This is a genomic window from Cylindrospermum sp. FACHB-282 (assembly GCF_014697195.1).
Classification (GTDB): Bacteria; Cyanobacteriota; Cyanobacteriia; order Cyanobacteriales; family Nostocaceae; genus Cylindrospermum.
Genome location: NZ_JACJRJ010000038.1, coordinates 1 through 57671, shown reverse-complemented (window position 1 = coordinate 57671; position 57671 = coordinate 1). Strand labels below are relative to the sequence as shown.

Annotated in this window: 52 protein-coding genes; 25 read left to right on the top strand and 27 right to left on the bottom strand. The window is 42.6% G+C overall.

The features are described 5' to 3' along the window. Nucleotides 1-573: 573 nt before the first annotated feature. Nucleotides 574-1413, bottom strand: a complete 840-nt coding sequence (locus tag H6G32_RS18865; protein WP_190460976.1) for a cell division protein FtsQ/DivIB — start codon at nt 1411-1413, stop codon at nt 574-576. 555 nt (nt 1414-1968) lie between these two features. On the opposite strand from H6G32_RS18865, the gene H6G32_RS18860 reads away from it, so the two are divergent. Next, nucleotides 1969-3300, top strand: coding sequence for a P-loop NTPase fold protein (locus tag H6G32_RS18860; protein WP_190461002.1), 1332 nt, complete (start codon nt 1969-1971; stop codon nt 3298-3300). 590 nt (nt 3301-3890) lie between these two features. Continuing rightward, nucleotides 3891-8933: an nSTAND1 domain-containing NTPase gene (locus tag H6G32_RS18855; RefSeq protein ID WP_190460974.1), complete on the top strand. Its 5043-nt coding sequence runs from the start codon at nt 3891-3893 to the stop codon at nt 8931-8933. Between the two features lie 140 nt (nt 8934-9073). Here the strand turns inward: H6G32_RS18855 and H6G32_RS18850 are convergent, their stop codons facing one another. Together H6G32_RS18850 and H6G32_RS18845 are read right to left on the bottom strand one after the other, a co-directional pair. After that, nucleotides 9074-9391, bottom strand: a complete 318-nt coding sequence (locus tag H6G32_RS18850; protein ID WP_190460972.1) for a hypothetical protein — start codon at nt 9389-9391, stop codon at nt 9074-9076. Between the two features lie 69 nt (nt 9392-9460). After that, on the bottom strand, nt 9461-10651 hold the full coding sequence (locus H6G32_RS18845; protein ID WP_190460999.1) for an RNA-guided endonuclease InsQ/TnpB family protein: 1191 nt from the start codon (nt 10649-10651) through the stop codon (nt 9461-9463). A gap of 307 nt (nt 10652-10958) precedes the next feature. On the opposite strand from H6G32_RS18845, the gene H6G32_RS18840 reads away from it, so the two are divergent. The 7 genes from H6G32_RS18840 (at nt 10959) to psaI (ending at nt 18615) form a co-directional block, all read left to right on the top strand. Next, complete coding sequence (locus H6G32_RS18840; protein WP_190460970.1) at nt 10959-11135, top strand: hypothetical protein; 177 nt, start codon at nt 10959-10961, stop codon at nt 11133-11135. A gap of 360 nt (nt 11136-11495) precedes the next feature. After that, complete coding sequence (locus H6G32_RS18835) at nt 11496-12329, top strand: photosystem II manganese-stabilizing polypeptide (RefSeq protein WP_190460968.1); 834 nt, start codon at nt 11496-11498, stop codon at nt 12327-12329. A 674-nt stretch (nt 12330-13003) separates the two neighbouring features. Next, on the top strand, nt 13004-13780 hold the full coding sequence (locus H6G32_RS18830; RefSeq protein WP_190460966.1) for an RNA polymerase sigma factor SigF: 777 nt from the start codon (nt 13004-13006) through the stop codon (nt 13778-13780). A 165-nt stretch (nt 13781-13945) separates the two neighbouring features. Next, complete coding sequence (locus H6G32_RS18825) at nt 13946-14839, top strand: hypothetical protein (RefSeq protein WP_190460997.1); 894 nt, start codon at nt 13946-13948, stop codon at nt 14837-14839. 138 nt (nt 14840-14977) lie between these two features. Next, nucleotides 14978-15223: a hypothetical protein gene (locus tag H6G32_RS18820; protein ID WP_190460964.1), complete on the top strand. Its 246-nt coding sequence runs from the start codon at nt 14978-14980 to the stop codon at nt 15221-15223. 557 nt (nt 15224-15780) lie between these two features. Next, complete coding sequence (locus H6G32_RS18815; RefSeq protein WP_190460962.1) at nt 15781-18363, top strand: hypothetical protein; 2583 nt, start codon at nt 15781-15783, stop codon at nt 18361-18363. 111 nt (nt 18364-18474) lie between these two features. Further along, the gene (gene psaI / locus H6G32_RS18810) at nt 18475-18615 is read left to right on the top strand and encodes a photosystem I reaction center subunit VIII (protein WP_190460960.1); all 141 of its coding nucleotides are present in this window, start codon (nt 18475-18477) and stop codon (nt 18613-18615) included. Nucleotides 18616-18794: 179 nt separating this feature from the next. On the opposite strand, the gene H6G32_RS18805 is transcribed toward psaI, so the two are convergent. The 6 genes from H6G32_RS18805 to H6G32_RS18780 form a co-directional block, all read right to left on the bottom strand. Next, a complete protein-coding gene (locus tag H6G32_RS18805; protein ID WP_089125458.1) occupies nt 18795-18914 on the bottom strand; it encodes a photosystem II reaction center protein J in 120 nt (39 codons plus the stop codon). Nucleotides 18915-18984: 70 nt separating this feature from the next. Beyond that, nucleotides 18985-19104 (bottom strand): photosystem II reaction center protein L, encoded by a 120-nt coding sequence (locus H6G32_RS18800; protein WP_096533973.1) that lies wholly within the window; start codon nt 19102-19104, stop codon nt 18985-18987. Between the two features lie 9 nt (nt 19105-19113). After that, the gene (gene psbF, locus H6G32_RS18795) at nt 19114-19251 is read right to left on the bottom strand and encodes a cytochrome b559 subunit beta (RefSeq protein ID WP_010997987.1); all 138 of its coding nucleotides are present in this window, start codon (nt 19249-19251) and stop codon (nt 19114-19116) included. Between the two features lie 9 nt (nt 19252-19260). After that, nucleotides 19261-19509 (bottom strand): cytochrome b559 subunit alpha, encoded by a 249-nt coding sequence (gene psbE, locus H6G32_RS18790; protein WP_190460959.1) that lies wholly within the window; start codon nt 19507-19509, stop codon nt 19261-19263. A gap of 103 nt (nt 19510-19612) precedes the next feature. Then, nucleotides 19613-20635: a photosynthesis system II assembly factor Ycf48 gene (locus H6G32_RS18785; RefSeq protein ID WP_190460957.1), complete on the bottom strand. Its 1023-nt coding sequence runs from the start codon at nt 20633-20635 to the stop codon at nt 19613-19615. 217 nt (nt 20636-20852) lie between these two features. Further along, a complete protein-coding gene (locus H6G32_RS18780; RefSeq protein ID WP_190460954.1) occupies nt 20853-21197 on the bottom strand; it encodes a rubredoxin in 345 nt (114 codons plus the stop codon). A 196-nt stretch (nt 21198-21393) separates the two neighbouring features. Here H6G32_RS18780 and ndhC point away from each other — a divergent pair, with 196 nt between their 5' ends. The 5 genes from ndhC to H6G32_RS18755 all read left to right on the top strand — a co-directional run bounded on the left by ndhC (nt 21394) and on the right by H6G32_RS18755 (nt 27003). After that, a complete protein-coding gene (ndhC, locus tag H6G32_RS18775; protein WP_015209614.1) occupies nt 21394-21756 on the top strand; it encodes a photosynthetic/respiratory NAD(P)H-quinone oxidoreductase subunit C in 363 nt (120 codons plus the stop codon). Then, on the top strand, nt 21747-22484 hold the full coding sequence (gene ndhK, locus H6G32_RS18770) for a photosynthetic/respiratory NAD(P)H-quinone oxidoreductase subunit K (RefSeq protein ID WP_015209615.1): 738 nt from the start codon (nt 21747-21749) through the stop codon (nt 22482-22484). The genes ndhC and ndhK overlap by 10 nt, the downstream gene beginning before the upstream one ends. Beyond that, nucleotides 22477-23004 carry an NAD(P)H-quinone oxidoreductase subunit J gene (locus H6G32_RS18765; RefSeq protein ID WP_190460952.1) on the top strand — a complete coding sequence of 176 codons (528 nt, stop codon included), beginning with the start codon at nt 22477-22479 and terminating at the stop codon, nt 23002-23004. Before ndhK ends, H6G32_RS18765 begins: the two co-directional genes overlap by 8 nt. Before the next feature lie 272 nt (nt 23005-23276). Continuing rightward, entirely contained in the window at nt 23277-24575 is a 1299-nt protein-coding gene (locus H6G32_RS18760) for an ATP-binding protein (protein ID WP_190460950.1), read from the top strand. Beyond that, the gene (locus H6G32_RS18755; RefSeq protein WP_190460946.1) at nt 24565-27003 is read left to right on the top strand and encodes a tetratricopeptide repeat protein; all 2439 of its coding nucleotides are present in this window, start codon (nt 24565-24567) and stop codon (nt 27001-27003) included. Before H6G32_RS18760 ends, H6G32_RS18755 begins: the two co-directional genes overlap by 11 nt. 193 nt (nt 27004-27196) lie before the next feature. Here H6G32_RS18755 and vapC read toward each other — a convergent pair whose 3' ends face one another. The 3 genes from vapC to H6G32_RS18740 form a co-directional block, all read right to left on the bottom strand. Next, nucleotides 27197-27598: a type II toxin-antitoxin system VapC family toxin gene (gene vapC, locus H6G32_RS18750; protein ID WP_190460945.1), complete on the bottom strand. Its 402-nt coding sequence runs from the start codon at nt 27596-27598 to the stop codon at nt 27197-27199. Continuing rightward, a complete protein-coding gene (locus tag H6G32_RS18745; protein WP_190460943.1) occupies nt 27595-27789 on the bottom strand; it encodes a type II toxin-antitoxin system VapB family antitoxin in 195 nt (64 codons plus the stop codon). Before H6G32_RS18745 ends, vapC begins: the two co-directional genes overlap by 4 nt. 139 nt (nt 27790-27928) lie before the next feature. Then, nucleotides 27929-29053 (bottom strand): sulfate ABC transporter substrate-binding protein, encoded by a 1125-nt coding sequence (locus tag H6G32_RS18740; protein ID WP_375539805.1) that lies wholly within the window; start codon nt 29051-29053, stop codon nt 27929-27931. A 213-nt stretch (nt 29054-29266) separates the two neighbouring features. Between H6G32_RS18740 and H6G32_RS27300 the strand changes: the two genes are divergently transcribed. Further along, the gene (locus H6G32_RS27300) at nt 29267-32713 is read left to right on the top strand and encodes an ATP-binding protein (RefSeq protein WP_199328158.1); all 3447 of its coding nucleotides are present in this window, start codon (nt 29267-29269) and stop codon (nt 32711-32713) included. A 31-nt stretch (nt 32714-32744) separates the two neighbouring features. Here H6G32_RS27300 and H6G32_RS18730 read toward each other — a convergent pair whose 3' ends face one another. From H6G32_RS18730 to H6G32_RS18720, 3 genes are all read right to left on the bottom strand, one after another. Continuing rightward, a complete protein-coding gene (locus H6G32_RS18730) occupies nt 32745-32987 on the bottom strand; it encodes a hypothetical protein (RefSeq protein ID WP_190460939.1) in 243 nt (80 codons plus the stop codon). Between the two features lie 387 nt (nt 32988-33374). After that, nucleotides 33375-33929, bottom strand: coding sequence for a phosphate-starvation-inducible PsiE family protein (locus tag H6G32_RS18725; RefSeq protein WP_190460937.1), 555 nt, complete (start codon nt 33927-33929; stop codon nt 33375-33377). A gap of 85 nt (nt 33930-34014) precedes the next feature. Further along, on the bottom strand, nt 34015-34923 hold the full coding sequence (locus H6G32_RS18720; protein WP_375539806.1) for a tetratricopeptide repeat protein: 909 nt from the start codon (nt 34921-34923) through the stop codon (nt 34015-34017). Between the two features lie 424 nt (nt 34924-35347). Here H6G32_RS18720 and H6G32_RS18715 point away from each other — a divergent pair, with 424 nt between their 5' ends. After that, nucleotides 35348-37390 carry an elongation factor G gene (locus tag H6G32_RS18715; RefSeq protein ID WP_190460936.1) on the top strand — a complete coding sequence of 681 codons (2043 nt, stop codon included), beginning with the start codon at nt 35348-35350 and terminating at the stop codon, nt 37388-37390. 964 nt (nt 37391-38354) lie between these two features. Beyond that, entirely contained in the window at nt 38355-39665 is a 1311-nt protein-coding gene (locus H6G32_RS18710) for an EF-hand domain-containing protein (RefSeq protein ID WP_190460934.1), read from the top strand. Nucleotides 39666-39742: 77 nt separating this feature from the next. On the opposite strand, the gene H6G32_RS18705 is transcribed toward H6G32_RS18710, so the two are convergent. The 3 genes from H6G32_RS18705 to H6G32_RS18695 all read right to left on the bottom strand — a co-directional run bounded on the left by H6G32_RS18705 (nt 39743) and on the right by H6G32_RS18695 (nt 42278). After that, nucleotides 39743-40870 carry a hypothetical protein gene (locus H6G32_RS18705; RefSeq protein ID WP_190460932.1) on the bottom strand — a complete coding sequence of 376 codons (1128 nt, stop codon included), beginning with the start codon at nt 40868-40870 and terminating at the stop codon, nt 39743-39745. A gap of 286 nt (nt 40871-41156) precedes the next feature. Next, a complete protein-coding gene (locus tag H6G32_RS18700; protein WP_190460930.1) occupies nt 41157-41360 on the bottom strand; it encodes a hypothetical protein in 204 nt (67 codons plus the stop codon). Nucleotides 41361-41492: 132 nt separating this feature from the next. Next, on the bottom strand, nt 41493-42278 hold the full coding sequence (locus H6G32_RS18695) for a DUF4058 family protein (protein ID WP_190460928.1): 786 nt from the start codon (nt 42276-42278) through the stop codon (nt 41493-41495). A gap of 158 nt (nt 42279-42436) precedes the next feature. Between H6G32_RS18695 and H6G32_RS18690 the strand changes: the two genes are divergently transcribed. Then, nucleotides 42437-42622 (top strand): transposase, encoded by a 186-nt coding sequence (locus H6G32_RS18690; protein ID WP_190460926.1) that lies wholly within the window; start codon nt 42437-42439, stop codon nt 42620-42622. A gap of 4 nt (nt 42623-42626) precedes the next feature. Here the strand turns inward: H6G32_RS18690 and ctpC are convergent, their stop codons facing one another. After that, nucleotides 42627-43916: a carboxyl-terminal processing protease CtpC gene (gene ctpC / locus H6G32_RS18685; protein ID WP_190460925.1), complete on the bottom strand. Its 1290-nt coding sequence runs from the start codon at nt 43914-43916 to the stop codon at nt 42627-42629. 1 nt (nt 43917) lies between these two features. Between ctpC and H6G32_RS27140 the strand changes: the two genes are divergently transcribed. Beyond that, nucleotides 43918-44052: a hypothetical protein gene (locus tag H6G32_RS27140; protein ID WP_255502516.1), complete on the top strand. Its 135-nt coding sequence runs from the start codon at nt 43918-43920 to the stop codon at nt 44050-44052. A 5-nt stretch (nt 44053-44057) separates the two neighbouring features. Here H6G32_RS27140 and ispG read toward each other — a convergent pair whose 3' ends face one another. Both ispG and H6G32_RS18675 read right to left on the bottom strand, forming a co-directional pair. Further along, a complete protein-coding gene (gene ispG, locus H6G32_RS18680; protein ID WP_190460923.1) occupies nt 44058-45284 on the bottom strand; it encodes a (E)-4-hydroxy-3-methylbut-2-enyl-diphosphate synthase in 1227 nt (408 codons plus the stop codon). 211 nt (nt 45285-45495) lie between these two features. Further along, on the bottom strand, nt 45496-46416 hold the full coding sequence (locus tag H6G32_RS18675; RefSeq protein ID WP_190460921.1) for a DUF4351 domain-containing protein: 921 nt from the start codon (nt 46414-46416) through the stop codon (nt 45496-45498). Nucleotides 46417-46735: 319 nt separating this feature from the next. On the opposite strand from H6G32_RS18675, the gene H6G32_RS18670 reads away from it, so the two are divergent. From H6G32_RS18670 to H6G32_RS18660, 3 genes are all read left to right on the top strand, one after another. After that, nucleotides 46736-47026 (top strand): type II toxin-antitoxin system TacA family antitoxin, encoded by a 291-nt coding sequence (locus tag H6G32_RS18670; protein ID WP_190460919.1) that lies wholly within the window; start codon nt 46736-46738, stop codon nt 47024-47026. Next, on the top strand, nt 47013-47507 hold the full coding sequence (locus H6G32_RS18665; RefSeq protein ID WP_190460917.1) for a GNAT family N-acetyltransferase: 495 nt from the start codon (nt 47013-47015) through the stop codon (nt 47505-47507). The genes H6G32_RS18670 and H6G32_RS18665 overlap by 14 nt, the downstream gene beginning before the upstream one ends. Nucleotides 47508-47579: 72 nt before the next feature. Next, the gene (locus H6G32_RS18660) at nt 47580-48620 is read left to right on the top strand and encodes an isochorismatase (RefSeq protein WP_190460915.1); all 1041 of its coding nucleotides are present in this window, start codon (nt 47580-47582) and stop codon (nt 48618-48620) included. Here the strand turns inward: H6G32_RS18660 and H6G32_RS18655 are convergent. Beyond that, complete coding sequence (locus tag H6G32_RS18655) at nt 48612-49760, bottom strand: tetratricopeptide repeat protein (RefSeq protein ID WP_190460913.1); 1149 nt, start codon at nt 49758-49760, stop codon at nt 48612-48614. The two genes, H6G32_RS18660 and H6G32_RS18655, sit on opposite strands and share 9 nt — an antisense overlap. A 228-nt stretch (nt 49761-49988) precedes the next feature. Next, entirely contained in the window at nt 49989-50867 is an 879-nt protein-coding gene (locus H6G32_RS18650; protein ID WP_190460912.1) for a LysM peptidoglycan-binding domain-containing M23 family metallopeptidase, read from the bottom strand. Between the two features lie 260 nt (nt 50868-51127). Between H6G32_RS18650 and H6G32_RS18645 the strand changes: the two genes are divergently transcribed. Continuing rightward, the gene (locus tag H6G32_RS18645) at nt 51128-52336 is read left to right on the top strand and encodes an HhoA/HhoB/HtrA family serine endopeptidase (protein ID WP_190460911.1); all 1209 of its coding nucleotides are present in this window, start codon (nt 51128-51130) and stop codon (nt 52334-52336) included. A gap of 62 nt (nt 52337-52398) precedes the next feature. Here the strand turns inward: H6G32_RS18645 and H6G32_RS18640 are convergent, their stop codons facing one another. From H6G32_RS18640 to ispD, 3 genes are all read right to left on the bottom strand, one after another. Continuing rightward, nucleotides 52399-52743, bottom strand: coding sequence for a DUF760 domain-containing protein (locus H6G32_RS18640; RefSeq protein WP_190460909.1), 345 nt, complete (start codon nt 52741-52743; stop codon nt 52399-52401). A gap of 173 nt (nt 52744-52916) precedes the next feature. After that, entirely contained in the window at nt 52917-53453 is a 537-nt protein-coding gene (gene scpB, locus H6G32_RS18635; protein WP_190460908.1) for an SMC-Scp complex subunit ScpB, read from the bottom strand. A 195-nt stretch (nt 53454-53648) separates the two neighbouring features. Then, nucleotides 53649-54341 carry a 2-C-methyl-D-erythritol 4-phosphate cytidylyltransferase gene (gene ispD, locus H6G32_RS18630; RefSeq protein WP_190460906.1) on the bottom strand — a complete coding sequence of 231 codons (693 nt, stop codon included), beginning with the start codon at nt 54339-54341 and terminating at the stop codon, nt 53649-53651. A 157-nt stretch (nt 54342-54498) separates the two neighbouring features. Here ispD and H6G32_RS18625 point away from each other — a divergent pair, with 157 nt between their 5' ends. After that, the gene (locus H6G32_RS18625) at nt 54499-55488 is read left to right on the top strand and encodes a glycosyltransferase family 9 protein (RefSeq protein WP_190460904.1); all 990 of its coding nucleotides are present in this window, start codon (nt 54499-54501) and stop codon (nt 55486-55488) included. Between the two features lie 738 nt (nt 55489-56226). Here the strand turns inward: H6G32_RS18625 and H6G32_RS18620 are convergent. After that, nucleotides 56227-56715, bottom strand: coding sequence for a CRR6 family NdhI maturation factor (locus H6G32_RS18620; protein ID WP_190460903.1), 489 nt, complete (start codon nt 56713-56715; stop codon nt 56227-56229). Between the two features lie 397 nt (nt 56716-57112). Here H6G32_RS18620 and H6G32_RS18615 point away from each other — a divergent pair, with 397 nt between their 5' ends. Further along, a complete protein-coding gene (locus H6G32_RS18615) occupies nt 57113-57553 on the top strand; it encodes a Fur family transcriptional regulator (RefSeq protein ID WP_190460901.1) in 441 nt (146 codons plus the stop codon). Nucleotides 57554-57671: the final 118 nt, after the last annotated feature.

The window sequence follows — 57671 nt, the reverse complement described above, 5'->3', positions numbered from 1 at the left end:
GTTTTTTTCTCTTTAAGCGCTAGAACCACTGAATAATTGCAACTTAAGACAAGAATTTTGCCTTCTACTCACTTGTCTTTAAGCTTGCAGTCAAGAAAAATTTGCTTTTTAGACTACAGAGCACCCTGATTAATTTCCGGTTTACTGTACCTGAACAGACACTTGGTTGGAGCAACATTCTATCCTATGGGAACCGATAACAGTGCTCTTCACTCACCAGCAGTTAATGATCTTTTGCTGCCAAAGGAAGTTTCATCATTGATCTTCCCATTTTAATTAAAATTTCTTGCATGCCAATTTTTGTTTGGGTTTCATTAAAGTTATCCTTTCATTGGCGGTTCCTGATCCAACATCTATTCGTTAGATGGGTAAACCCGGTGCGCAGCGCGGCATTACCCAAGATATTGTGTGAAAACGAGATTATATAAGCCGCCTTCGGTGCGTTGGAACCGCCAATTTTGTCCAGGTTTTTCCCAAAGGTTGCTGGAGTACTGAAAATAATAAATATATTTATCAGCATAAAACTCCTTGATTTACTAGGAGCAGTTGATACATTAAACTAGCTAAATTTTTCTAGGGAGTTTGGGATTTAACTTGCTGTTTATTTTGGTTCATTTGTACTAATGGAGATTCGGGATTTTTCAGATCAATATACTCTATTTGACTGGGATTGAGTTTTGCGGGTAAATGGCGCATTTGGACAAGTACCTGAATTTGTTCAGGCAACTCGGTAATGAGGGCGCCGAGATGCACCTTTCCTAGTTCTGTTTTCAAAATTAAATTCGTGGGATCTTGGCAATCAATTTCCATGACTTTCACGGAACTTTGGCTGACAGCTTGATAAATTTGAGTCCAGTGGGGGCGGTATTGTTCTGGTGAGCCAATAACTTTGAGATTGGGCAATCTTGCTGTGGGATTGAGTGATGTGTATTTTTCTAAAGGCATCAAAATCCCACTTGCGTCTAGTAAGCGTTGCTCTTTTTGGGTTTGTGCGATTGCCCCCGGCACTGCGCGGAGCGCAATCGCTACTGGTACTCGTTCCTTAATTTCGATGATTAATCCAGGAGGAAACAGACGCCGGCTGACAGTCGCTTGGGCAATAATCGGTTGTTGCTGCAAAGATTTGGTGATCGCTTTCGGTTCAATCCGCCACAAAGATTGGGGGTAAGATAGTACCACCAGTGACTGGGTTACCTTATCTGACAGTAATTTATTGCCAGATTTCATCACTATTTGAGCCGGAGCATTTAGCACCCACATTGGTTGAATTGCCACCCACAGCAATCCACTAGCCAGTCCAGTGACGGCAAAAGTTCGCCAAATAGTCTGAATAATTTTCATCTGCCGCTGCCGACGTAATTTCTTACGGCGCTGGGCTAAATCCGTGCGGGAAACTGATACTATGCCAGCCATTTAAACCCCTTTCTGGTTTCAGTCCAAATTTTTAGTGGGATCTTGACCAACTCCCACCGTTATACATTTACCTTAGACTACGGCAAGTTGCACAGTTCTGTGCAGTTGTACGTCATAGAAATTGGTAAAAGCTAGAAATTGTTAAAACCGCAACAGCATATCTAAAAAGGACAGATACAATTAACGTATCAGGGACAACAATTAAATCTCTACCATGCTACTAAACAGATGCTGTCAGCGATGGCACGTATGTTGCCGAGGCTTGCTGGATACAGCAAGCCTCCACCGTGCTAAAGGCACGGTGCAAACATTCTTTCAGGATGGTTGGGCAACAGCACCCCCATAGCGATAGCGTAAAGCGCCTTTCGGAGGCGATAGCGTATCCCTGAAGGGATGCTTTGCGCTTCATTGCTGCTGCTTTGGTGCAGATCGCGCGTCGAACACTGTTTTTTGCATGACACAACCAAAAGAGCAAGTTAATCATCTGCTTGCATATTGGCTAGAGAGTTTTTGTATAACGAAATACAAATCAAACCGCATCTACATCGCATCTACATGAGAACTCCACTGAATTTGTCACGGTTTTATAAAGCTTGTAACCCTAGCTACACACTAAATATGGGTGACGAGCTAGAACGGCAGTACTATATAGATTTTGCTGATGTACGTGGTTGCAAAATTGTTGAAGAATTGCAACGAACTATCAGCCGTATTTCTCCCGATGAGCCAACCTGCCAATTATTTACAGGTCATATTGGCTGTGGTAAGTCCACAGAGTTGCAGCGCCTCAAAGCAGAACTGGAAGTAGCAGGATTTCATGTAGTTTATTTTGAGTCCAGTCAAGACCTGGATATGGCAGATATTGATGTCAGCGATATTTTGCTGAGTGTAGCCCGTCAAGTCAGTGCCAGTTTAGAAGGAATTGGCATCAAACTAAAACCGGGTTACTTTACCAATTTGTTTAAAGAAATAGGGGATTTTTTGCAAAGCCCCATTGAGCTTTCTGGAGAAGCAGAGTTGTCCTTAGGTATTGCCAAAATTACTGCCAAAACCAAAGATAGCGCTCAGACTCGTAATCAACTCAGACAATATCTAGAACCCCGTACCAATAGTATTTTGCAAGCGATCAACGAAGAGTTATTAGAAAAAGCTGTTCAACAGATCAAACAACGGGGTCAAAAAGGACTGGTGGTGATCGTAGATAACTTGGATCGAGTGGATATGCGCCCTGTCGCATCTGGACGCACCCAACCAGAGTATCTCTTCATCGACCGAGGCGAACAGTTACGGCGTCTCAAATGTCACGTAGTTTACACAATTCCCCTAGCGTTAATTTTCTCCAATGAATACGAAACATTGAAAAATCGCTTAGGTGGAGGCATTGCTCCGAAGATACTGCCAATGGTACTAGTGCGGCAAAGAGATGGCAGTGATTACGAACCTGGGATGTCACTATTGCGCCAGTTAGTCTTAGCAAGAGCTTTTCCCGAAGTTTCCTGGAATAGCAGGCCGTTATTAATCACAGAGTTATTCACGCACCCGGAAACCCTAGATCGGATCTGTCGCGTCAGTGGTGGTCACATTCGTAACTTATTGGGTTTGCTTTATAGCTGTCTACAAAGGCAAGATCCACCTTTTTCCAGAGACTGTTTAGAAGCCGTGATTAAAGACTACCGTGATGATTTGCTATTAGCTATTGATGAATACCAGTGGGATTTACTGTTTGAAGTCATGCAAAAGCAGAGTGTTAAAGGTGAGTCTGACTACCAGAGCTTACTGCGAAGTATGTATCTGTTTGAATACCGTGATCCTCAAGGGCGCTGGTTTGGTATCAGTCCGGCATTAGCAGAAACGCAAAAAGTTCTTGCTTGGCAACAAAACAAGTAGCAATACCAGAGTCCAAGAAAAAAGAAAATCACCCTTACTTCTGATCTTTAACGACAAGCTATCCTCGGCAGGGCTATTTCATTCTCAACAACCGCCATGACTTACGTCACGCTGCGCTATCAGAATCAATTCTGAGTCTAATAGCACTCATTTGTCTAACGACGACTAAAAGAAATTTCAAGTCCGTTAAAACGGAATGCGAGTTATTAGTCCTGAACTGAAGTTCAGGGCGGGTTATGTCTCGAAGGAAATAGCCCTGTATCCTCGATTAGACACTGGGTTCCACAGAAAAGTTTGATCGGGGGATTTCTCCGATTGTATGGCTTGTATGTCTCTGGCTTGTAGTGCTTTAGACTGCGATTTATCAGTGAATTCAACGCTGTAGTCAAACACTCAAGAGACAATCAGAACTTCCGAGATTTTCCTCAATTGTCGCAACTGCCTTGTGAACCGATAGAGGGTGGCTTCCCTTACTCTAAAAGACAACTAGTAGGGTAGAGTAACAACTGGTGTGCAACTAAGGACGAGTGCGCCTTTTTGATTGTTGGTGTGGCATTTTTTCTTTTTCCTTTCTAGCTTGATTTTTAGTTATGACAAAGCGGCAATTTACAGCAGCGAACGTCTTCGGCGCATCGGAGCTGAACGCCAACGAAAATCAGCTTGCTCTGCAAAGGCTGATTCGGGCGATCGCGCTATCCTATGGTCAGTTTGCCCTGATTTTAGTTAGGTGTAACTATGGACATTTACGCGAGCAATTGTTGGAAAATCTCCGCTCGATCACCAAAGACATCAATTTACGGGAAATCCATCTCCAGCCATCCAACACTGCCTTACATAGCACAATAGTCTCAGAACTTTTTCTAGATAATCCTGCTGTCGTCACAGATTCTTTGCCATCAGCTGTCATGGTTTTTGGTCTAGAGTCAATTACTAACATCGACGACTTACTTACTGGCATCAACCAAACACGAGATATCTATGCCGCAACTTTCCGCTTTCCCTTGGTGTTATGGCTACAAGATGAAGTGGCATCATCGCTTTCCAGATTAGCACCCGATTTTAAAAGCTGGGCAGCAACCACCATCAAATTTGAAATGACCAAAGCAAACTTAATTGCTTTGATCGGCAAAGAGACAGAATATCTATTTACCAAAATTTTAGAGGCGGGTGCCAACAGATTTTTATCTAATGCTTGCCTAGATTTAGATCCTAAGTCCCAACACCGCCACGAAATTGAGTCGGCTCGCAATGATTTGCTGCGCTTATATGGTGTCAAATTAGAACCAATATTAGAAGCAAATTTAGAATTCGTCTTGGGGCGTGATGAATACGCTAATGATCAAATTCATCCTGCTGTAGTCCATTATCAAAAAAGCATCGCGCTCTGGAAACAACATGAGAGTACAGCGGTTTCAGAAGACAATCGAGAGCTAAATTCCCCCAATCTTTTGAAGCAAGCAGTAGTCCTATTCCATTTGGGGCTTTGTTATCGGCGGATGGCAGATTTATATCAGGGTGCTAACACCAGTTACTGGCAGGATGCTCTGTTGTGGTTTAAGCAATGCCTAGATGTATTGTTTGAGGCACAAAGACAAGACTTAGTTGCCAAATTTATTTTGCCAGTTTGTGAAATACTGCAACGCTTACAAGCTTGGGAAGACTTAGAAGAACTAGCCCAAAAATCATTGCAGCTCCATGAAACTTATGGTGATACAGCACAAGTTGCTCAAGATTATGGCTTTTTGGCGGCTGTGGCAGTGGCTAAGTCTAATTGGGTAGTAGCTCATGAATTGGCGAATACAGCACTTTCGATTTCAGAAGAAGCAACAGAAGATTCTCTGGGAGACGCTTTGCAAAGGCGGCAGCAGGAAAGTTGGTATCTTTTATTGCTAGCACAAACCCAGCGACATCTCGGTGAGTGGGAAGAAGCAATCAATAACCTGGAATGGGCAAAGGTAGTGTGTGAGCTACAGTATGAGCCATTGCTTTACTTAGAGATTCTCGAAGAATTGCGATCGCTCTACTTTTTTGAGCGTCATGACTACGCCGAAGCCTTTAGCCTCAAGCAAGAAAAAATTCAAATAGAACATCAATACGGCTTTCGCGCCTTCATCGGCGCTAGTCAATTGCAACCGCAACGCTACAGAATTAATCCAGTCTTAGATTCACAAAAAATCCCGTTTATTCCTGAAGAAGTTGCCCAAGAAATATCAACTTCTGGACGTCAGCAAGATGTCAATCGATTAATTGAAAGAATTACCCGTGCTGACTATAAGCTTACAGTAATTCATGGCCCGTCAGGTGTGGGCAAAAGTTCAATTCTCAAAGCAGGTTTAGTACCAGCATTGAAGGGTAAAGTCATCGGTGAACGCATTCCTTTACCAATTGTTTTATCTGTTTATACTGATTGGGTTATAGCTTTGGGGCAGGTTGTTAACCAGGCTCTAGGAGACACAGAAATATCAGTTTCTCCCGAAATTACACCTGCAATCATTATCGAAAAAATTCGTTCTGCTGCTGAACGTAATCATACTATAATTTTCATATTTGATCAGTTTGAAGAATTTTTCTTTAATAGTACTTTACCCAGCCAAAGAATCCAATTCTATGAATTTTTTACTGAATGTTTAAATATTTCCTATGTAAAAATGATTTTGTCATTAAGAGAAGATTATTTACATTATTTGTTAGAAATTGAGCGTCTGACCCAAGGCAATGGTGATGGTTTATATAATTTAGGAGTAATTAACAAGAACATTCTGGATAAGGATATTCGCTACTACTTAGGGAAATTTAATCGTCAAGATGCGATAGGTATTATTCGATGTCTGACCCAGGGTTCCCATTATGAAATTAATGAGGAATTAATTAACCAATTAGTTCAGGATTTGGCGGAAGAAATAGACGAAGTACATCCGATTGAATTACAAATAGTCGGTGCTCAACTGCAAGCAGAAAATATTACTACACTCAAACAATACAAACTTTGCGGCGGCTCAGAAAAATTAGTAGAACGTTGGCTAGAGGAAGTTATCCAAGATTGCGGTCAGGAAAACGAAGAACTAAGTTGGAAATTATTATTTGAGCTAACTGATGAAAAAGGCACACGACCACTAAAAACCAAAGCTGATTTAGCAGTTGCCCTAGGGAATAATGATAATATTCATGAAATCTTAGACTTTGACTCAGTTTGGGAATTGATTTTAGAAATTTTGGTAGGTTCAGGGTTGGTGTTGCGAGTGAGAGAAGAGTTAGGCGATCGCTACCAACTAGTTCACGATTATTTAGTCGAACCAATTCGCCAAAAAAATAACTATGGCATAGTTGCCGAGTTAGAAAAAGTAAAAATTGAAAAAACCAGAGCTGAAGTTGCTCAAAGGCTGAGTCAAGAGCAGCTAAATTTGGCTTTACAGCAGCGATTGCGAGAAGCACGGATAGTAGGTTTAGCCCTGGCAATCATGGCCGGGACAATAGGTGCTCTCTGGTGGCAAGCCGATTTACAGAAAAGGGCAGCCCTGGGACAGACTCTGCGAGCTGAACGCAGCGAAACCAACTTGAAAATTAGTGGAATTGCCGCCGCTAGTGAAGCTCTGTTTGCCTCTAATAAAGAGTTTGATGCCTTGTTAGAAAGTTTGCGGGCTTGGAGAAGACTCAAACAGGCAGAGTTTGTCCAACCAGACACCCGAATGCGGGTGGTGACAGCCCTGCAACAGGCAGTTTATGGGGTAACAGAGTTAAATCGCTTGGAGGGGCACAAGGATATTGTCTGGAGTGTCACTTTCAGCCCTGATGGTCATACTTTAGCCTCAGGTAGTACAGATCAGACCGTGAAACTGTGGCGTCCTGACGGCACCTTACTTCAAACTCTCAAGGGTCATAAAAATGCTGTAACAAGTGTGAGCTTCAGCCCTGATGGTCAGACCCTAGCCTCCGCCAGTCTCGACAAAACCCTGCAAATCTGGTGGAAAAATCCGATTACGGGGGAGTTTGACACCCAGCCATACAAAACCTTGGTAGGACACCAAGATGCGATTTATAGCGTTAACTTCAGTCCTGATGGGGAGTTGCTAGCTACCGGCAGTAAGGATAAAACCGTCAAACTTTGGCGCCAAGACGGGACATTAGTCAAAACACTCAGGGGGCATCAAGGGTGGGTTAACTGGGTAACATTCAGCCCTGATGGTCAATTCATTGCCTCAGCTAGTGACGACAAAACAGTGATAATCTGGCGGCGGGACGGTAGCTTAGTCACAACTTTGCAGGGGCATCAGCAGGGTTTGACTGTGGTCGCTTTTAGCCCCGACGGTAAACTGCTAGCATCAGCGGGGCGAGATAAAATAGTGAAACTTTGGCAGTGGGAGCGCGGTGGTAATAAAAAAGGCTTTAACTTGAGTCTTAACAAAACTTTACTACAGCATAGCAGTACAGTTTGGAGTCTAAGCTTCAGTGCTGATAGTCAAAAGTTAGCTTCTGGAGGTGATGATAATACGATTAACCTCTGGAGTGTCAACGGCATCTTACTTAAAACATTTAAAGGACACAGCGATGCTGTTGCTGGGGTGGCTTTCAGTCCAGATAACAAATTGCTGGCCTCAGGTAGTTACGACAAAAGCGTGAAACTGTGGAGTCTAGATACCCCAACACTCCCTATCCTGCGAGGGCATCTAGATCGAGTTTTGAGCGTGGCTTGGAGTCCCGATGGTCAGATGTTGGCGAGTGGTAGTCGCGATCGCACAGTAAAACTGTGGCAACGATACAATAATGGAGATGAGGTAGAAACCCGACTCTACAAGACCCTAGTAGGTCATACAGATAGAGTCCCTAGCGTCAGTTTTGACCCTAAAGGTGAAATGCTCGTGTCAGGAAGTTATGACAAAACACTCAAGCTTTGGACGCGCGACGGTAGGTTACTCAACACCCTCCAAGGCCATAGCGATAGTGTGATGAGTGTCAGTTTCAGCCCTGATGGTCAGTTATTAGCATCAGCCAGTAAGGATAAGACGGTAAAACTTTGGAACCGTGAGGGCAAGTTACTCAAAACATTGGTGGGGCATCAGGGTTGGGTGAATAACGTGAGTTTCAGTCCAGATGGTCAGGTTTTAGCTTCTGCTAGCGATGACCAAACAGTCAAACTTTGGCGGCGTGATGGAACTTTGATCAGAACTTTCTCGCCCCATGACAGCTGGGTATTAGGTGTGAGCTTTAGTCCCACTGACCAAGTACTGGCTTCTGCTAGCTGGGATAACACCGTCAAGCTATGGCAGCAGGATGGTACTTTGTTAAAAACCTTGTTAAAGGGGTACAGCGATAGCGTCAATTCTGTGACTTTCAGCCCCAATGGTGAATTTCTAGCCGCTGCCAGTTGGGACAGTACAGTGAAAATTTGGAGCCGTGAGGGTAAATTGATTAAAACCCTCAACGGGCATCGCGCCCCAGTATTAAGCGTTAGCTTTAGTCCCGATGGTCAAACACTAGCATCAGCTAGTGATGACAATACAATAATTTTGTGGAATTTACATCTTGATAACCTGCTGTTTCTTGGTTGTAACTGGGTAGGTGATTATCTCAAGTACAACAAGAATGTTGACTTGCAAGATCGCCTTCTTTGTGATGGCATCACAAACAAGCGCTAGTGGAAGAGGTAAGAGGTAAGAGGTAAGAGGTAAGAGGTAAGAGGTAAGAGGTAAGAGGTAAGAGGTAAGAGGTAAGAGGTAAGAGGTAAGAGGTAAGAAAGCTTATAACACAAGCCTTTGGGTTATTCTTAACTGGATAGTTATATTGAGCTTGCCTCTGTATCCTCTTGTTCCAAATTTACTAAAAAGCTTTTTAGCCTCATGCGCTCGATATAAGGCCAGCCCCCCTCAGACTCAATATCTTTCAGTAGAGAGTAGAGTTGTTGGCGGTTATCTGGCAAACTCTCTTGAAACAATCCATCACGAATCTCTCGGTGTAACTGCTCCAACTGCCGCAGCAAAGCCAAAAGAGCTATGGTATCCCCAAGACAAGCCTTAGTCGCATCATCTGCCGCAATGGCGATCGCTTGTAATTTACAGGACAGCTTCCCTGATTCAAAATTTTTATCTTTTCTCATCTTTCTTCTGCGAGGTACCCCACCCTCAGCTTGACACTCTCCGGGCTAAAGGCGCGGAGATTCTTGAATCTAAGACATAACTTGCTCAATGAGGCTTTCGCCACAAAGAGTAGAGGTTTCATCTCCCCAAGCGTTGCTTGCGTCTAGCGCAAAAGTTCCCTTATGCCCTACGGTACTCAATCCCCGACTAAGGATGTTTCTAGCTGCATTTTCGTCTCTATCCATCACACAACCGCATTTACAAACGTGGGTTCGAGTAGATAGTGTTTTCTTGACAATTTCCCTGCAACTAGAGCATTCAAGGCTTGTATATTGCGGATTTACCGCAACCGTAACTTTTTTAAATACCTTTCCAAAGTACTCAATCCAGATACGGAACTGATACCACGATGCGTCATTAATGGACTTAGCTAAACAATGATTCTTCGCCATATTTTTAATCCTCAAATCTTCATAGGCGATCAAGTCGTTAGACTGAACTACGTACCGCGCTAACTTCACAGCGTGGTCTTTACGTTGCCTACTTATTTTGAGATGGCGCTTTCCTAAAATCTGCCTAGCTTTGTCTCTATTTTTGGAACCTTTTACTTTTCTGAAAACACGACGCTGTGAGCGCTTGAAAACTTTTTCGCCTCTATGCAGAAACTTAGGGTTCTCAACCATTTCTCCCTCAGAGTCGGTGTAGTATTCCTTTAATCCGACATCTAATCCGACTGTATTACCAGTTGCTTCTATGTCTTCAGAACGGTTTACATTAATGCAAAATTGAACGTATACGCCATCTGCACGTTTTACCAATCTAATCCGTTTTATTTGATTGATTTGGTATTGGTGCAAGTCACGAGTGCCTTTAAGCTTTAATCGCCCAATACCTTTTTTATCGGTGAAGGTTATGGATTTACGATCTGGGGCCAGCTTCCATCCTGATGTTTTGTATTCAACAGAGCGACAATCTTTCTGGAATTGTGGATATCCTTTTAAACCGGAAATACCCTTTTTACAGTTGTCATAAAACCGAGAGATAGATGACCATGCTCGTTCTGCACTGGCTTGCCTAGCCATTGAATTAAGTTCATTAGCAAAGGGAAATTTAGCCGCAAGTACAGCACAGTATTTTTGCAAATCGTTTTTACCCGTGTCTTTAACATCCATCCATAGCCGAATACAGCTATTGCGGATGAATTTTGCAGTCCGAATTGCATCATCTACTGCTGTTAGCTGGGCTGACTTCCCATAAGCTTTGAACTCAAAAACCAGCATCCTTTTACCTCCTGCTTTTACCTCCTGCCTTATACTATCATAGTTGGCGTAATTACTCTGGTAGTTCAAATCATGACTTACAGAAATTGGTTTATCGATATCACCACTTACCCAGTCAGTTCTGAACTGATTAGCCAGTAAAGTTTTGGGGTCTCCTTTTGGGAAAAACCTGTCCAAAATTGGTAAGCCAACGCTTGTTGGCGGCTTATATAATCTCGTTGTCACCCCTTGGGAAAAACCTGTCCCACCATACTTACGCCTAATTCCACCTTTTGCCGGACTCATCAGATGTAACTGAAGACGAGTAATGGGTGGACTGAGTGGAGGGCGCACAAATGAGTCATACTCAAATTTACCGGAGATTTCTAATTATCAATTGTTTGTCAGTCTTGATCCATTAGCTGTCAGCATAGATAAAGAGTTACATCTAGAAGTTAATGACAGACTAATGCGATCGCTTTTAAAACAGAGCATAGAGGTTTAGCATAGCCTCTCGAGGAGCTAAGTGGGATCAAGCCATTCTCAGTTAATCCTAGAGCGCTTTGATTTTGAGTTAAAAAAAATCGTATGATCTGGCTGAATTGCCCATAAAACAATGGGCTGTATGTGGTGGCGTCACATACATAATACAGAAGGACTTGGGCATTGCCCAAGCTCTACTAGCAAATGCCGTTAACAGCAAAACTGCTGTTTTTTCCTCCCTTAGGGACACACATCCAAAATGGATGCAGTGTACTGCTTAGTTTGGGGTTTAAACCCTGCGCTCAAGAACGCAACGCGTTTAAGTACGTTTAGTAGAGCAGTTTTACAACTTAGATATTAATTTTTGACTTTGAGGTTAACCATGAGGTATCGCGCTTTAATTGTTGCATTCTTGGCTTTGTGCCTAGGGCTAATAACTGCTTGTAGTGATAGTCCATCTTCTAGCACTAAGGATATACTCACCTACGAGCAAATTCGAGGCACTGGCTTGGCTAACAAATGCCCCCAACTGGCAGAAACAAGCCGTGGTTCTATTCCCATTGACTCTAGTCAGTCCTACGCCATCAAAGAACTTTGCTTAGAGCCAACTAATTTCTTTGTCAAAGAAGAACCTGCTAACAAAAGGCAACAAGCAGAATTTGTTGCTGGTAAATTGTTAACCCGGTACACTTCCACTATTGACCAGGTACAAGGCAACCTGAAAATCAACCCAGATAATAGCCTGACCTTTGTAGAAACAGATGGTCTAGATTTCCAAGCCATCACTGTGCAGCTCCCTGGTGGTGAGCGAGTACCTTTTCTCTTCACCATTAAAAACTTGGTTGCTCAAACACAACCCAGTTTAACCAGTATTAATACCTCCACTGACTTTGAGGGCACTTTCAAAGTTCCTTCCTATCGCGGTGCTGCCTTTCTAGACCCCAAAGGTCGTGGTGTGGTCTCTGGCTATGATAATGCTGTGGCTCTCCCCGCCCAAGCTGATGATGAAGAACTCACCCGCACTAACGTCAAGCGTGCAGAAATTCTCAGTGGCAAGATTTCTCTGCAAGTAGCTAAGATAGACAGTCTTACTGGCGAAATTGCTGGTACTTTCGAGAGCGAACAGCCGTCTGACACAGATTTAGGTGCTGGTGAACCCAAAGAGGTAAAAATTCGTGGTCTATTTTACGCTCGGGTGGAACCGACTCGGATCTAAATCCTCTTGATTAGTACTGAGAACTACAATTCTGTACTCATCAGACTTGATTACAAAAGTTAACCCCTTTGCCCTTGCTTTTTTCATGGGGCAAAGGGGTTTTTTACAGCAAATCAGTCTGAAAGCCTTTGAGTATTAACCAGGCTAGAGAATTCCGGGCAAACTAAACAGCTATATACATAAGTACAACAAGGGCAAGACGCCCTTTTTTAGTTAACTAAATAAATATACATAAGTAGGTTGGGCAAATTTAAATATTAGATGAATTATTGGGAATTCCCTACGTAATATTACTATTTGAATCTCTTTGATTTGTTGATCAAAATAATAAATGCGATCGCGTTAACTTCATAAGTTAAACTAATCATGTTTTTTGCAAAAATTAAGTATAATTTCGGTTTGAAACTGGGTAATATGTTGTATATTTTGTTTCTATAGACTTTTTGAAAAGCCAAATATCAGACCAACGCTAAACAATAAACGAAATACTAATTTCGCTTATTTAAATTTTGCAGACTCGCCGCTCCACCTATGGAACTTTTTCTAGGAAAAGTAGCTGTAGTCTGCCATAGGATTCACCGGGGACTATAGCACGATAGTTTTTTGGCTATCGTGCTGCATCTTTGTCTTTAAGCGATCACTACACTGTTTATTTTCTTAATAAACACGCTATTATGCCTACCACCGTCACCAATGAACTGAAGCATGAAATTTGGCAGTTGTTACGAGAATATCAGCAGTGTCGCTCAGAAACTGTTCGTAACAAACTGGTGACACTCAATTTTGGACTGGTGAGAAAAGAAGCTCACTACTGGATAAATCAATGTCATGAAAACTATGAGGATTTGCTCCAGGTAGGCTGTTTGGGTTTAATCAGGGCTATCGAAAGATTTGAACTTTCCAAGGGACATGCCTTCAGTTCCTACGCCCTTCCCTATATTCGCGGTGAAATTCAACACTACCTCCGAGATAAAGGTGTCACCGTGCGAATTCCCCGACGGTGGCTAGCGCTGCAACAGCAGGCCATAGGAGTTTCCCGTTCTTGGCGCGAAAAATATAATCGCTCACCTAGCGACTCAGAACTAGCAGCAGCACTGGAAATTTCTGTTCACGAATGGCAAGAGATTAAATTAGCATGGGTCAACCGTGCCCCCTTAAGCTTAGATGTGCCAGTGCAGGATGGAGAAGAAGGCGCAACCTGCTTGGGAGAATTGGTTCCAGATCCTCACTACCGCAGCTTTCAACTGGCTCAAGAAGACCAAATTCGCCTGCAACAAGCATTGGTTCAGCTAGAAAAACGCACCCGCGAAGTTTTAGAGTGTGTGTTTTTGCAAGATTTGACACAAAAACAAGTAGCCGAACAATTGGGGATTAGTGTAGTTACTGTTTCCCGGAGAGTTAAAAAAGGTCTGGACTTGTTGAAACACCTCATGGGTGTAGCAGAAGATTAACGGTAAACCGGATCAATCAGCAGTTGTGCTATCTTTAGCAGTGTTAAAAATAACCTTTAAAATGTAAAATGTAGGTTATAAAGTAAAGAGACTTAGCCTTTGACCCAAATTTCAGGTATGTCAATTTCCACAAGTAAATTTTCCTATAGCTTGCGAGAGTGGCTAATGGGTAGAAACAGCAAGATTACAGTGGCAGCTATTTTAACTTTGGTGATTGCTGGATGTGCTTCAGAAGAGACACCAGTAGCTGTTAATTCTACGCCGACTCCTAACGCGGTAGTTCCCAACACAGCGGTTCCCAACGTTGCAGCAAATCCAAAAGCAGGGACTCCATCCTTTCCGAATCCAGTGGTGCCAGCCAAGCAAGTAGCACAGCCAGCTGCGCCGACTCTTAGTAAGGGCTTGATTCAACCGACTAATGCCGGAGAGCGGATAATAATTGTGTCAAAAGGGCGAACTGACCCATTTGCACAAATTGGCGGGCAAATGGTTTCCCAGATGCCGAATAATCCAATGGTAAAACCCGTTCCTAAGGTGCCTCCCCTGCCTACACCAACAGTAAGAAAACTGCCAATATCTAAAATTGCAGTAAAACCAAAACCAACAGGCATTGCACAAAAACCACAGCCAAAAACTCAAATCTCTTCAGTACCACTAACAGAAAAGCCCAAGGAGGTGTCAGCTTCAGTACTGCCTAAGGTTTGGCCTCAAGTTGTCCCCAACCCTAGTTTAGGATCTCTATTACCACCAACAGAAAAACCTGATTTAGCCAGAGCAATTTTGGTAACAGGTATAGTTCAAATTGGTAAAGAACCCCAGGCAATTATCAAAGTACCAGAAGAACCAACTAGTCGCTATGTACAGGCGGGACAGCGATTGGTTAATGGGGTGCTGGTTAAACGTATTGAAATGAATCAAGGCTACAATCCTGTGGTGATTCTGGAACAATACGGTATCGAAGTTGCCAGAATGGTAGGGGAAGCACCTGTTATTGTCAAGCCATCAACTACTGCTTCTGCTGGGAGCGTATTGCCAAATAATCAAGCAGGAGTTAATTGAGAAGTTGGGAGTCGTTTTAGCATCAAATGCAATTTCTTCTTTCTTCTATCTTGACATTTCTTTAAATAGACCAGTTGACAATCCTGCTGCGGTGTCTAGGTTGCTTTAAAATATTGTTAGTGCCAGAGCTTCATAAAAATGGAGACCAAGGAAAAAATTGAATTTGCTGGGTTGCCTTTGGCCGTCTATCGGGAGATAGCGGCACATTTGCGTCAAGTCAAAGGGCTAGACGTGGATTTGATTCCCCAGTCTTCCTCACAGTTTGATTATCATCAAAGTCAAATCGGTGGCTTGTGGATTTCGTGGACGTTAAACCCTAGTTCACAAAGTCAGCAACGCGTCAAACAAATTTTGGCTTATTATCAAAAATGTTACAACCTTTAATTGCTTAAGTTAATATCAAGCTGTCATAATGTCCTGTAATGTCAGGCAAATACCTTATTAGGAATTCGCTCCTGAAATAAACCCAACTTAGCAACCTCTTGGGTTGGTTCCCTTTCATGGTATTTATTTTGAAGTAAGTAGAGCAACGTAAATAATTAAAAGTTTGTAGTAAGCCGCTCTGTGCCCTACTTTGTAAAGAGAGAGGGGGCATAGCTGCGCTTACCTCTTAGGGTCGACCACAGGAGATAGAGAGGGCTAAATCCCCCACTACGAGCTAATTTCAACATTTGTTACTTTACTTAATTATAGTTTGATTTCTTTTTGCATACTTACTTAATCAGCCAGCTTGTGGGGTGAAGGGAGCAATTAATTTTAGAACCTTTGAGATATAATTAAAATATTTTTATTTAAAGCGACCCTTGGGACAATATGGGTCGATTTTTTTACGCTCAATGTTTCTATTAGCTTTTGGCTGAATATTTGAGAGCTAGAGCTAATCAACAGTAGTTTATTGCAAAATATTAATCGACTGCTCTTCGGGTCGGGCATTACTCATAATGGAACACTGGCAATTTCTGATACAGAAACAGGGCGATCGCACTTGGCAGTCCCTGGAATCGCCAAATCTGAAAATTTTGGCAGGTAGATATAGAGTTTTAGCTCGCTCTAACCTTCCCAATACAGATGTGGAAGTGCGGGTAACTCACTCCTCAACCCAGGAATTTCCACCAAAGCGGCGAATTGTCAAGCGGTTGCGTCGCACTAACGCAGAAGGACTGATGGCGGTAATTCCCTTTACCTTCCTCAAGCCAGGGATTTGGGAGTTGCAATGCTCCGGCGACTTGATGTCGGATATGCTCGGTAAATCCTGGCAATATAGAGTACTTGTGCAAGTCTTGCCGCAAGAATTAGATGGGCAGCTAGGGAAATTGGACGGTGGAGATCAATCTGAGAATTGGCTCCCTAGCTTGTTCGGTTCTCAGGAAAGTTTTGAGTCAAATTTACTGCATCACTCAGATTCTATTTCTGAAGCAGAAGAAGATGAATTTATAATTATCGATCAACCTGTTAGCCCAGTCTGGCTGAAAGGTGAGACGGCAGAACAGATTTTACAAAACTTAATAGATTTAGCTTTACCCACCACCCAAGCCCTAGGGTCGGATGAAAGGGTTGAGGATTTTACTGCAACACCACCACCGTCAGTACTAAATCTGACCCTAAATCGGGAAACTTACATCGCTCATTGGGGGCAAGCTTTAACAATCAACGGGCGCGTCGAACTCCCAGAAAGGAGAAAGTTGGCAGGTGAGACATCATCCCCAGAAAGCCTTTGGGACCTGCAACTAATAATTGAACTGCGATCGCCCCAAGAATCGAAAATTTTGACTCAGGTAAAGCAACCATTACTCAATCAGGTGTTGCCTTTCACCTTCAGCAGCTTGATTGATATTCCTGCTGATGATCAATCCAAGCTGATTTTGGCTGATATCAGTTTATATGGTGCATTCACTGATGTTGATCAAGTCATCCTATTAGCTAGTCATTCCTTCACAATTACAGCAGATGTGACAGAATTACTGGCAATCAAGGACGCAGCCAAATCTACTACAGCATATCTGTTAGATAAAAATACTCAGACCCTGCCTGTTGCTTCCACCGAGCTAGAGCCATCTGTTAGCATCGATTTGGAACTTTTCAATCTGGTCAAAACCCCCAAATTACTGCAATTTCAGCCCCTGAATCCATCGCCCAACAAACCCCTGCCGCCACTAATTAACCCGCGAGTTCTAGCGTCTACCCTAAATAAATCAGCAGACGGATGTTGGCCTCAACTGCCAAAGCTGCCTGTGAATTCAACTAATGGGATTGCCTCCACCGGGGCGCAGTCCATGGCATCTACTGCTTTAGTTGCAGAATCACAAACACAGGATGTGCCTGTAGACAAGCCTCGCGCCATCGCCACCATTAATCTAGACCAGTTGGTGATCAAACCCCGGCGAGTGTCAATGTTTAACACCACTTTTCCCTATCTGAGAAGGCTGCCAGTTTTACCAGCTAACAGAGAAGAAGTAAACAGCAACCCGCCAGAAAACTCCCAGCAGTTTGCAGCAATTGCAGATGAGGATGCAAACACACCGGAATTAGTAGCAGGCGATGAGCCGTTACAAGATCAGTCTATTGCTGAAGTAGTAGCCCCATTGAGTGCGGAATTTATCGATGAGTCTGTAAACAAAAATCTTCCCCCGCCAAGTGTGGAATTAATCCCAGCAGAGGAACCCCCATCTCCCTTGCTCAGAAAGTGGATGCAGAGCCAAGGATACTTCTTACCTGAACCCGTCCATGTGGAATACCAAGATGACGAGCCAACCCAAGAGACGACTCCAACTATTGAGGCTGATTTGCCATTAAACCTAGATGCTGAGATAGAGATACGGCAAGAAGCGGGTGTAGAAGATGAATTACTTGCCCCCTCTGAGCTACAAACTATTGAGGCTGATTTGCCATTAAACCTAGATGCTGAGATGGGGATACAGCAAGAGGCGGGCGTAGAAGATGAATCGCCAGCACCGCTTGAGTTACCAGATCAAGTATCACAACTACTGCCTCCCAGTTCGGTTAAGAGATTTTCTGCTTGGTTGGCGCAAGAAATTGTTGTGGATGATACATATACTGAACAGGAAGATGAAGTTACCAATAGTCATCTGCCTGAACAACCAGAACAACAACAACTGTCAAATTTATCCCTTCCCCTGTCTATGACTGGAGGTATCATCGAGTCTTTACCAATTCCGCAACTGTATATACCAGAAGGGGAACTGATTGCTGGTACTGCTGTGAGGGTGCGTGTAGAACTCCCTGAGGTATCTTCGCAAGTTGTTGTCAAGTTATGGATTGAGGATTACCAAACTCGCGGGTTGCTAGATGGGCCCTTTATGCTGACAAATTTGCTACCTAACTCCTTGGGAGGGTTGGAAGTGATGACGCAAATCAATATTCCCTTTGGCTGTTTGGAAATTCGCTTAGAGGCGATCGCACTTGATATGGCCACCCAACAAGAAAGCCACAAAGTGACAATAGTCAGAACTGTGATTCCTCCTGATTTGCCGATGTTGCAGCTAGATGAATTACTGGGTATTTAAACACCTGCCTTCATAGCGGCTGTGTTAAAAATCTTGAGAATTTCAAAAATTAGGCGAAATTTGCAGTAAGCTCATTTTGAATTGTAGTGTAACTTAACAGGAATTGTTTCTATGTCAGGTTCATTTCTGCCTTCTATCTTGGCTTATTCTTCATTTTTGCCTTCTATCTTTGTACCCCTGACTGGTCTAGTTTTACCAGCAGTAGTGTTCGCTTTTTTCTTTTTATACATCGAAAGCGAAGATATTGCCTAATTGGGTCATAGCTAATGGGTAATGGAAAATTGGTAGCTTCAGTTTTTACCAATTACCATTTTTCTTTAAGGGATATAATAATACCGCCCATCTCAGTGAGACAGGCGGTTTTTTTCAATGCCGATTTCTAAACAAATGCTAGAAAATCCAAATTTAATGATATTCGGCTCCGGCTAGGATTAGATCGAAGAACCGATGCCGGCGTAGGCTCCATAAAAGAAGATGCCTACCACAGTAATTACACCCAACCCTGCGATCGTAGCGACGACCCACAGAGGAATTCTCCCACTTCCAGACACAGCTTTTCTCCTCCCTTAACAACAAATCAACACAAACTAAATCAACAAAAATTAACAACTGTAATTCCAGTTAGTTAAAGAAGTAACTAGAAAACAGAATCCCCAGAACAAAAATGAGTAATAGTCCTAGGTAGAGCGAAGTCCGGTTTAATTCAACCGGCTGATTATTTGGATTAGGGGATCTTTCCATGAGTTGCTCCTAGCGTTGAATAAACTGCATTGAGGCGATCGCGCCCAAAAAGAATACGGTGGGTACAGCTAAGGTGTGAACTGCAATCCATCTAACCGTAAAAATTGGATAGGTAACTGGTTGATTGATGTTATTGCCGCTAGTCATGATCTCAAACTACTTTCCGATAAATTGTTCAACTTGCTTTTTAGCTTCAAAACGGTTCTTCACAATTGGCACTTCTTGCCGTGCTTGTGTGAAATACTGATCTGGTCTGGGTGTGCCAAATACATCATAAGCCAGACCAGTGCTGACAAACAGCCAACCCGCAACAAACAATGCAGGGATGGTGATGCTGTGGATTACCCAGTAACGAATACTGGTAATGATGTCCGAAAACGGACGTTCTCCGGTGGTACCTGCCATTTAAATCACTACCCTCTCAAACACTATTATTGAGTTTATTATCCTACAAAGTTTAGAAAGAGTTACAAGTTGCAACGTCCTTCTCAGAAACTAGCATAAATACCTAAGCAGCCTCTGGTTGAGAAGCAGTTTCCACATTGGGTTGGTATTTTAGCAAAACGCCGCGATCGCCAATGATAAATCCCTGATCAGGCTTAAGGAAAACAACCTTATAAAAATTAGCAGCAACTCCTTCCACGTCACGGTCTTTTTCCCAGGTTTTACCACCGTCGGTACTCCGCAGCAAATTACCGCTACCACCACCGATCCAAATTTCATCAGGTGTGCGGTATGCCAAATCCAGCAAACCCCAGCTAGTAGACAACTCAGGATATTCTGCCTTTAGCCACTCATCAGGTTTAGTGGTGTCGCTAAATTGAACTTGACCCCCCCGTGCTAACAACCACAACTGGCCATTGTCTGCAAAGCCCATATTTTCTAGCCGCTTAGAACTAAGACGGTTATGGGGTACCCAAGCACTTTGCCCCGGTTCCCAAGTCGAGTAGAAACTACCCTTAGCAGAAACAGCAACATATTTGCCATCAGCAGAACGTTCCAAGTTACGCACCACACCAACCGCAGCTTCCACCTGGGCCTTCCAATTTTTCCCACCGTCTGTAGTTTGATAGATTGCTCCCACATCAGTAGCCATCTCAGCTGTATTCTCAGCCAGTGCCTTGATTACAATCGGATTACCGGGTAGCTTTTCGCTCAAAGCAATACGCGACCAATTACGACCTTCATCAGTAGTGTGTAGCAGCAGCGAAGGCTCTCCCGCAATCCAACCTTCTTTCCCAGCAAAACTTACTGAGTCAAAGCGAGACCTGGGGTCATCCAATTCCAGATTTAAAGGTTTCCAAGTGTCTCCACCGTCATTTGTTTCCAAAAGGGTGGCATTACTACCAACTAAATAGCCATGCTGAGGGTTATCAGTAAAAGCAATATCCAACAGCTTTGCCTCTGTAGGCACATTCACCACCTGCCAAGGGTTAGAACTGATAGAGGGGACTTTGCTGCAACCTATACAAGCTAGGACTACTATCAACAGGGCAAATATTCTTTGCCAACTTCTCACAATTGAATGCATCAGTATTTCTTAGTCTTTTCTAAATTTTTGTCGGGTTTCTGTGAATGATCCGCTCCTGTACCATTAGATCAAGAGCGGCATCTAGGGATTGAATACCCAGAGATTGCATTCTCAATCTCAGATTGTTAAAGGCCGCATTTAAGTCCCGATGAATTCTAAAAGGTATACCTGAATGGCAATAGCCGTCCTAGAGACTGGGTATAAAAGATAGCGGGTCTTATTGTAAGCCGTAGAGACTGATAAAAAACAAAAACCCAAGGGCCAAAGCACCAAAGATCAGGATATTCTTTTGGGTTGGTGTCAGCGTGTTGACACCGAGACCGTAACCTAAATTTTCTTTGAAACCGGATGCTGTACCCGCAGGGCCGATGTTGGCAAAAGCGACCTTCTTAGCATTACAAACTGGACAGCGCCAATTTGCTGGTAGTTCTGCAAAAAGTGTCCCTGAGGCAATATCTTGCTTGTCGTCTCCCTTCTCAGGTTCATAAACATAACCGCAAGAGCGACACTCGTAGCGGTCTAACTCTGGAGTCTCAACAGCTTGTTCAGCTTGTTCGCTCATGGCTAGCTCCTCGAAGAGGGGGGAATATTAAATATACGTTACAAATTATGACATAATTGTTAGGCTTTTCTATCGCTACCAAAAACGAATCAAATACCTTCAGCGCGTCTGTTTCCCAGATTTCAGAAAAGGCAAAAAGATATAATGTAAAAGAAAGTTACAGCCTTAATTACATCCTAAGCGGTAGATATTCATTGTGTTTGTCCTCAGCGGTTACGAGTATCTTCTAGGCTTTCTAATCATCTGTAGCCTAGTGCCAGCCCTGGCGCTCTCAGCGTCCAAGCTCCTACGACCCAGTGGTTCCAGCCCAGAACGGCGCACCACTTATGAATCCGGGATGGAACCCATCGGCGGTGCCTGGATTCAGTTCAACATTCGCTACTACATGTTTGCCCTAGTCTTCGTCGTCTTTGACGTGGAGACTGTGTTTTTATATCCTTGGGCGGTGGCTTTCCACCGTTTGGGGCTATTGGCATTTCTGGAAGCGCTAGTTTTTATTGCAATTCTTGTAGTCGCCTTAGTTTACGCATGGCGTAAAGGAGCTTTGGAATGGTCTTGAATTCTAACTTAACCACCCAGGATCAAGAGCGCATCATCAACCCCGTTGAGCGTCCGAAAGTCACTCAAGACCTTTCAGAAAACGTCATCTTGACTACGGTTGATGACCTCTACAACTGGGCGCGGCTTTCTAGTCTGTGGCCCCTGCTGTTTGGTACAGCTTGCTGCTTTATTGAATTTGCCGCTTTAATTGGCTCTCGCTTCGACTTTGACCGTTTTGGACTAATTCCCCGTTCTAGCCCCCGTCAAGCCGATTTAATCATTACTGCCGGGACAATTACCATGAAGATGGCACCGCAATTGGTGCGTCTTTATGAACAAATGCCCGAACCGAAGTATGTCATCGCGATGGGAGCTTGTACAATTACTGGCGGGATGTTCAGCGTTGATTCCCCCACGGCTGTGCGTGGAGTTGATAAACTGATTCCCGTGGATGTGTACTTGCCCGGTTGTCCTCCCCGTCCGGAAGCGATTATCGACGCAATTATTAAGCTGCGGAAGAAAATCGCTAATGATTCAATCCAAGAGCGGGGTAACATCAAGCAAATCCATCGCTACTACAGCACAACCCATAACCTGAAGCCAGTGGAAGAAATTTTAACTGGTAAGTATTTGCAGTCAGAGACTCGCTACACACCACCAAAGGAATTGGCGGAAGCAATTGGGATGCCTATACCCCCGGCGCTGCTGACAGCAAAGACACAAAAGGAGGAAGAATACCGTGGCTGATGAAGAATCGAAAGTAGTCCCAGCAGCGGCAGAAGCTCTAGTCCAAGCCGGTATTGTTTCCCAGTGGTTGGCGGAAAATGGTTTTGACCATGAGTCTTTAGCACCCGATGCTAACGGAGTAGAGATTATTAAGGTGGCGGCTGATTTTTTGCTACCTACCGCTACAGCTTTGTATGCCTACGGGTTTAATTGCCTCCAGTTTCAGTCTGGCATTGACTTGGGGCCAGGACAAGATTTGGTGAGTGTTTATCACTTGATTAAAATCAGTGATAATGCTGATAGACCGGCAGAAGTGCGGGTGAAGGTGTTCTTACCACGGGAAAATCCCACGGTGCCTTCAGTGTACTGGATTTGGAAAACGGCGGATTGGCAAGAGCGCGAATCTTACGATATGTACGGCATTATCTACGAAGGACACCCAAATCTGAAGCGGATTTTGATGCCGGAAGATTGGGTAGGTTGGCCGTTACGTAAGGATTACATCTCGCCTGATTTCTACGAGTTGCAAGATGCTTATTAAGTAGTGCTGGGTGCTGTGTGTCAGCGGTGATTTTTTAACCCCTTTCCGACGACGGAGAGGGGTATTGTTTTTGGGTGTCTCACGCAAAGGCGCAAAGGCGCAAAGGAGGAGGGAGAGGAATGAAACTCAAGGTAAGCAAGGAGTTTGTGGGGGTGATGTTTTAAACGCAAAGGGACGCGGAGGTAAGCGCGGAGGAACACGGAGGAGGGGTTTCTAGTTCGGCAAGGATGCGCGATGATATGAATATATAGGACGTTATATTGTGATAGCCAATGTCTGAAGATTTATTAAAAGCGTTTCAGGAAGCATATCGAAATTTGGAACTGTTACCACTCAAATATCAGAATGACTTAGATAAATTCCGAGTGGATTATGGTAATGAGGTAATTGAAGAGTTAGAGCAATTAGTTGAAGACAGTCCTAATGGTGATGGCAAAATTATCTTCACGGGACATCGCGGTTGTGGCAAGTCTACATTGTTATCTGAATTTAAAAGGCGATTGGATGATCGTTATTTTGTGGTTTTATTTTCTATTTCAGACACTATTGAGATGTCAGATGTTAACCATGTCAATATCCTTTTTGCTATTGCAGTCAACTTAATGTATGAGGCGGAAGCATGCCAAGTAGAAATTCCTAAATCTACAAAAGATTCTTTTTATAAGTGGTTTGCAACTCGAATTAAAACAGAAACTGAAACTTTAGATGCGGAAGCATCTACAGGTTTTGATTTGCTCAAATTGTTTAGAGGTGCGTTAAAAGTTAATGCTTCTGTTCGCAATGAAATCAAGCAAGAATTTGAGCGCAAAATTTCAGATTTAGTCGCCCTTATTAATAATATTGCTAATGTAATTGAATTAAGTCTTAAAAAGAAAAAAAAGGTTTTAGTGATTATTGATGATTTAGATAAACTAGAATTGGCAAGGGTTGACGATATTTATCGTGACAATATTAAAGCTTTATGCCAACCAGGTTTTAGGATTATTTACACAATACCTATTGCGGTTTTACGAGACAAGTTTCTCAGACCACTGATTGAGACGGAGACTAATGACCAAATTGTAGTGATGCCTGTTTTAAAATTGTTTGAAAAGGAGCAAAGCCGTCAGCCTAACCCTCAGCCTCGTGCTGAAGCAAAGGATGTTCTATATGAAATCTTACAAAAGCGGATTGTAGATGAACTTATAGAATTACAAGCGGCAGAAAAAATTGTTTTAAATAGCGGTGGTGTCTTGCGGGAGTTGATTAGAATTGCTAACGAATGTTGCCGAATTTGTCTGCGATTAATCCGGCGTAAACCTGGGCAAGCAGTGGTGATTAATGAGCAAATTTTGGATGAAGCAGTAAATAACATCCGTAATGATTTCGCTGTTCCTTTGGGTAAGGTTGATTATGCCATATTGCAAAATACTTATCAAAATTTTATGCCTGATGATCCTAAGGAAGCTGCATTTTTAGATTTGCTACACGGACTTTATGTTTTGGAATATCGCAATCGTAAGAACTGGTATGATGTTCACCCAATTGTTGTAGAACTTTTGAGAGATCAGGGGTTGATAAATGGCAGCTAAGGAACTATTTGATGCTGATGATGAGCAAAATTTGGATGCTTATGATGATTTGATTGTGAGCATTCAAGCTAAAGAATCTGGTTTGAGTTTGCTAATAGCTGTTTGTGATGATGCTAATTTTCGTGATGAGATTATTGCTAAGTATGAAGCAGAATTACAGTCTAAATTTCGCCTTTATCGGGTGACATTGGCACGGGGTGAACCGAGTCTCAAGGCTGCTATTTACCAACTTGTACAAAGTGAAGAATATCTGCGTCAGGGAGGAAAGGCTGTCATAACTGTAACGGGTGCTGAACAGCTTTATTTTCTCAGAATGGGGGAGGAAAGGTCAGAACAAGAGATTTTCTTCGGTTATTTACAGTGGACGAGGGAAGCTATGCGCGATTTTCCCTATCCAATTGTTATTTGGGTGACTAACCAAATTTTGAGTAAATTGATTAAAAAAGCCTCAGATTTTTGGAGTTGGCGTGCTGGTGTATTTCACTTTGTTTCGAGAAAGAAAAATACTGTTTCTAGTAGAGAACTAGAACCGATGCGTTCTGTTTTAATTGAAAGAAAATTATCGGGTTTTGATGATGAAAATCCCTATTTTTTGCCGATAGAGGACTTAAGACAGTTTATCTACCAGAAGGAACAAGAGGGACTCAAAGATTCGAGTTTGGCTACTTTGTATTTCAGTCTGGGAAATATTTATAGAAGAAGGTTAGATAAGGGAGAGTATCAGGATTACAGAAAAGAACAAGAATTAGCAATTGAGTGTTTTAGCAAGGCTGTTGAAGTGCAAAAAGAATTAGGTTTAGACAAAGACTTAGCCACCAGCCTTAACAATTTAGCAGCACTCTACGAATCTCAGGGACGCTACAGCGATGCTGAACCCCTTTATCAGCAATCTTTAGAAATATATAAACGCCAACTGGGACTAGACCATCCTGATGTGGCAAACAGTCTCAACAATTTAGCATCACTCTACAAATCCCAAGGACGCTACAGCGATGCTGAACCTCTTTATCAGCAATCTTTAGAAATATATAAACGCCAACTGGGACTAGACCATCCCGATGTGGCAAACAGTCTCAACAATTTAGCATCACTCTACAAATCCCAAGGACGCTACAGCGATGCTGAACCTCTTTATCAGCAATCTTTAGAAATATATAAACGCCAACTGGGACTAGACCATCCCGATGTGGCATCCAGTCTCAACAATTTAGCATTACTTTACCATTTCCAAGGACGCTACAGCGATGCAGAACCCCTTTATCAGCAATCTTTAGAAATCAGAAAACGCCAACTGGGACTAGACCATCCCGATGTGGCAAACAGTCTCAACAATTTAGCATCACTCTACAAATCCCAAGGACGCTACAGCGATGCAGAACCCCTTTATCAGCAATCTTTAGAAATCAGAAAACGTCAACTGGGACTAGACCATCCCGATGTAGCATCCAGTCTCAACAATTTAGCATCACTCTACAAATCCCAAGGACGCTACAGCGATGCAGAACCCCTTTATCAGCAATCTTTAGAAATCAGAAAACGCCAACTGGGACTAGACCATCCCGATGTGGCAAACAGTCTCAACAATTTAGCAGCACTCTACGAATCCCAAGGACGCTACAGCGATGCTGAACCGCTTCATCAGCAATCTCTAGAAATCAGAAAACGCCAACTGGGACTAGACCATCCCGATGTGGCAAACAGTCTCAACAATTTAGCAGCACTCTACGAATCCCAAGGACGCTACAGCGATGCAGAACCGCTTTATCAGCAATCTTTAGAAATCAGAAAACGCCAACTGGGACTAGACCATCCCGATGTGGCAACGAGTCTCAATAATTTAGCAGGACTCTACAAATTCCAAGGACGCTACAGCGATGCAGAACCGCTTTATCAACAATCTTTAGAAATCAAAAAACGCCAACTGGGACTAGACCATCCCGATGTGGCAACGAGTCTCAACAATTTAGCATCACTCTATAAATTCCAAGGACGCTACAGCGATGCAGAACCGCTTTTTCAGCAATCTTTAGAAATCAAAAAACGCCAATTGGGACTAGACCATCCTGCTGTAGCAACGAGTCTCAACAATTTAGCATTGTTGTATGAAGTGCAAAATAAATATGCGGAAGCTGAAAATTTGTCTAAACAAGCGTTGGTGATATATCAAAAAAGTTTAGGCAACCAACACCCAAATACGCAAAACGCAACACTTACTGTGAAAATGTTGCACATAATGAAGCTTCTGCATTGGGATAAGGAAACGTTGTTTGACGTTCTTAAATCTCTTGCACAACAAGCGGAGCTTCCCGCGTTTAATACAGAAGTAGCGCTGGCAATGCTGGAAAAACTAGAGAGCAATCCTGATTTATTGTCAGACATTCGTGAAGCGTTGCAGCAGCAAACAGAAGCATCAGATGATGATACATAAAAATATTGCTGGGCTGCTGTTGTGTCTCGTCTCTAGCGGCAGAGCCGCTGTGAAGGCATTTCCAGTCGGAGACTGGGAACGAGATTAGGGCTGGTAGTTCATAAGAGTTTTTGCTTAAGTTGAGCGAATACCTTGTCTTTTATAATCCTGAATTGTGATGCGATCGCATTTTTTGAGCAGCTATATTGAATTCTTATATTTTTGTTGAAACTGTTTGCAATCCAAGATGTTCAACAAATGGCAAAAAATCTTTGTCGGTGAATAGAAGTGAGTTTTGGTTTTCAATACAGAAAGTGGCAATAATAACATCAGCCGTTTTGCGGATGGTGATACCACGCTTTCTCAGAATTCTATAGTTATCAACGCTTTTGAGAGCAAGATTAACGCCCAGCATCTCAAAAATTTTCAGAGAAGTCAGCAATTCCTTTGCCGTTTGATAGTCACTATCTGAGCGAAATTCTTGGAGTACTTCAGTCAAAATGAGATCACCAATGGCGAGGGGTTCTACTCCCAAAAGCATATCCAGCTTATTTGTTTCTGGGGTTTCCCTGCCGTTGAAATAGTCTATCCATACGCTTGAATCTACAAGAATCATGGATTTGTTCTGATATCTTCAAGGTCGCCTTCCCATTTGAGATTTCCTCTATAAGCTTTTATTTTTTCTTGTTGCTTGAGTTTAATTAATGTCTTAAGACCAAGTTCTATAACTTCTCGTTTAGTTTTAAGTCCAGTTGCTTTAATGGCATCATCTATAAGTTGGTCATCAATGATGATATTAGTTCTCATGGTAAGCTCAGATGTGTGTATTTTGATGTTTTATATATATTGTAGGTTTTACTTGGGGTTGGGCGATCGCATTTTTTGATAAAAATCCCATGTAGAATTTTCGCTCTACTCAACCCAGGAGCTAATGGCAGCAAAGGTTTTAATCGGTTCGGCTGTGGATATATGCCTGTATTTGGTCAAAAACTCCGCCGTCTTTAAAGAATTTCTCTTGCACAGCACTCCAACCACCTAAGGTCTGAACTGTAAATAATTTGTTGATGGGGGGATACTTGCAGGAAAACTCCTGAACTAAGGTGGGGTTGAATGGTCGGAATCCAACTTTGGCAAATTCTCGCTGTGCTTCTGGGCTGTAGAGGAACTTTACAAAGGCTTCTGCTACCTGTCGCGTTCCCCGACGGTCAACATATTTATCTACTACTGCAATGGGGTTGTCGATGGAAATATTAATCTGGGGAATTACGGAAAAGTTATCTTTTGCTAACCCTTCTTGGGAAGCTAGGATTAACTCATTTTCATAGTTGATGAGTACGTCTCCCTGTTTGCGTCTGAGGAAGATGTCGGTTGCGTCTCGCGCATCTTTGGCTAAGACGTTGACATTTTCATAAACCCTAGTGACAAAATCTAATGCTTGTGCTTCTGTTCCCCCGGTTTGGGTGACTGAACCCCAAAAAGCTAGGAAATTCCAGCGAGCAATTCCTGATGTTTTTGGGTCAGCAGTGACTACGGAAACTCCAGGATTGGCTAAATCTGCCCAGGTGTGGATGTTTTTAGGGTTGCCGGCACGGGTGACAATGACACCAATTGTGCTAGTAACAATGCTATGATTGGGGGTTTCTTGCTCCCAACCTGGTTGGATTAAACCGGCTTTCTGAATGCGGTTGATATCTAGTGCCAGTGCTAAGTGTACGACATCGGCGGGGAGTCCATTGACTACAGCACGGGCTTGAGTACTGGAGCCGGCATTACTGAGCCGAAATCTGACTTCTTGATTCTGCTCTTGCTGCCATTTCTGTTGAAATAGGGGAATGATGTTGGCATAAGCTGCCCGTGTGACGGCAAAGGAGACTATGTTAAGTTCAACGGGTTTGTTTTTTTGGCTCACCAGTTGTGTCTGGCTATTTAGGGATGGTTCCGGCAAGCCTGTATCTTTTTTATAGGCAGAGGTGAGCAGACAAAAACTAAGGCTGACTGCTAGCAGCATGGTAAAGGCTCCCTTGCTAGGTCGCTTCAATACTTGAAATAACTGAAATAGAGGATTTAACATACCTGAGACTGAGTATTTGCTCGTATTCCTCCAGGAAGGCCAGTTCCTTGATTGACGATACGACATAAACAGAGAAATTCCTCAGTAATTATCTGTAATAGTTTATTGTACGATAACTCGATATGATTACAGTAGTTTATATTGAATCAGAATAAAAAATTTCATACCCCTATACACCGCATGTCCTTATTTCCAGAAAAACTTGTCTTCAAGATGAAGGGATCAATCACCCGTGAAACCTTGATCAAGATGGCAGTGAGGATTGCCCTGGTGATCGTTGGATCTACGGGAATTAGTTACCTGCATATAATGTCTACTCTGGAAAGCCAGACTCAGAGACAGCTAGAGAAATATATTACCGAACGGGGACAGCGGGAAAGCAGTATTTTTCTGTTGACAAAAGACAACCATGCTCTATTGGAGCAAGATTTGCGGCGAAGACTGGATGAGGTGGGCGATGGTCGCCAAATAGACTTTGAGCGGTTGTTGGTGCGATCGCCTGATGGTGTCATTCGTAATCAACCCAACGGCTTTGACCGCAGTCGTCAACCCAGTGTTTTCATTGACAAAAATCTCACCATTACCCCAGAAATTCGCGATCGCGTCCTCACCTTTTATGACTTGGTGATGACTTACGGCCCCTCCTGGCGTAGTCGCTTTCAAAACACCTATATTAATGCGCCAGAAAATTTCATGGTGATGTACTGGCCAGAAGTCCCTTGGGCAGAAAATGCCACTGCTGACCAAAACATTCCCAAAGAAGAATATTTTTGGATTGCTGACAAAAAGCATAATCCAGCCCGTGAAACAGTTTGCACCGGGCTTTACTACGATCAGGTTGCTAGAGATTGGACTGTCTCTTGTGAAACACCAATCGATATTGGGGGCAAGCAGATCGCCACCATAGGACACGATATTGTGTTGAACGAACTGCTCGATCGCACCTTGAAAGATCGCTTGCAAGGCACTTACAACATGATTTTTCGGGAAGACGGTCGCTTGATTGCCCATCCAGAAAAGGGGGATGAGATCAAGGAAAAGCTAGGAAATTTTAACATTCTTACCTCTGGAGATCCACATCTGGTGCGGATTTTTCAGTTGGTGAAAGACCTGAAGCCTGGACAGGTTGTGGTAGAAAATTCCCAGGATAACGAGTATTTAGCGATCGCCAAACTCGACCTCCCCAACTGGTACTTTGTCACAGTCTTTCCCAAATCAATTTTGGCAGGGCTGGCTTTTGAGAATGCCCGCTTTATACTCATTTTGGGACTGATCGCCCTAGTGATTGAGGTCACAATACTGTTTTTTGTCCTGCGTCAACAGGTTGCTGCTCCCCTGAATAACTTAATGATGGCAACGGATCAGATTACAGCCGGCGATTTCAATATCCAACTAGATACCACAAGACTTGATGAACTAGGAAGGCTGGCACATTCTTTCAATGCAATGGCGGGTGAAGTTTATGCCCGTGAAGCCAGACTCAAGCAGGCCCAGGAAGCACTTGAGGCAACCGATAAACTCAAGGATGAATTTTTAGCCAACACCTCCCACGAACTCCGGACACCCCTAAATGGGATTATTGGCATTGCCGAATCACTGATTGATGGGGTGACAGGTAAGCTGCCAGCTACCACAATTTCTAATCTGGCGATGATTGCTAGTAGTGGACGGCGACTGGCCACACTGGTGAACGATATTCTAGATTTTTCCAAACTCAGACACCAGACAATTGAACTGCAACTCAAGCCTGTAGCAGTGCGAGAAATTGTCGAAGTGGTACTAACCCTGAACCGACTGTTAATTAGTCAAAAGCATCTACAACTAGTAAACGATATTCCCGCCGATCTGCCTCTAGTGAGTGCAGATGAAAATCGCCTCCAGCAAATTTTATATAACTTGATAGGTAATGCCATTAAATTTACTGACAGTGGCAGCGTGCAAGTATCTGCCCGGTTAATTAGTAGCGAAGAAGATGGGCAAGAATCTAAGATTGCCATCACCATCTCTGATACTGGCATCGGTATCCCAGAGGATAAACTAGACCGGGTGTTTGAGTCCTTTGAGCAGGCTGATGGTTCTACAGCCAGGATTTACGGTGGTACAGGTTTGGGGCTAGCTATCTCTAAGAAGTTGGTGGAGTTGCATGGTGGAGAAATTGGTGTTGAATCGATGATTGATCAAGGTTCGCGGTTTACCTTTACCCTACCAGTTAGCCAGATATCAGCGGTTAGCAGTCAGAGTGTTTTGGTATCCAGCCACAGATATCAATCTTCCCCTGTACTTGACTCTTTGCCCTCGGAAGTTGATGCTCATGCTCATAACAATAGACAAACTGCAAAAAATCACCCTGAATGGTCAATCCTGATTGTGGATGATGAACCAGTAAACCGTCAGGTTTTAGTCAATCATTTATCCCTATACAACTATGAAATTACAGAGGCAGCTTCTGGTATTGAAGCTCTAGCTATATTAGAGGGCGGACTGAAACCTGATTTGATTTTGCTAGATGTGATGATGCCGCGAATGACAGGCTATGAAGTCACGCACAAAATTCGCCAAACCTGGCAAGCATCGGAGTTGCCCATTGTATTATTAACTGCCAGGAACCATGTTTCTGATTTAGTAGTTGGTTTCGAGGCAGGAGCTAATGATTACCTAACCAAGCCAATCTCGAAAGATGAACTGCTAGCAAGGATCAAAGTTCATTGCTCCCAAGCCGCGATCTTCTTGGAAAATTCCCGGCTATACCAGGATTTACAAGCATCAGAAGCTAGAGTTTGCGATCGCGCTTTGCTCCTGGAGCAATCTCTGCAACTCCTCCAGCAAACCCAACTCCAGCTTGTGCAAAATGAAAAAATGGCGAGTATTGGTCAACTTGTGGCTGGAGTAGCCCACGAAATTAACAATCCCCTGGGCTTTATTACAGGTAATTTGAGTCATGCCGAGGCATTTATCCAGGATTTAATCGGTCTGTTGGAACTTTATCAGCAGCAATATCCCCAGCCTGCACCCGAAATTGTCGCCCAAATCAAGGCGGTTGATTTGCCTTACTTAATGGAAGATTTGCCCCAGTTAATCACCTCTCTAAAAACTGGTACAGATCGCATCTGCGAGATTAGCACCTCCTTGCGAATCTTCTCACGGGCAGATACCACCTCTAAGGTTGCCTTTAATTTGCATGAGGGGATTAACAGCACCCTAATGATTTTGAAACATCGCCTCAAAGCTAATAATCGGCGTCCTAAAATTGAGGTGAGCAAAGACTATGGAGATTTACCCCTAGTCAATTGCTATCCCGGACAACTCAACCAGGTATTTCTAAATCTGCTAGGCAATGCGATCGATGCCATAGATGAGTCGGTTCAAGGGCAGTCCTACCAGGTGATTCAGGCAAATCCCAAGGAAATTATCATCCGCACCGAAACATCTCAGGATCAGCAGTGGGCACGCATATACATCAAGGACAACGGACTGGGGATGACTGAAGCAGTAAAGCAGAAGATATTTGACCATCTGTTCACTACCAAACCCGTTGGACAAGGTACAGGGTTGGGCTTGTCAATCAGTTATCAAATTGTGGTAGAAAAACATGGAGGTAAGCTACTCTGTATTTCCTCGCCAGGAGAGGGCGCAGAATTTGTAATTCAGATTCCTATCTAGGAAGCTGCAGCAAGCAGCTGAGAGAGGGATATTACATCCTGCCTTTTTCCATCACTTGTTGTAGATGGTGGCGAACTTCTTGGGCTTGCTGAAGTTCTGACTGCCGCAATTTCTGGAACAATTCTACACAAGGCTGAGAGTTAGCTTCCTGTGCATCTTGAATGTAAATTTCGTAAGCCTTAACTGCTTCGGCTTTGTTGTGCAACACGGTGACAAAGTCGTATTCCAAGTTGCTAATCGGTTCTTCAGAATGCCCGTTACCTGTAGTAGTCATATATTTACGCTCCCTTAGGTTTCTAATAAATTTATACTCATTCCCAAGGAGCGATTCATCTGCCTAAAAGCGGAGTAGAAAGGATGATGTATTAAGTCTGTAGGATGCCGTTAACGCAGTGTGATGCACTGCAAATGATCCGTCACGGCGCACAAACGTTGTAATTTGCCAAAAATCACTTTTTAAGTGCGCCTAACGCCTTCAACTGGCGTGACACGTCTAAAATAAGGCATAAAATATAGCTTTTGTGGGGTGGGCATCGCACTGGGTGCCGCTACGCTAATGCTTGCCCAGAACAGGCGAGACGCCCGTTCTACAAGAAAATCATCATGCACAAATTTAGCCGTGCTACGCGAATACGGTCAATTAATTTTTCTGTTACCTAATTTACACTAGGGGTTGATTTTCATCACAGTTATGTGAATACTGAAATTCTAGATTGCTGTTCCGTTCACTACTGTCTGAATAGGCAAGGGGGCAAAATTTTGTATTAGCACTTATGCAATCCATGTGTGGCGTTTTTGCGCATACTACTAATAGCCCACCCAAAATTAATAATAAGCCGCAAATTGCTGCTGTCTGGATTCCAGAAATTTCTAGGGCACCGTGAACTACTACTTCTCGCAGAACAGATACAATTGTTACTTCTACTGCTACTCCCACAGAAATGCTATGTTCTTGTAAGTAGACCATGAGGAGGCGAAATAACTCCACCAAGATTAACACAAAGAGTATTTTTGCTGTCACTATTTTATAGTCTAGTGACTGGGACAGGGCGGTAAATATTCCCCACAATTGTATCAACATAACGGCGAATAATCCTAAACACAGGACAATCACAATTAAGTCTTGGAAAGCCTCCATGTTACGAACTATTGACTGTCGATCAAGCCAGCGATCGCAAAATAAAAATCGACTCTTGAGGCGCTTTTGCTTGTACATTTCCCTTCCTATTAGGACTAGTTCAGACTACACCAGCCATTTAACCCAATTATTTTAATGTTAAGCAATATTAAGGTTTTGCGCCTCAGCGAGGTTTGTAATTTAAAGTTTGTGCTTGTTGCAACCATTGATTGGCTTTGTTTGCCCACTGGGAATTACCCTGATAATTATATAAATCTTTAGCATATTGGAATACTTGCGCCGCCTCTGGATACTGTTTTAACTGGATAAAAACTAACCCTGCACCATAGTAGGCGTTGGCATAGTTGGTGTTAGCTATGGCTGATTCTCTGAAAGCTGCTAAGGCTTCGGGATATTTGCCCTGATTGAATAAAATTGAAGCAAGATTGTAGTGAGCTTCTGGATATTTGGGATTGATTTTGACGGCTTTTTTAAAGGCTTCTTTGGCTTGATCAATTTTGCCTTGTTGGAGATAACATATTCCTAAGTGATAGGCTGGTTCTGGGGCGTTCTGGCTATATTCTATGGCTTTTTTAAAGGAGGCGATCGCCTGATCCCAGTCTCTCTGCTGCTCTCTTAGCAAGCCTAAGTTATAGTGGGCAAAGCCTAGCTTAGAATCAAGTTCTATCGCCCGTTGTAAGTAATCCTTGGCTGTCTGTAAGTTATTCCCTTCTAATAATGTGCCGCCTAAATTGGCAAAAGCGGCAGCAAACTGAGGATCTGCTTGGGTTGCTTGATAAAATGCATCTGCCGCAGGTTGTAATTGTCCTGCTTGTCGCAGTGCTAAACCTAAATTATATTGTGCTGGGGCTAATGTGGGATCTAATTTGGTTGCTTGGCGAAAAAAGGCGATCGCATCTTGCACTTTTCCCTCCTGAATCGCCTGTAATCCTTGATTTAATGCGTCTGTGGCAGCTTGATTGCCAGTTTGTGCCAGTAATGGGTGTTGGAAAGAGGGGGAAAGGATGCTTGCACTCACTAAGAGTAAACTCAATATTGTAGGGAAAATTCTTTTTGAACTAACCGCCAAGATGCCAAGAGAATAGGGAAGAGAGAATTTCACGATTGATTTCGGATGGCTGTACAAAGGAAGTTTATTTAAGAAAACTGAGAGCATATTCAAGCTAACGTAAGCTATGGCGAATAAGGGCGATTTAAAGAATGATAATTTCATTAATTTGCTAATTTGCAACACTTTTTGATTAATTTGTTCGATAAAAATTTTTCTGTCAACTGAATTACTTTACAAAAGTATTCAATTCAGAATTTTAGATGATAAATATTAACTTTTATTAAGCCAAGTTTTACGAGAAGATACGATTTTTTGTGCTTCAGATTAAAGGGAGGATAATAACAAGTTAAAGAAGGGATAATTTACCCTCTAGATAGCTCTGAATTTATCCCGGAAACACACAGGATAATGCAGGTAAGCGTTGCTTAACCGCAGAGGAGGTTTTATGAACGAAAAAGTAAAATCGGGTTCGCGGAATGTTGCAATTGTTGGTCCTTATTTAAGTGGAAAAACTACTTTACTAGAAAGCTTGTTATTTGTCACAGGGGCGATTTCTCGCAAAGGCACTGTGAAGGATGGCAACACAGTGGGGGATAGTGCGAATGAGTCGCGCGATCGCTTTAGGAGTGTAGAAGTAAGTGCAGCGAGTACTGAGTATAACGGTACTCGCTTTACTTTTATTGACTGTCCGGGTTCAGTGGAATTCGCCCAAGAGACTTATAACGCTTTAATGGGAGTCGATGCCGCAATTGTCGTTTGCGAACCCATCCGCGATAGAGTTCTCACTCTCGCGCCGCTATTTAAATTCCTCGACGACTGGGAAATTCCCCATCTCGTCTTTGTGAATAAAATGGATAGGGCAAGTATTCATGTTCTAGAGACATTACACGCCCTAAAAGCCGTTTCTAGTCGTCCCTTAGTCGCCCACCAATACCCCATCATGCAAGGTGAGGAATTGACAGGATTTATTGATATGGTGAGCGAACAGGCTTATCAATATCATCCCGGTGCACCTGCTGATCAAATTCCTTTTCCCGAAAACCTCAAAGAAGAAGAACATATAGCCAGGGCCCAAATGCTGGAAGCCCTAGCAAATTTTGATGATCATTTATTGGAAGAACTTTTAGAAGACATTGAACCACCCCAAGAGGAAATTTTCAAAGATTTAAAATTGGAATTAGGCGCTGATTTGGTTGTGCCGGTTTTCTTTGGTGTGGCGGAACTAGATTATGGTGTTAGACCTTTATTAGAAGCTTTGCTGCGGGAAGCACCGGAAGCAGAAACCACAATGGAACGGCGCTTAGGCAAAATTGCTGATACTCCTGTAGCGCAGGTGCTGAAAACTTACTACACTCCTCAAGGTGGCAAACTTTCCCTTGTGCGTGTTTGGCAGGGTACATTAACTGATGGAATTGTCCTCAATGGGATTCGCGCTGGTGGTATTTACCGTTTAATGGGACAACAACAGCAGTTTATTAATGAAGCTGGTGCTGGTGAAATTGTCGCTTTGAGTCGTTTGGACGGCGTGAAAACTGGGGATGTAATTTCTACAGTGCAGCCGGTGAGGGAGTTACCGAAAGCTGAACAGCTAGAACCTGTGTATGCTTTAGCGATTACTCCAGAAAAACGCAACGATGAAGTTAAACTCAGCAGTGCGATCGCTAAACTATTAGAAGAAGATCCTGCACTCGCTTGGCAACAACATGGGGACACCCACGAAGTCATTCTCTGGGGACAAGGGGAAATACATCTGCAAGTCGCTTTAGATAGACTGCGTCGCAAGTATAATTTGCCGATGTCCACCCATTTACCCCAAGTACCTTATAAAGAAACCATCCGTAAACCTGTGGCTTCAGTTCATGGACGCTATAAACACCAAAGCGGCGGACATGGGCAGTTTGGTGATGTTTTTCTCGATATTCAACCATTACCCAGAGGTACAGGTTTTAACTTTAGTGAAAAAATTGTTGGTGGTGTGGTTCCTAGACAATATATACCAGGGGTAGAAATGGGTGTGCGGGAATTTCTCACACACGGGCCTTTGGGTTTCCCGGTGGTGGATGTGGCGGTAACGCTGACAAATGGTTCTTATCACAGCGTAGATAGTTCCGAACAGGCTTTTAAACAAGCGGCGCGGCTAGCAATGCAAACTGGCATACCCCAAGGACAACCAACGCTGTTAGAACCGATTTTGCGGGTATTGGTGACTACTCCCAGTGAGTTTACCTCCAAGGTGCTGCAACTGCTGAGTGGTAGACGGGGGCAGATTTTGGGCTATGAAGGCAGACATGATTGGCAAGGTTGGGATAATGTATCTGCATTCTTGCCCCAAGCAGAGATGCAGAATTTTATCGTAGAATTGCGATCGCTCACTCTTGGCGTTGGTTCTTTCCACTGGGAACAAGATCATCTCCAAGAAGTGCCGGAAAAGCTTGCTGAACGCATTCTCACCAATGGTAATAATGGCGGGAATGGTAACGGTAAGTAAATTGAGATTTTAGAACTTACCCACGGTCGCAAATTCCCCTTTTAGGCTTTTTTGATGCGTTAGAGAACCACCTGTAGGGTGCGTTCCCTAACGCACAAATCATGATTTTTCAAGATACAAACCATACCACATATTTGCTATCTCCTGTCCGTTAAGTCCTAGATTTATCTAGAATCAAGTGAAATGTTTATACAGGGACACCTCTTGCGGGTGTCCTTTATTTTATAAACATCCCTAATTATCCTAACTTACAACAATTTTCGACTATTTAGACCAGAAACTTTGCATGCAACGTCTCTACAGGGGTTTGAATTTCTGTTCAGTAGCTTATTTACCTGGCAATTGCTGTAAGTATAGATAATCACAAAAAACCTGCTCTTGACAACAAGCTAGCTAAAAGTTCGCTTCGTCTTGCTGTTATCAAGCTAACGTTATTGGTAAAGAGGGTTTAATACACTGCCAATTTAATTTATTGACAATAGAGAACCACCTGTAGGGTGCGTTCCCTAACGCACAAATCATGATTTTTAAAGACACAAACCATACCACATATTTGCTATCTCCTGTCGTTAAGTCCTAGATTTATCTAGAATCAAGTGAAATCCTTATACAGGGACACCTCTTGCGGGTGTCCTTTATTTTATAAACATCCCTAATTATCCTAACTTACAACAATTTTCGACTATTTAGACCAGAAACTTTGCATGCAACGTCTCTACAGGGGTTTGAATTTCTGTTCAGTAGCTTATTTACCTGGCAATTGCTGTAAGTATAGATAATCACAAAAAACCTGCTCTTGACAACAAGCTAGCTAAAAGTTCGCTTCGTCTTGCTGTTATCAAGCTAACGTTATTGGTAAAGATGTTTTAATACACTGCAAACTTATTTCTTGACAAGAGAAAAAAAAATTGGTATGAAATTTAACACAGATAATTACAAAAAATAAAATCAAACAAGAGTAGATATGCCCATATCTCTAAAAAACCTGCTACTGCTTTTGCCAGTTAGCATTTATGCCCTAGCGTGCTTTTATTTTACTACTACCTATACAGGCACAGAGGCAGAATATTATCAAAAACTAGTTTTGTGTGCGGTATCATTCCTATGTAACTTTTACGTTTTGTACTACCACTACACCAACCCGCCACACCCGAAATTCCTCATGCTACCAAAAAGGAATTTATCAATCAAAACTCATGTAATCTCTGGAACTATAGAGGTTATCTTTGGTGTGATTGCCTTTTTTAGTAGTAGTCCAGAAATCCCCGCCATCATCATGGCGCTATCAGCCATAATCGGTCATGTCACTACATCTTTTTACCAAACACCGATTGTTTTTGGTGCCAAGAGTGCAATGATTCCGGGCTATTTATTCGTTGTAACTTTACATTTGTATTGTGCAGTTCATCTGCTCTTAGAACCTAATTCAACTCTTTGGTTGCTCAACACATTTTTGGTTCTGTGTATATACGTTTGGTGTCGAGTCTTTTACTTAATTTTTACAGTTGCAGGATTGTTCAAAAATAATCTTTACTCAGCCTCAATTCTCGCGGCTGGGGTATTGATATTACCTTCTGTATTGGGTGCTTCAGGCAATCTGTTATTTATCATTTTTGTGATTGGCTATAACGCTTTGTACAAATTGATTATCAATCCAACAGCAGCAGAATGGCTCAGTTGGACAAAAGAAAGTGCAAGACAAACCTTAATCGATGAAGATGCTAAAGAATTATGGCTAAGTAAGCATTTGTCGGTAAATTTAGATGGACTTGATGATCAAACAGTAGCAGCAGCACTTTTTTCTAAATTGGATAAAGATAATAGTGGAATTTTGGATAAAGAAGAATTGAGAACTCTTTGGCATGAGTGGCAAGTGCCAGATACTTTTATCGATAACTTTATTTCTCGAAATACCAAGTTAGACGGATTTAGCTTTGTTGAATTTTATGAAAAGATTTGGCAAATTAAAGGAGTGAAGGAACGACTGAAAAGAGAAAACCTGAAAAATGAACATCTGACTAAAGGTAAAAATATTACCAATGAAGAAAAAGCCAGATTGATTTTCGATCAAATTGATATCGATAGAAGTGGTTACATTGATAAATTTGAGATCACAACCCTATTGTTAGAGTGGGGATTACCTTCGATAGAGGTTGAAGAATACATCAGAAAATATGATGATGATAAAGACTTTAAATTTTCCTTTGAAGAATTTTTCAACAGAATGCGGCCAATTTGGTCATTTGCCTACTCAAATATAATTCTTATGACCTAATTTCAACCGCTGCGACCAAAAATACAAGTAGTAAGCTACAGGTAGGATGCGTCCCCTGACGCATCATCAACCCAAAGTTAAGGCTGAGTGTGTTCAATTGGAAATCCTAATTTATTGGATAGTTCCAAAACATTATTACTAAAATCTACAGTTCCAGCTACAGCCGCACCAACTATACCAGTGAGTGCTAACAATGCGCCAATACGAGCTTTGATTCGAGGTTTTTGCTTTTCAGGTATAGTTAGTTTAATATCTTCTTGCAAATCATCTAAATGTACTATAGCTTCTTCCCGTTGAGCTTCAGGAAAGGTTTGAGCTATCTCACGGAGAGAACTAATTAAGTTGTTTATTTCATTTATGTTTTGACAAATGTTTTGGGAAAAGTCAGAAGCAGTTTGACTAGCATTATTTTGAACTTGATTAGCAAAATTAGCGATATTTGCTCCACGTAAATCATTATCATTATTGTAATAATCTGGCATCATATCTCCATTAATAGTAAATTGAGAGTTTTCTATTTTAATACTTCTTAATGCGGCTGTATCCAAACTACCAAATAGTGGTTTTTCATCAATCATTCTAATTCCTTGACTTGTAATATGTACATATCTAAAATATGTTTCTCCTAAATATTTTTTAGTTTCGACTTCTTTTTCATCTTCCATAGGAAGAACAACTCGCACTACATCCTTAACATTAATATTAAGACTTTTAGCTATAAATTCAGGCGTTACATCAAAACACTTATAGCGGTCAGGATGCTCCCTATAGTACTCATATAAAATTAATAATACAGCCTGTCTTAATTCGTGATCAGTTGCTGTTACAGTATTCAATTTTGGAATTGAAATATATTTTTCAGTTGATAAATCTACATATATTGCTTGGAACGCAGGACAGTTATCTGAACATTTCTTTTCATAATCATGTTTGTTTTGAAAATAAATTTTTTGACACTTAGAGTCCCAGTAATGAGAACAAATTTCTTGTTTTGGGTCTCCCTCAAAAGTATGTGAGTTAATAAATAAGTGTAACTTGAGTGGGATAAAATTTTTACAATTTACCTGTTGAATAATTTCGGGGATTGGACATTCATTACAGACATCTACTGAAGTCGATGATGTATATCCTGTTTCTCGAATCTCAGCTATTTCACATTCTAGTTGTCCTTGGTTAAACTTTCTATAGAGGCATGGTTTCAGCATTATCAAGAATATTAGAGGTGAGATATGGCATTAATCTTAACACAACAATCAATATAATTGACAGTATTAAAAGTATAAAAAATATTTAAGTTTTATATGAATTACTTATTCTCTCGTTCCCAGGTTCTACCTGGCAATGCATTATGGAAGGCTCTGCCTTCTGTTAGCTTGGAAATACACTAAAAGAAACTTTGCTGTTTAAATGGGAGGTAGAACCTCTCAATAGGCATTCCCAGTCTCCGACTGGGAACGAGGTAATGTATCTTTTATAGGAATAGTCATAATGCTACAAATCTATATTTTCTATAATATCGAAAGACACACAAGGACTATCAACTTCTACTGCTGGAGTGAACGAACTGCAAAAAGTGACAGTAGAACAATTCACCTCAAATTCATCAGGATGAATGCATTCTGTAGAACCTTCCACCTCAACATAAAAACTACAGTCTTTGCAAATAGTTTTCTCAGTCAATTTATTTAATGTCATTCTTATGATTTCTTGTCGATGTTACTCAACTTAAATTCAAAAAACCTCTCCCACCCAAAATTATTAGCCTCTCTCTTCGCTATGCCTAACGGCAGGCTTACGCCAACGGGGAGAGGAATGGAAGCGGGGTCATTACCGCAACCCTTGCTCTTTTAATAAATCATTCACCCAAGCAACATCAGCTTCCCCAATAGGTGGAACTGCTTCACGACTATAATCTATAGCCAAATCAAAACCAGCACGGTCAAATAAATCCTGTATCACAGCTTGTAAATCTAATATCGGTTCTGTATCACCCTTGCGTAGAGGTAAAACAAAAGCGGGAATCGGTTCTTGTAAATTAAAAGGATATAATTCTACTGTAGGACGTAATTGACTGCGACTAACCAAAATGCGATAATCTGACTGAATTTGATTACCCAAAATTGGCATAGGTTCACCACCACGCAGCAAATCTATTTCTATTAAATGAGTTGAACTTCCTAATACTTGTAGACGTTTATTTTCATAAGCTTTTCTACCTTCCCCAGAACGCTTATTTTTTGGCGATAAAACCTCAATTAGCGTCACAACTTCCCCCGTCCCCACTTCCCGCACCTCAAGGTAACTTTCCCGCACTTCTTCCGGCATAGGGATATTAACCGTCAGGGGTTTAGCAGGTGGTGAAGCTACAGCAATATTAGATGAACCTTTATCTATAGTCGTTAAAGAACGTCTAACAGTCACATCAGGAATACTAACTAAAACAGAACTATCATCTATTATTTGGTAAACCCGCTTTTCCACCGCTACCCGATATTTAGGTCGTAAATGAGGGAAAATTGTATCAGCTATAGCAATAATTAACCGACTATGAACTTCTGGCCACAGTTCAGGATGTTCTAAATAGGGGTTCATCCCTGGAAATGGTGAAGGCATTATGTAAACCACTCTTAGCAAATTGCTAACTTTTGCGTTCTTCTTTGCGCCTCTGCGTCTAACGCACTTCGTGCTAGAGCCTCCGGCACGCTCCGCGAACGCTTCGCTGGTGCGCGAAACAAAAATCAATTATTTATCCTAACAACCCCCTCTAAAACATGACTAATACACAAACTTGGTATATTGTCAAACATTCCGCTGGAAACTGTGAAATCATCCCCAGCAAACAACTTGAGGACGATAAACCAGAAATTATTGAACAGTGGGGGCCTTTTCCGAACCAAGGAGAAGCGATCGCACGTCGTGTAGGATTAATTAGGGCTGGCAAGTGCCAACCGCAATAAATTTTTAATTCTTATTTGTGGTGGTGGTAGTGATGCTATTAGCTGTTTGTTTACCTAACACTTCCACCGCTTTCGCAAATTGGGGATCTGCTGGTGTAGCGAGTTTATCTCGCTCCTTCAGCCACAATTCTTGTAACTGAGCCTCAGTCAACTCCACTTTCACATCTGGATCAATACCATGCTTGTTAATATCTTTACCGCTCGGTGTGTGGTATCTAGCAATAGTCACCGCCATTCCTGAACCATCTTCCAGAGGACGTACCGATTGCACTAGACCCTTACCAAAGGTTTGAGTACCCACTATAACGGCGCGTTTATTATCCTGCAATGCTCCTGAAAGGATTTCACTAGCACTAGCCGAACCTTTATTCACCAACACCACCAGCGGTTTAGTTGTCAGCGCCCTGCCGTTTGCCACTTCCCGCTCTTGCTCACCTTGGCGGTTAATGGTGGAAACGATTATACCTTTATTTAGCCACATCCGGGCAATTTCGACGCTAGAGAATAGCAAACCCCCAGGATTTCCGCGCAAATCGAGAATATAGCCAGATACCTGTTTAGATTCTAAATTGTTGATTGCACTTTGCATTTCCTTACCAGCGTTGGCGCTAAACTGGTTCAGGCGGATGTAACCAATATTGCCGGCTGGAGTTTGCTTTTGGGAAAACTTCACAGGATGGATTTCAATGCGCGATCGCTTAATGTCAAACTGTTTTTGTTTCCCGTTACGCTGAATTATCAGACTTACCTGGGTTCCTGCTTCCCCGCGAATCAGCGACACCGCTTGGTTAGTATCCATCCCCTCAGTACTTTTGCCGTCAATTTTGAGAATCACATCCTTAGACAGAATCCCAGCTTTAAAAGCAGGTGTATCCTCAATCGGCGCAATCACAACCAAACGCTTCGTTTTTTCATCCTGACTGATAGTGATCCCAATACCCGTCAGTTCCCCAGAGGTATCCACCTGCATATTCTTGAATTCCTCTGGATCCATAAACCGGGTATAAGGGTCTTCTAGCTTTTTGAGCATTTCCCGGATGGACTTATAAGCTTCCTGCTGACTACTGTAGGACTTGCCTAAATATTCTTGACGAACAGCCAGCCAATCAACCTGATTAAAGGTTCCGTCTACATATTGGCGCTGCACAATTTGCCAAACTTCGTCTACCAATTCCTTGGGACTTTCTTTAAATAAAGCCTGACCACGCGAATGGATGCCAAGGCTAGTAACAACAATTGTAGAGAGCGTTACCACCGTAGCACTCAAAACAAGCCTACTTTTTGTAATCACCATAATGACAGCTATGCCAGAGGGGAAAAATTATAGTCAGTATGCTCAATCTAACACAGGTATCACTGTAGAGACCGAGCATTTATTCTTAATTCACCAAGAAGCCTTGCTATCCGGCGACCTTTATGGCCACCGTTAAAAATTTCAAGGTTCTACCCAACGTCCATCTGCTTTAATGAGGTTAATTAACTCCTCTACCCCTTGTGCTTCTGGGACTTTTTTAATTTCTTCTCTACCGCGATACAAAGAAATGTAACCAGGGGTCTTACCTACATAGCCATAGTCAGCATCTGCCATTTCTCCAGGGCCATTGACAATGCAACCCATAACTGCTATGTCTAACCCTGTCAAATGTTTGGTGGCTTCCCGGACTGTGTGCAACACTTCTTCTAAATTAAACAAAGTGCGTCCGCAAGAAGGACACGCGACATACTCCACCATAGTTTTCCGCAATCCTAAAGCTTGCAGAATACTGTAGCAGACAGGAATTTCTTTTTCTGGCGCTTCTGTAAGCGACACGCGAATTGTATCACCAATCCCATCAGCAAGCAAAGTGGCAATCCCTGCTGTAGATTTAATCCGTCCATATTCCCCATCACCGGCTTCTGTGACACCTAAATGTAGGGGATAATCCATACCCAAGTTATCCAGGCGCTTGGCCATCAAGCGATAAGCAGCTACCATCACCGGTACCCGCGAGGCTTTCATAGAAATTACCAAGTTATGAAAGTCCAAAGATTCACAAATGCGAATAAATTCAATAGCCGATTCCACCATTCCTTCAGGAGTATCGCCATAGGTAAATAGCATCCTTTCAGCGAGGGAACCGTGATTTACCCCAATTCGCATCGATTTACCTTGATCTCGCAGAGAAACCACCAGAGGTGCGAGAGTTTCGCGGATTTTTTCGCCAATTTCATCAAATTCGTTTTGGGTGTATTCGGTGCGGTTGGTGTTTGGCTTTTCAAACACATACAACCCCGGATTAATCCGCACTTTCTCAATATGCTTGGAGACTTCCAGGGCGATTTTCATGCCATTGTGATGCACATCGGCGACAATGGGCACATCTCGGTAAGTCTTAATTAATTTTTGCTTAATTTCCGCCAACGCTTTAGCGTGTCCGAGACTGGGAACAGTGACGCGGACAATTTCGCAGCCAATTTCGTGCAGACGCCGAATACCCGCCACCGAACCATCGATATCTAGGGTGTCTTCGTTAATCATCGACTGCACCACCACCGGGTAGCCACCCCCAATGGTGACATCTCCCACTTTTACGGGACGGGTTTTCCGCCGTTTAATCGTTGTGTCGAAGGCGGGTTGAGTTGATGTAGTATTTGCAGTTGTAAGAGTGGGCAGAGTTTGCATAACCTGAACAGGTAAATTTGCTGTAGTTAAAATATCAGATTGTCAGAGCTTCTGTCTCTCAGATTGCCATAGGTGGGGTTGTTTTGGGTGATAAAGTGGCAAAAAAGCAGAAGTGCAATTATGCCGTATCCTTCTGCTTTTCGTCTGGCCGATAAGCATCCGCCATTTTTAGCTGTATATTATGAAACCTATTTCTGGCAGATAGTTTGACTCAACTGTTCAGATTATCTAACCAATCTCGCAAATCCTCCACTGTCGAAAAATCGAATAATGCTTCCCCTAAAACTTCAAGGCGTTCAACCTCTAAGCTTCTAACTTGAGCTTCTAATTCAGCATTAATTTCGCCTAATTTGCGCTTGAGTAGACGCACAACCAAATCTTTTTCTCGTTGAATACCTTGCTCAATTCCTTGTCTCATCCAACTGGTGACAATTTGCATAACGTTCTCCTGTTCTTCTTGTTTTAATGAACCTAATTCCGTTTGAAATCGCTGTTCTTCTGCTTGGTTAAGCTTCAGATAACTATCAATAAAACCTGAGATTAATTGCATTTTAGCAGGATTTAATTTTAAAGTTACTAACAACCTTAAACATTCTGCTTTGACTTTTGCTCTATCTGGGGGCGCTATGTCCATTTTGGACATTAAAGCAGAAGCTACCGGATTAGGACGGTTCAAAAAATCTCGCCAATTTAATTGATTGAGTTGCACAACTCGATAATTAAATTTTAAAACTTCAAAATCAGGAAAGTCAATTTGATAATTACTAACTGCTAAGGTTTTAGGGGAGTCATAAGAAAAAATAACAATGGGATAAATGGGTAGGTCGAATTTTTCATGTAAGCGAGCGAAATAGCGGAACATTCGCTTATTAAATCTGGGACGTGAACCGGATTCTGCTTCAATATGAATCAGAAAATAAGAACGCTCACCTCGAAATGTCACCTGAGCAATCAAATCGGTTTCATACTTTTCTCCGGCGGTGACATCGGTAAACATCTCCTTATCTAATAAGGTAACGGAATCAGTATCAAGATAATTGATAACTTCGGGAAAAAAGAGTTCTATGAATTCGATGAAAAAGGTTGAAAGAAGCTCTTTGAATAAACAGTCATGATCTATGCTTTCAGTCATGAATTTCTAACTCTCATACTTCATGCAACAAAAGTAGTAAAATAATCCTTATAGGCTGACTCTGGTAAACCAAGTTATCTCAGTTCAATGCTATAGCAATCCTAAATCATTTGTGATAGCGCAGCGTGGCGTTAGCCATACAACAAGATACCCGACTTCTTAGAGAAGTCGGGTATCTGAGAGTAACTTCATGGTATGGGTGGTGCGTTATACTTCGTTGCCCTTCTTATTCCCCATCAAAATCGCCTTTTATAAACTATGGTGACAAAATGACACCATAATGATAAAATTAAATTTCATACATAACCTAAAATGAGCCATGTCTTCCACTTCTTCTGTTAATGATGCAAGGGTGACAGCAAGGATTTCCTCTCAGGTTAAGGAAATTTTGGAACAAGCCGCAGCCCTATCTGGAGCGACTTTAAACCAGTTTTTAGTTCAGGCAGCCCTTAAAGAAGCTCACAAGATTTTAGAAGCAGAACGGGTAATTAACTTATCCGAACAAGATGCTGATACAGTCTTTAGCCTAATTGAAAATCCTCCTGAACCGAATCTTGCTTTGAAAGCGGCTGCTGTTAAACATCAAGCATTCTTCCGTGAAAATCATTGAACTGCTGAATAAATCCCATGACCGCCAAAGTTTTAATTGTGGTAATGAGACGCTAAATCAATTTCTGATCTGCACTGCACGGCAGCATATTCAAAAAGGCATTTCTCGCACCTTTGTTTTGGTTGATACAGAACAACCAAAAACCATTATTGGCTTTTTTACTTTGTCAATTTGTGAAGTGCAAGCCGAAAAGTTACCACCACGGCTTGCTAAAAAATACCCCACAAAAGTTCCTGGTGTTAAATTAGCACGGTTAGCTGTTACCCAAGACTGGCAACGGCAAGGAATTGGCGAAATTCTGATGCTTGAAGGGATGCAACGGGCTTTGGTGATTGCTGAAAATGCGGGAGTAATTGGTCTGTTTGTTGATGCTAAAGATGAGGAAGCTAAAGCTTATTATCAACGCTATGGCTTTGTTAGTCTCTTGGATACTCCTTTAGAAATGCTCTTACCTCTGGGAACTGTTAAACAGCTATTTTGAAGATTGGAAACAGCTTCACATCAAAATTACAAATTTTCCAGAAGCTATAGAAACGAAGGTTTTAATTAAATCATGACTACCCAAACAACAACCCAACTCCCCATTCCCCCACACTTTAACGCTGATAAAGTCGGGGAAGTGTGGCGCGTACCTTACCAACAACGGGCCGCTGAAGCTGAAATATTTGCCAAACAACAAAATATCCAACCAGCAGGTTTAGATAAAACCCGCGTCTGTCTACTTTTAATTGATGTCCAAAATACCTTTTGTATCCCCGATTTTGAATTATTTGTTGGGGGACAATCTGGAAAAGGCGCGGTTGATGATAATCAACGTTTGTGTGAATTTATCTATCGCAACTTGGGAGTAATTACGACAATTACCCCAACCCTGGATACTCACACAGCAATGCAAATCTTCCATCCCATCTTTTGGGTAAATGCTGCTGGAGAACACCCGACACCGGCAGCTACCAGCATCACCCCCGCAGATATTGACCAAGGTATCTGGAAAGTTAACCCGGCGGTTGCTAATAGTATTACTAATGGTGATTATGAATTATTAGAAAAACACGCTTACCACTATGTTAAACAACTCAGTCAAGATGGTAAATTTCCCTTAATAATTTGGCCTTTTCATTCGATGTTAGGCGGTATCGGCCATGCTTTGGTTTCGTCGGTGGAAGAAGCTGTATTTTTTCATTGTGTTGCGCGTCAAAGTCAAACACAATTTGAATTGAAAGGGGAGAATCCTTTAACAGAAAATTATTCGATTTTGCGCCCAGAAGTGTTGGTAGATTTTAATCAAAATCCCCTGGCTCAAAAGAATACACGCTTGATTCAGCAACTTTTAGAATTTGATGCTGTAATTATTGGTGGACAGGCTAAAAGTCATTGTGTTGCTTGGACAATTGATGATTTGTTAACAGAAATTCTCCAGGTAGATGCTACCCTAGCTAAAAAAATCTATCTTTTAGAAGATTGCACTTCTCCGGTTGTGGTTCCGGGTGTGGTTGACTACACAGAACAAGCTAATGCTACATTTGCTAGGTTTGCTGAGGCGGGAATGCACATTATCCAATCTACTGAAATTATTACCAACTGGCTAAAGTGAAGTTTTTGGTTGCATCAAAGCCTGAAACTCATTTGAATGGCGAACGTTGTCAAAATCAGGGTCAATTTTTGCTGCTTCTAGAAATGTAGAATCGCTGAGAGAGACGGCTTGTTGCAAGTTTTGAATAGTTTGTTGAATATCACCATGTAGGGCGTAACAGCAAGCTATATTATAAAAAGTATCGGCGTTGTCTGGTTTGATTTCTAGAGCTTTGTGATAGCTAGCGATCGCATCCTCATAGCGTCCTAACTCACACAGGACAATGCTTTTGTTCTCCCAAGCGGCAAATTTGTCAGCTAAAACTGCGATCGCATGGTTACAGGAGGCGATCGCATCTTCAACACGACCAAACCGAACCAGCACCTCAGCCCAATCATACCAAGCAAATTCACTCTCAATTTGGCACTTCAGGGCTTTTTCATGGCTGATAAGCGCCTCTTCATAATTCCCTAATTTTTCTAATACTTCGCCCCGCAACGACCAAGCTGCGGATCTATCTGGTTTGATTTCTAGGGATTTATCGTAACTAGCAAGTGCTTCATCATAGCGGTTCAATTTCTCCAGAACTTCCCCCTTCTCATACCAAGTAATGTAATTATCTGGTTCGATTGTTAGGAGGTTTTCATAAATAACCAGAGAGTCATCATAGCGACCCATTTCTGATAACATACAGCTAAGTTCTTGCCGTACTGCATAACCATCAGGTGCAATTTCTAGAGTTTTATTGTAAGAGGTAAGTGCTTCGTCATAGCGTTGTAATCGATATAGACAAAAGCTCAGATCCCACCAAGCATCAAAGTGATCAGGTTGGATTTCCAAGGCTTTATTGAAGCTAAACAAAGACTCTTCTAAATAATTTAGACGTTCTAACTGAACTTGTCCCCGACGATGCCAAGCAGAGAAGTTATCGGGCTGAATTTCTATGACTTTGTTAAAATTAGCCAGTGCTTCTATTGCTGTTTCTTCGGTGTTTAAAAGAAATAAACTCCAGCCGCGTTCATTCCATGCTGCAGATAAATCTGGTTGAATTTCTATAGCTCTATCAAAGCTAGCGATCGCATTTTTATATGCTCCTACAAAGTTATGCTCTAATCCCTGTCGGAAAAATAAATCTGCTTCTAAATTCACCATTTGATTCATAAAGTCCTTTGTTTATAAAATAATTAAATTATTCCAACAGCGAGTACGGAATAAGCTAATGGTAGATTTGCAAGATTTGCTAAAGGGAGAATTCACCTGATCAAATCTACTGATGAAATTTGGTAATTGATAAACAGGTAAGAGGTAGTTGGAAAAACGATTACCCATCACCCATCACCCATCACCCATTACCCATTACCCATTACCCATTACCCATTACCCATTACCTCATTTCTTTAAATAACCCTTGGGATCTTCTGCTACCCAACCAAGAGAAGAACTAGAACGCATTTCAAAATGCAGATGGGGTTGAGTGGCTGTAGGCTGTCCGCTGGTGCCGACAGTACCTACTAAGTCTCCTTTTTGTACTTGCTGACCAACTGCAACTTTGATACTGTCAAGTTGGGCGTAGCGGCTTTGGAGTCCGCCACTGTGGTTAATGATGACTAAATTGCCATAAGTGTTTTGGTTATTGGCAAAAACTACAGTTCCTGGTGCGATCGCATCTACAGGAGTACCCACTGCTGCTAACAAATCTACACCACTATGAAAAAAAACTTCACCTGTAGCTGGGTTAATTTGCCAGCCATAAGCTAAAGCTACAGTTGCCGTTTCTGGTAATGGATACCCAGTTATTTTAATCCCAGGAGTCGTAGGTGTGGGGGACTCAATCACAGCACGATTCGGTGAGCCATTTACCCCCGGAACAAACACAATTCTGGGATCTTTTTGGCAACCATTTACCTCAAACAAGGTATCGGCGCGGACTTTATACTTTACCGCTACTTGTCGCCAAGTCTGACCACGAGGCACTTCTACCACAATCCCATTGTAGGGAGGAATTTGCAGCTCGCTACCAACGGATACCTTGCCGTTGCTTACAGCGGGATTCATCACAATAATTGTCGCGGGAATGAGATTATAGCGTTGTGCTATACTCTCCAAAGTTTCGCCACGGGCAACTTTATGGCGTTGAAAGCGAGAGAGGGCGGGAATTGGACAACCTGCTGTAGCAGCATTGGCGCTTTTCGGTTTTGGCAGTGTGGATATTAGCCCCAAAACGCTAACTAGGCTCAAGAGAAACAGTAGACGATAGGAACGAGTCATGAATAAACTTTAAGCGATCGCTAACTTTAGATTTTAGTTGGGGAGACACTAGATGTGTGGAACTAGGATAATCAAGGAACGAAAAATTACTGATTCCTCCTCTCTCCCCTTCCCTTTACGTGATCCTTAATACTTCATCCCAAATCCTGCTGTTTTTAGAAAAATAAATCTGTTCACTTGCCGTTTGCTTGACTACACTTAGAAATTAGCAACTGCATTGCTATCCTTGAGCGTAATTATTCTTAATTATCTTAATTAATATGAAGTTATCCTTGAAGCAACTGGCTGTTTATCTGTTTCTAGTTACCTTTGGTGGCGTTGCAGGTTTATTAGGCAGTCGTTATCTCACCCCACAAAATCGCTCGTTTCAAGAGCTAAAAAATGTCACAGTGGCTTTGCCTCCAGAATCAGTATCGCCTAATTCTGTTAATGGGCCGATTGGGGCTACTGGGGGCGATAATCTCAATTTTATTGCTACGGCTGTGCAAAAGGTCGGCCCGGCGGTAGTGCGAATTAATGCTACTCGCAAAGTGGCAAATCCCATCTCTGACGCTTTGAAAAATCCCCTGTTGCGCCGATTTTTTGGGGAGGATGAGGAACCAATCCCCCAAGAACGGATTGAACGTGGGACAGGTTCTGGATTTATTTTGAGTCAAAGTGGCGAATTATTGACCAATGCTCATGTAGTAGCAAATACCGATACAGTGCAAGTCACCCTCAAAGATGGTCGGACTTTTGAGGGCAAGGTGGTGGGAATTGATACTGTGACAGATGTGGCAGTAGTGAAAATTACCGCAGATAATTTGCCTACAGTACGGTTAGGCAATTCGCAAAACTTGATTCCAGGACAGTGGGCGATCGCCATTGGCAATCCCTTGGGTTTAGATAATACTGTCACTATTGGCATTATCAGCGCTACAGACCGGACTAGCGCTCAAGTTGGGGTTCCAGATAAGCGAGTCAGCTTTATCCAAACCGATGCCGCAATTAACCCTGGTAACTCTGGTGGCCCCTTATTAAACGCTCAAGGTGAAGTGATCGGCGTTAATACTGCTATCCGCGCCGATGCTCAAGGTTTGGGTTTTGCCATCCCAATTGAAACCGCCGCCCGTGTAGCTAATGAACTCTTTACTAAAGGGCGGGTGGAGCATCCTTTTTTGGGGATTGAAATGGCAGACCTTTCTCCTACCAAAAAACAGCAGATTAATCAAGAAAATAAGCTCAACATTCAGCACGATGTTGGCATTGTGATTAAGAGCGTCCTAGATAATTCACCAGCAAAGCAGGGAGGGCTGCTTCCGGGAGACATGATTCAAAAACTTAACGGCAAACCAGTTAAAACCGCTGCCCAAGTCCAGAAGCTGGTAGAGTCCAGCACTGTTGGAGACATTCTGGCAATCGAAGTCAACCGCAACGGTAAAACTCAAATCCTCAAAGTGCAGTCAGGGGCTTATCCCCAGAAGAAGTAGTCAATAGGGCCAAAATTTCTGGCTAGAGAATATTGGCAAGACGCGATTAATCGCGTCTTGAATTATTGACTAGACAAATTCTCTAACTGCATCCTTTGTTCCATTTGGCGCAGAAAGTACCCCGTCATCATTGCCGATGCTAATAGTCCCGCTAGGTTGTCCCGATCAGTTGTAATTTGCACGTTGAAATTTTCTGCGGGGAGCATTCCTACTAGTCCTTGGACGTTTTGGGAAATGATTTGCTTAATTTCGGGGCTGACAGACTGGGCGACACGGGCTAAAACTTCAGGAGACTGGTGCTGTAGATATTTGAGTAACTGATTGGGGTACTCACCAGAGTGGTCGCTTAGAAGCTGATTAGGGTGTTCGTCAGAGTTGTCATTCAGAAAGTTAGGATCAAATACCATTGGCAGTTGTTTTTAGCTTAGTTGCTAATTCTACTTTAAACCATAGTACAAGGCTAGTGCATTCTCCACAGGTATTAGCCGTTGATTGACCCTTGGTTCTATCCTCAGAACCTTTTACGACAGGGAAAAGCTATGTCGAGGTTTTTAATTTTTAATTTTTAATTTTTAATTGTTTAAGTTGGTTCTGTGGTTAGTTCTAGCTCTAATTCTAGTTGTTGTTCCTTTTGATCTGTGGGGAAGATTTGGGGGAGTTGCTCGATTTGGAAGTATTGATGAAACTTTGGGGTGATTTGTAGGGAGAAGGAGCGAGATTCATTGTCGCGGCGTTTGCGAACAAAACCCAGTTCCACTAGTTCGGGAACGTGTTGATAGACTCCAGAACCACGCAGGTTAATCAAGTCGGTTTGGAGTATGGGACTATTGAGGGCGATCGCTGCTAAAGTTCGCAAGGCACCAACACCCAGTTCCACAGGTATCAGCGTTTGTACTAAGTCATAAAAGTCAGACCGCAGTTGCAAACTGTAACCATCTGGCGTTTCTACCACTTCTAGGGCGCTATCTCGGCGGGCATAATTATCAATTAGTTCAATTATGCCTTCTTGCACTGTGGCGCGATCGCAGGCGGCATACTCGGCAATTTCGCCGAGGGATAAGGGCTTACCCTTTAAATAGAGAATGGCTTCTATCTTCGTCGCTGTAGCTTTGGTCATTGGTCATTGGTCATTGGTCATTGGTCATTGGTCATTGGTCATTGGTCATTGGTCATTGACAAAGAACAAGTGACTAGTACAGGTCGGCGGAAATAAACCACCCATTGCAAATCTGTGAAAATCTGACACTGTATTCATTTTGAATTTTGAATGAGAGAATTTTGAATTCACACAAAGGGGATATATCAGAGTTACTCAAAAATCTCTTGAGATTCTGTTGCTGAGGATAAATTCGGCGATCGCTAAATCTTGGGGAGTGGTCACTTTTAAATTTGTTTCCTCTCCTTCGACGATACGGACTTCAATACCGCACTTTTCTAACAAAGCGGCATCGTCAGTTACTTCCCAACTCTGACGCACACCCTCAGCATGGCACTGTTTCAACAATTTGACATTAAAGCCTTGGGGCGTTTGGGCTGCCCACAGTTGCCGTCTGTCTGGTGTACTTTGAATTATGCCATTTTGATCAACGACTTTGATTGTGTCTTTGACGGCTACAGCAGCAATTAAACCGGGACAGTGGCGGATAGCAGCAGCACAAGAATTGAGTAAATCTGGTGTGGCTAGGCACCTGGCGCCATCGTGAATCAAAACTTGTTCGGCGGCGGCTGGTAGTGCTTGCAAACCGTTGTAAACTGACTCTTGGCGAGTGGAACCGCCGGGAATAAATTCTACTGATTTGGTCAACTTCAGGTCAGCGATAATTGCTTTCAGGTCAGGCCAATCATGGGGTTGGGAAATAATCCCGATCCAATTGATGGAACTCGCAGCTTGGGCGGCTAACAAAGTCCAAGCTATTATCGGTTGCGATCGCACTTTCAGCAGGAGTTTATTGCGGTCACTGCCCATTCTTGTTCCTATACCCGCAGCTGGAATTAGTAAATACACAAAATTCCTCCATTTTAAAATTAGGGGCACTTTTACAAGGGGCAAGGGGGAGAAGAATTAATTTTTATACCCAATCCCCAATACCCAATCACCAATACCCAATCCCCGATACCTATATTCCCCTAAAATAGGGAGCGAGTAAGCGTCAATAAATATTATGCGAGTAGTAGCCCTTGTACCTGGCTCAATTGGCGACCAAATTCTTTTCTTTGCGACTCTAGATGACCTGAAGCGTTATTACCCCAACGCTCAGATAGATGTCGTGGTAGAACCGAGGTCAAAGGCTGCCTACCGAGTGAGCAAGTCAGTTCACGAGGTTTTAACCTTTGATTACAAAGATCGTAACAGTCTGGCAGATTGGGGTAACTTGGTGGGCACAATTCGCGATCGCGAGTATGATGCCGCCATTGCTGTTGGACAAAGTTGGTTAGTGGGTCTTTTCCTCTGGTTGACGGGAATTCCCGTACGCATTGGCTACAAAGGCAAAGGTTCGGTTTTTCTCACTAATGCTATACCGCTCAAATCATCCCAGTATGCAGCGGCGATCTACCATGATCTGCTACAACCATTCGGTATTAATTCTCCTTGTCCAGAGTTAGCCGTAAATGTGCCAAAACCAGATATTGAGTGGGCACAAAGGGAACAAAAACGCTTAGGGGTGCATGAAACAGGCTATATCTTGATTAACGGTGCTTCTAGCCATTTAGCCCTAGCTGATGGTCTGGATACAGCCTACCCAATGGAGAATTGGCAGCAAATTATTCAAGAATGCCAACATAAGCAGCCAGATATGCCTGTGATGGTGATTCAAGGGTGTGACGATGAGCAGTTTGTAGGCTTACCTACGGGGGGGCGTAGCCCATGGCCGTCGCTTCTGGAGTCTTCTCCAGATATCAAGGTGACGAAGCCAGATGATATCGGCAAGTTAGCTGCCATCATTGGCGGGGCGAGTTTGATGTTATCTACCGACAGTATGCCACTACAATTGAGTGTGGCAGTGCAAACCTACACCATTGCCCTATTTGGTTCCACAGATCCAGCAAAATTGTTACCAAAAAGTGATAAATTCCTGGCCATTAAATCCCCTACGGGCAAAATGGCGGATATTTCACCCCAAACTGTTTTGGAGAAAATCTGGAGTGGGTGAAGTACTCCAACCTGCAACGCTTACGGTTGGAGCTTCTAATATCTTAGAAATTCCAATCTTTTAGCTAAAACAAAAAGAAGCCTCTCACTCACCCCCATAGGGGAGTGATGAGATGAATTTTTGGGCGGTAAGAAGTCCCACCCCCGATCAATAGCGACGGTCACTCGCTGAGTGAGTGGGGTGGGCGACGAATCGCCAAGCTTTGAACTAGGGTTCTTAGCGCTTCAGACATCGGTATATCCAAGCTTTGTGCAAACTCCTTCAAAAGTGCCAACTCTCTATCATTAAGCCTTGTTTCAACTCTGTTTATTCTAGACATAGTTACGACGATTCACCGTAACCATGATATGCTTAAGTAGTGCAGGTTTAATCAAATTAATAGCTAACGGCTTCCTGCACTCTGTACCTTGAAAACTCAGAGTATGGGGTTCTACCCAGTAACAGATACTTATGTTTGCTTTCTGTGGGTAGGTAAAACTCTGACAGTACATAGATTGAACATATTTTGTACTTGTTCAATTCTGCGGAGGGGCATCTCGTGGAATTAAAATAAAGCTCAGTTAATGTCCGACGGGATACCGGGAGTCTCTGAGAAGCCTACACTGTATGCTTGCATCAGTATAGGAGTATGTCACTGACCCCCGAATAGCATTCGGGGGCTGGAGTGCATTCAGTACTGCTGACTGCTAGGCCCCGCACTCACTACAGCACTTTCTACTCAGAACTTTTTGGTGAGGGTTACCCGTTCGCTGTTTCAATCATTTCAAAAAAAGCATCATCTAATTCATAACCCAGTATTTGCGCTAGGGATTTAAGCCGCGATTGACTGGGGATATCTTGTTGTTTGAGCCAAGCACTCAAAATAAAGATTTTGTGCATCAAAAAAATTTCTAAGGCTTCAGGATTGTACTGTATGCCTTCTTTGGAACTGAACTGATGCGGTACAAGCATAGCCGCGTAACGGGCAAATTCCCCAGCTTTCCAATCTAGTAAAAATGGCAACCAGGGGTATTTGGCATCAAGACGCACAAACCACAGCCTCACCTCTGGAATTTCTGAAAGTTCCCGTGGATCCCCTGGTTCCAGTTCGTAATTGACCTCAAAGCGCAGTTGCTGTTCATGGGATGCAATGGCTCCATCTTGCAGCAGTGGTTCAATCACCGTTGAAGCTGGCGACAGATCCAGATTGTTAATGGAGTCATTATTGAGGGCGATCGTCATTGTCATTAACTGGGCGGCTACTTTTTTATTACTTATCTTATTACTTAAACAGTAGGATTTAAAATCCACGGTAGCAGATATGTTAGCACGGATACTTTTTTGCTAACAATTAACTGGACTTCCATACGCAGACGCTTATTTTGCTAAACTAAGCACCTGCCCTAAGGTGGACATTTGCAGCAATTCTAAGCTAAAGTTGTAATGAGTTTGTTTTAGATTAAGATGTAAAAACACAACTGTCAACAAGCAAAAAAAATATTGCCCCAGCCTTTAATTTCCGCAGCAATCATCAGCAACAACAAAGGTATCAGGTGAAATGAAAGTATGTAATATCCTTGGATATAAAAATAACCAATAAACATTGAACTGGGAAAATTACTCCAACAGTTAACAAAGCTGAAATATGCAAAAGCAAGCGATTTCTACAAAACCAATTCGTTCTCTAGAAGATGCTCTGGAGCGGTGTCAACTGCTGGGTATGCGTGTCAGCCGCCAGCGCCACTTTATTCTGGAACTCCTTTGGCAAGCCAATGAGCATCTTTCAGCGAGAGAGATTTACGATCGCTTGAACCAACAAGGTAAAGAGATCGGTCATACATCTGTCTATCAAAATTTAGAAGCCTTATCTAGTCAGGGAATCATTGAGTGTATTGAGCGTAGCGACGGGCGTTTATATGGAAATATCAGTGATTCTCACAGTCATATCAACTGTATAGATACAAATCAAATTCTTGATGTTCATGTGAAACTACCAGAAGAAGTTATCCGCGAAATTGAAGCACAAACAGGAGTGCGGATTACAGACTACACTATTAATTTTTATGGTTACCGTAACTCACAATAACAGTGGTGACATACTCCTACACTGACTCTAAGAGTACAGTGTAGGCTTCCAAGACAATCCGGCTATTGCTTAGGAGACTCTTGGCTTTAAGAACGGGATGCCCCGCCGCTCTGTTTTT

Bases quoted from the DNA above. Each gene is read 5' to 3' on its own strand.
- H6G32_RS18865 (WP_190460976.1), bottom strand. From the start codon at position 1,413: ATGGCTGGCATAGTATCAGTTTCCCGCACGGATTTAGCCCAGCGCCGT.
- H6G32_RS18860 (WP_190461002.1), top strand. From the start codon at position 1,969: ATGAGAACTCCACTGAATTTGTCACGGTTTTATAAAGCTTGTAACCCT.
- H6G32_RS18855 (WP_190460974.1), top strand. From the start codon at position 3,891: ATGACAAAGCGGCAATTTACAGCAGCGAACGTCTTCGGCGCATCGGAG.
- H6G32_RS18850 (WP_190460972.1), bottom strand. From the start codon at position 9,391: ATGAGAAAAGATAAAAATTTTGAATCAGGGAAGCTGTCCTGTAAATTA.
- H6G32_RS18845 (WP_190460999.1), bottom strand. From the start codon at position 10,651: ATGCTGGTTTTTGAGTTCAAAGCTTATGGGAAGTCAGCCCAGCTAACA.
- H6G32_RS18840 (WP_190460970.1), top strand. From the start codon at position 10,959: ATGGGTGGACTGAGTGGAGGGCGCACAAATGAGTCATACTCAAATTTA.
- H6G32_RS18835 (WP_190460968.1), top strand. From the start codon at position 11,496: ATGAGGTATCGCGCTTTAATTGTTGCATTCTTGGCTTTGTGCCTAGGG.
- H6G32_RS18830 (WP_190460966.1), top strand. From the start codon at position 13,004: ATGCCTACCACCGTCACCAATGAACTGAAGCATGAAATTTGGCAGTTG.
- H6G32_RS18825 (WP_190460997.1), top strand. From the start codon at position 13,946: ATGGGTAGAAACAGCAAGATTACAGTGGCAGCTATTTTAACTTTGGTG.
- H6G32_RS18820 (WP_190460964.1), top strand. From the start codon at position 14,978: ATGGAGACCAAGGAAAAAATTGAATTTGCTGGGTTGCCTTTGGCCGTC.
- H6G32_RS18815 (WP_190460962.1), top strand. From the start codon at position 15,781: ATGGAACACTGGCAATTTCTGATACAGAAACAGGGCGATCGCACTTGG.
- psaI (WP_190460960.1), top strand. From the start codon at position 18,475: ATGTCAGGTTCATTTCTGCCTTCTATCTTGGCTTATTCTTCATTTTTG.
- H6G32_RS18800 (WP_096533973.1), bottom strand. From the start codon at position 19,104: ATGGAAAGATCCCCTAATCCAAATAATCAGCCGGTTGAATTAAACCGG.
- psbF (WP_010997987.1), bottom strand. From the start codon at position 19,251: ATGACTAGCGGCAATAACATCAATCAACCAGTTACCTATCCAATTTTT.
- psbE (WP_190460959.1), bottom strand. From the start codon at position 19,509: ATGGCAGGTACCACCGGAGAACGTCCGTTTTCGGACATCATTACCAGT.
- H6G32_RS18785 (WP_190460957.1), bottom strand. From the start codon at position 20,635: ATGCATTCAATTGTGAGAAGTTGGCAAAGAATATTTGCCCTGTTGATA.
- H6G32_RS18780 (WP_190460954.1), bottom strand. From the start codon at position 21,197: ATGAGCGAACAAGCTGAACAAGCTGTTGAGACTCCAGAGTTAGACCGC.
- ndhK (WP_015209615.1), top strand. From the start codon at position 21,747: ATGGTCTTGAATTCTAACTTAACCACCCAGGATCAAGAGCGCATCATC.
- H6G32_RS18760 (WP_190460950.1), top strand. From the start codon at position 23,277: ATGTCTGAAGATTTATTAAAAGCGTTTCAGGAAGCATATCGAAATTTG.
- H6G32_RS18755 (WP_190460946.1), top strand. From the start codon at position 24,565: ATGGCAGCTAAGGAACTATTTGATGCTGATGATGAGCAAAATTTGGAT.
- vapC (WP_190460945.1), bottom strand. From the start codon at position 27,598: ATGATTCTTGTAGATTCAAGCGTATGGATAGACTATTTCAACGGCAGG.
- H6G32_RS18745 (WP_190460943.1), bottom strand. From the start codon at position 27,789: ATGAGAACTAATATCATCATTGATGACCAACTTATAGATGATGCCATT.
- H6G32_RS18740 (WP_375539805.1), bottom strand. From the start codon at position 29,053: ATGTTAAATCCTCTATTTCAGTTATTTCAAGTATTGAAGCGACCTAGC.
- H6G32_RS27300 (WP_199328158.1), top strand. From the start codon at position 29,267: ATGAAGGGATCAATCACCCGTGAAACCTTGATCAAGATGGCAGTGAGG.
- H6G32_RS18730 (WP_190460939.1), bottom strand. From the start codon at position 32,987: ATGACTACTACAGGTAACGGGCATTCTGAAGAACCGATTAGCAACTTG.
- H6G32_RS18725 (WP_190460937.1), bottom strand. From the start codon at position 33,929: ATGTACAAGCAAAAGCGCCTCAAGAGTCGATTTTTATTTTGCGATCGC.
- H6G32_RS18715 (WP_190460936.1), top strand. From the start codon at position 35,348: ATGAACGAAAAAGTAAAATCGGGTTCGCGGAATGTTGCAATTGTTGGT.
- H6G32_RS18710 (WP_190460934.1), top strand. From the start codon at position 38,355: ATGCCCATATCTCTAAAAAACCTGCTACTGCTTTTGCCAGTTAGCATT.
- H6G32_RS18705 (WP_190460932.1), bottom strand. From the start codon at position 40,870: ATGCTGAAACCATGCCTCTATAGAAAGTTTAACCAAGGACAACTAGAA.
- H6G32_RS18700 (WP_190460930.1), bottom strand. From the start codon at position 41,360: ATGACATTAAATAAATTGACTGAGAAAACTATTTGCAAAGACTGTAGT.
- H6G32_RS18695 (WP_190460928.1), bottom strand. From the start codon at position 42,278: ATGCCTTCACCATTTCCAGGGATGAACCCCTATTTAGAACATCCTGAA.
- H6G32_RS18690 (WP_190460926.1), top strand. From the start codon at position 42,437: ATGACTAATACACAAACTTGGTATATTGTCAAACATTCCGCTGGAAAC.
- ctpC (WP_190460925.1), bottom strand. From the start codon at position 43,916: ATGGTGATTACAAAAAGTAGGCTTGTTTTGAGTGCTACGGTGGTAACG.
- H6G32_RS27140 (WP_255502516.1), top strand. From the start codon at position 43,918: ATGACAGCTATGCCAGAGGGGAAAAATTATAGTCAGTATGCTCAATCT.
- ispG (WP_190460923.1), bottom strand. From the start codon at position 45,284: ATGCAAACTCTGCCCACTCTTACAACTGCAAATACTACATCAACTCAA.
- H6G32_RS18675 (WP_190460921.1), bottom strand. From the start codon at position 46,416: ATGACTGAAAGCATAGATCATGACTGTTTATTCAAAGAGCTTCTTTCA.
- H6G32_RS18670 (WP_190460919.1), top strand. From the start codon at position 46,736: ATGTCTTCCACTTCTTCTGTTAATGATGCAAGGGTGACAGCAAGGATT.
- H6G32_RS18660 (WP_190460915.1), top strand. From the start codon at position 47,580: ATGACTACCCAAACAACAACCCAACTCCCCATTCCCCCACACTTTAAC.
- H6G32_RS18655 (WP_190460913.1), bottom strand. From the start codon at position 49,760: ATGAATCAAATGGTGAATTTAGAAGCAGATTTATTTTTCCGACAGGGA.
- H6G32_RS18650 (WP_190460912.1), bottom strand. From the start codon at position 50,867: ATGACTCGTTCCTATCGTCTACTGTTTCTCTTGAGCCTAGTTAGCGTT.
- H6G32_RS18645 (WP_190460911.1), top strand. From the start codon at position 51,128: ATGAAGTTATCCTTGAAGCAACTGGCTGTTTATCTGTTTCTAGTTACC.
- H6G32_RS18640 (WP_190460909.1), bottom strand. From the start codon at position 52,743: ATGGTATTTGATCCTAACTTTCTGAATGACAACTCTGACGAACACCCT.
- scpB (WP_190460908.1), bottom strand. From the start codon at position 53,453: ATGACCAAAGCTACAGCGACGAAGATAGAAGCCATTCTCTATTTAAAG.
- H6G32_RS18625 (WP_190460904.1), top strand. From the start codon at position 54,499: ATGCGAGTAGTAGCCCTTGTACCTGGCTCAATTGGCGACCAAATTCTT.
- H6G32_RS18620 (WP_190460903.1), bottom strand. From the start codon at position 56,715: ATGACAATGACGATCGCCCTCAATAATGACTCCATTAACAATCTGGAT.
- H6G32_RS18615 (WP_190460901.1), top strand. From the start codon at position 57,113: ATGCAAAAGCAAGCGATTTCTACAAAACCAATTCGTTCTCTAGAAGAT.